This window comes from Tomitella cavernea, assembly GCF_016599145.1.
Classification (GTDB): domain Bacteria; phylum Actinomycetota; class Actinomycetes; order Mycobacteriales; family Mycobacteriaceae; genus Tomitella; species Tomitella cavernae.
In genome coordinates this window covers 1-41,739 of sequence record NZ_JAENKO010000013.1, presented here as the reverse complement: position 1 = coordinate 41,739, position 41,739 = coordinate 1, and the positions used below count along the sequence as shown (strand labels likewise).

Annotated in this window: 37 protein-coding genes and 1 riboswitch; of the genes, 21 read left to right on the top strand and 16 right to left on the bottom strand. The window is 70.9% G+C overall.

Annotated elements, in window-relative coordinates; all coding sequences use genetic code 11:
- Nucleotides 1–176 precede the first annotated feature (176 nt).
- The 5 genes from JJ683_RS07120 to ctaE form a co-directional block, all read right to left on the bottom strand.
- On the bottom strand, nucleotides 177–1,739 hold the full coding sequence (locus JJ683_RS07120) for a 3-hydroxyacyl-CoA dehydrogenase NAD-binding domain-containing protein (RefSeq protein ID WP_200172580.1): 1,563 nt from the start codon (nucleotides 1,737–1,739) through the stop codon (nucleotides 177–179).
- Between the two features lie 304 nt (nucleotides 1,740–2,043).
- On the bottom strand, nucleotides 2,044–3,663 hold the full coding sequence (gene qcrB, locus JJ683_RS07115) for a cytochrome bc1 complex cytochrome b subunit (protein ID WP_200172578.1): 1,620 nt from the start codon (nucleotides 3,661–3,663) through the stop codon (nucleotides 2,044–2,046).
- Complete coding sequence (gene qcrA, locus JJ683_RS07110) at nucleotides 3,660–4,820, bottom strand: cytochrome bc1 complex Rieske iron-sulfur subunit (RefSeq protein WP_200172576.1); 1,161 nt, start codon at nucleotides 4,818–4,820, stop codon at nucleotides 3,660–3,662. Before qcrA ends, qcrB begins: the two co-directional genes overlap by 4 nt.
- Nucleotides 4,817–5,716 carry a cytochrome bc1 complex diheme cytochrome c subunit gene (gene qcrC, locus JJ683_RS07105; RefSeq protein WP_200172574.1) on the bottom strand — a complete coding sequence of 300 codons (900 nt, stop codon included), beginning with the start codon at nucleotides 5,714–5,716 and terminating at the stop codon, nucleotides 4,817–4,819. The genes qcrA and qcrC overlap by 4 nt, the downstream gene beginning before the upstream one ends.
- Before the next feature lie 79 nt (nucleotides 5,717–5,795).
- Nucleotides 5,796–6,407, bottom strand: a complete 612-nt coding sequence (ctaE, locus tag JJ683_RS07100; RefSeq protein ID WP_200172572.1) for an aa3-type cytochrome oxidase subunit III — start codon at nucleotides 6,405–6,407, stop codon at nucleotides 5,796–5,798.
- A gap of 199 nt (nucleotides 6,408–6,606) precedes the next feature.
- Here ctaE and JJ683_RS07095 point away from each other — a divergent pair, with 199 nt between their 5' ends.
- The gene (locus JJ683_RS07095) at nucleotides 6,607–7,059 is read left to right on the top strand and encodes a hypothetical protein (RefSeq protein WP_200172570.1); all 453 of its coding nucleotides are present in this window, start codon (nucleotides 6,607–6,609) and stop codon (nucleotides 7,057–7,059) included.
- A 215-nt stretch (nucleotides 7,060–7,274) separates the two neighbouring features.
- On the top strand, nucleotides 7,275–8,369 hold the full coding sequence (gene trpD / locus JJ683_RS07090; RefSeq protein WP_200172568.1) for an anthranilate phosphoribosyltransferase: 1,095 nt from the start codon (nucleotides 7,275–7,277) through the stop codon (nucleotides 8,367–8,369).
- A 44-nt stretch (nucleotides 8,370–8,413) separates the two neighbouring features.
- On the opposite strand, the gene JJ683_RS07085 is transcribed toward trpD, so the two are convergent.
- Nucleotides 8,414–8,689, bottom strand: a complete 276-nt coding sequence (locus JJ683_RS07085; protein ID WP_200172566.1) for an Lrp/AsnC family transcriptional regulator — start codon at nucleotides 8,687–8,689, stop codon at nucleotides 8,414–8,416.
- 69 nt (nucleotides 8,690–8,758) lie between these two features.
- Entirely contained in the window at nucleotides 8,759–10,531 is a 1,773-nt protein-coding gene (locus tag JJ683_RS07080; RefSeq protein WP_200172564.1) for a DEDD exonuclease domain-containing protein, read from the bottom strand.
- 359 nt (nucleotides 10,532–10,890) lie between these two features.
- A riboswitch (cyclic di-AMP (ydaO/yuaA leader) is annotated at nucleotides 10,891–11,043 on the top strand.
- Between the two features lie 15 nt (nucleotides 11,044–11,058).
- On the opposite strand from JJ683_RS07080, the gene JJ683_RS07075 reads away from it, so the two are divergent.
- The 4 genes from JJ683_RS07075 (at nucleotide 11,059) to JJ683_RS07060 (ending at nucleotide 15,725) form a co-directional block, all read left to right on the top strand.
- Nucleotides 11,059–11,730 carry a C40 family peptidase gene (locus tag JJ683_RS07075; protein WP_200172562.1) on the top strand — a complete coding sequence of 224 codons (672 nt, stop codon included), beginning with the start codon at nucleotides 11,059–11,061 and terminating at the stop codon, nucleotides 11,728–11,730.
- 265 nt (nucleotides 11,731–11,995) lie between these two features.
- Nucleotides 11,996–13,123, top strand: coding sequence for a C40 family peptidase (locus JJ683_RS07070; protein ID WP_200172561.1), 1,128 nt, complete (start codon nucleotides 11,996–11,998; stop codon nucleotides 13,121–13,123).
- A 6-nt stretch (nucleotides 13,124–13,129) separates the two neighbouring features.
- Entirely contained in the window at nucleotides 13,130–14,539 is a 1,410-nt protein-coding gene (locus JJ683_RS07065) for a hypothetical protein (protein WP_200172559.1), read from the top strand.
- Nucleotides 14,540–14,600: 61 nt separating this feature from the next.
- Nucleotides 14,601–15,725 (top strand): glycosyltransferase family 4 protein, encoded by a 1,125-nt coding sequence (locus tag JJ683_RS07060; RefSeq protein ID WP_200172590.1) that lies wholly within the window; start codon nucleotides 14,601–14,603, stop codon nucleotides 15,723–15,725.
- A 70-nt stretch (nucleotides 15,726–15,795) separates the two neighbouring features.
- Here the strand turns inward: JJ683_RS07060 and JJ683_RS07055 are convergent, their stop codons facing one another.
- Nucleotides 15,796–17,610, bottom strand: a complete 1,815-nt coding sequence (locus JJ683_RS07055) for an AMP-dependent synthetase/ligase (protein WP_200172557.1) — start codon at nucleotides 17,608–17,610, stop codon at nucleotides 15,796–15,798.
- Between the two features lie 358 nt (nucleotides 17,611–17,968).
- Here JJ683_RS07055 and JJ683_RS07050 point away from each other — a divergent pair, with 358 nt between their 5' ends.
- From JJ683_RS07050 to JJ683_RS07015, 8 genes are all read left to right on the top strand, one after another.
- Nucleotides 17,969–18,361, top strand: a complete 393-nt coding sequence (locus JJ683_RS07050) for a polyketide cyclase / dehydrase and lipid transport (protein ID WP_200172555.1) — start codon at nucleotides 17,969–17,971, stop codon at nucleotides 18,359–18,361.
- 143 nt (nucleotides 18,362–18,504) lie between these two features.
- Nucleotides 18,505–18,939 (top strand): SRPBCC family protein, encoded by a 435-nt coding sequence (locus tag JJ683_RS07045; protein WP_200172553.1) that lies wholly within the window; start codon nucleotides 18,505–18,507, stop codon nucleotides 18,937–18,939.
- Between the two features lie 35 nt (nucleotides 18,940–18,974).
- Entirely contained in the window at nucleotides 18,975–20,123 is a 1,149-nt protein-coding gene (locus JJ683_RS07040) for an ArsA family ATPase (protein WP_307810743.1), read from the top strand.
- Nucleotides 20,120–20,566 carry a hypothetical protein gene (locus JJ683_RS07035; protein WP_200172549.1) on the top strand — a complete coding sequence of 149 codons (447 nt, stop codon included), beginning with the start codon at nucleotides 20,120–20,122 and terminating at the stop codon, nucleotides 20,564–20,566. The genes JJ683_RS07040 and JJ683_RS07035 overlap by 4 nt, the downstream gene beginning before the upstream one ends.
- On the top strand, nucleotides 20,563–21,576 hold the full coding sequence (locus JJ683_RS07030; RefSeq protein ID WP_200172547.1) for an ROK family protein: 1,014 nt from the start codon (nucleotides 20,563–20,565) through the stop codon (nucleotides 21,574–21,576). The genes JJ683_RS07035 and JJ683_RS07030 overlap by 4 nt, the downstream gene beginning before the upstream one ends.
- A gap of 163 nt (nucleotides 21,577–21,739) precedes the next feature.
- Nucleotides 21,740–22,495, top strand: coding sequence for a lysophospholipid acyltransferase family protein (locus JJ683_RS07025; protein ID WP_200172546.1), 756 nt, complete (start codon nucleotides 21,740–21,742; stop codon nucleotides 22,493–22,495).
- Between the two features lie 42 nt (nucleotides 22,496–22,537).
- A complete protein-coding gene (locus JJ683_RS07020) occupies nucleotides 22,538–23,092 on the top strand; it encodes a polyadenylate-specific 3'-exoribonuclease AS (RefSeq protein WP_200172544.1) in 555 nt (184 codons plus the stop codon).
- A gap of 44 nt (nucleotides 23,093–23,136) precedes the next feature.
- Nucleotides 23,137–24,525, top strand: coding sequence for a class II 3-deoxy-7-phosphoheptulonate synthase (locus JJ683_RS07015; RefSeq protein WP_200172542.1), 1,389 nt, complete (start codon nucleotides 23,137–23,139; stop codon nucleotides 24,523–24,525).
- A 27-nt stretch (nucleotides 24,526–24,552) separates the two neighbouring features.
- Here the strand turns inward: JJ683_RS07015 and JJ683_RS07010 are convergent, their stop codons facing one another.
- Nucleotides 24,553–26,859 (bottom strand): Stk1 family PASTA domain-containing Ser/Thr kinase, encoded by a 2,307-nt coding sequence (locus JJ683_RS07010; protein WP_200172588.1) that lies wholly within the window; start codon nucleotides 26,857–26,859, stop codon nucleotides 24,553–24,555.
- A gap of 244 nt (nucleotides 26,860–27,103) precedes the next feature.
- Between JJ683_RS07010 and JJ683_RS07005 the strand changes: the two genes are divergently transcribed.
- A complete protein-coding gene (locus JJ683_RS07005; RefSeq protein ID WP_200172540.1) occupies nucleotides 27,104–27,481 on the top strand; it encodes an Rv2175c family DNA-binding protein in 378 nt (125 codons plus the stop codon).
- Here JJ683_RS07005 and JJ683_RS07000 read toward each other — a convergent pair.
- Genes JJ683_RS07000 through JJ683_RS06985 form a run of 4 tightly spaced genes read right to left on the bottom strand, consistent with a single transcriptional unit; the run spans nucleotide 27,384 to nucleotide 32,883 of the window.
- Nucleotides 27,384–28,448 carry a squalene/phytoene synthase family protein gene (locus JJ683_RS07000; RefSeq protein ID WP_200172586.1) on the bottom strand — a complete coding sequence of 355 codons (1,065 nt, stop codon included), beginning with the start codon at nucleotides 28,446–28,448 and terminating at the stop codon, nucleotides 27,384–27,386. The genes JJ683_RS07005 and JJ683_RS07000 overlap by 98 nt on opposite strands.
- An 18-nt stretch (nucleotides 28,449–28,466) precedes the next feature.
- The gene (locus JJ683_RS06995; RefSeq protein ID WP_200172538.1) at nucleotides 28,467–30,101 is read right to left on the bottom strand and encodes an alpha-(1->6)-mannopyranosyltransferase A; all 1,635 of its coding nucleotides are present in this window, start codon (nucleotides 30,099–30,101) and stop codon (nucleotides 28,467–28,469) included.
- A complete protein-coding gene (gene crtI, locus JJ683_RS06990) occupies nucleotides 30,101–31,825 on the bottom strand; it encodes a phytoene desaturase family protein (RefSeq protein ID WP_200172535.1) in 1,725 nt (574 codons plus the stop codon). Before crtI ends, JJ683_RS06995 begins: the two co-directional genes overlap by 1 nt.
- Entirely contained in the window at nucleotides 31,825–32,883 is a 1,059-nt protein-coding gene (locus tag JJ683_RS06985; RefSeq protein ID WP_307810740.1) for a polyprenyl synthetase family protein, read from the bottom strand. The genes crtI and JJ683_RS06985 overlap by 1 nt, the downstream gene beginning before the upstream one ends.
- A 327-nt stretch (nucleotides 32,884–33,210) precedes the next feature.
- Between JJ683_RS06985 and metF the strand changes: the two genes are divergently transcribed.
- Entirely contained in the window at nucleotides 33,211–34,143 is a 933-nt protein-coding gene (metF, locus tag JJ683_RS06980) for a methylenetetrahydrofolate reductase [NAD(P)H] (protein ID WP_307810739.1), read from the top strand.
- 19 nt (nucleotides 34,144–34,162) lie between these two features.
- On the opposite strand, the gene JJ683_RS06975 is transcribed toward metF, so the two are convergent.
- The 3 genes from JJ683_RS06975 to JJ683_RS06965 form a co-directional block, all read right to left on the bottom strand.
- Entirely contained in the window at nucleotides 34,163–34,921 is a 759-nt protein-coding gene (locus tag JJ683_RS06975; RefSeq protein ID WP_307810737.1) for an LppM family (lipo)protein, read from the bottom strand.
- A gap of 156 nt (nucleotides 34,922–35,077) precedes the next feature.
- A complete protein-coding gene (locus JJ683_RS06970; protein WP_200172531.1) occupies nucleotides 35,078–36,742 on the bottom strand; it encodes a phytoene desaturase family protein in 1,665 nt (554 codons plus the stop codon).
- Nucleotides 36,743–36,764: 22 nt separating this feature from the next.
- Nucleotides 36,765–37,418, bottom strand: a complete 654-nt coding sequence (locus JJ683_RS06965) for a GNAT family N-acetyltransferase (RefSeq protein ID WP_200172529.1) — start codon at nucleotides 37,416–37,418, stop codon at nucleotides 36,765–36,767.
- A gap of 258 nt (nucleotides 37,419–37,676) precedes the next feature.
- Here JJ683_RS06965 and JJ683_RS06960 point away from each other — a divergent pair, with 258 nt between their 5' ends.
- The 5 genes from JJ683_RS06960 to ftsL all read left to right on the top strand — a co-directional run.
- Nucleotides 37,677–38,231, top strand: coding sequence for an SAV_6107 family HEPN domain-containing protein (locus tag JJ683_RS06960; RefSeq protein ID WP_200172527.1), 555 nt, complete (start codon nucleotides 37,677–37,679; stop codon nucleotides 38,229–38,231).
- A gap of 186 nt (nucleotides 38,232–38,417) precedes the next feature.
- Nucleotides 38,418–38,867 (top strand): SCO2097 family morphological protein, encoded by a 450-nt coding sequence (locus JJ683_RS06955; protein WP_200172525.1) that lies wholly within the window; start codon nucleotides 38,418–38,420, stop codon nucleotides 38,865–38,867.
- A 526-nt stretch (nucleotides 38,868–39,393) separates the two neighbouring features.
- The gene (mraZ, locus tag JJ683_RS06950) at nucleotides 39,394–39,825 is read left to right on the top strand and encodes a division/cell wall cluster transcriptional repressor MraZ (RefSeq protein WP_200172522.1); all 432 of its coding nucleotides are present in this window, start codon (nucleotides 39,394–39,396) and stop codon (nucleotides 39,823–39,825) included.
- 190 nt (nucleotides 39,826–40,015) lie between these two features.
- The gene (rsmH, locus tag JJ683_RS06945) at nucleotides 40,016–41,014 is read left to right on the top strand and encodes a 16S rRNA (cytosine(1402)-N(4))-methyltransferase RsmH (RefSeq protein ID WP_200172520.1); all 999 of its coding nucleotides are present in this window, start codon (nucleotides 40,016–40,018) and stop codon (nucleotides 41,012–41,014) included.
- 163 nt (nucleotides 41,015–41,177) lie between these two features.
- Nucleotides 41,178–41,739: cell division protein FtsL (gene ftsL, locus JJ683_RS06940; RefSeq protein ID WP_504739230.1), on the top strand; the 562-nt coding region annotated here is incomplete at its 3' end.

Below are 41,739 nucleotides of genomic sequence, written 5' to 3'. Positions count from 1 at the left end.
GGCGTGGGTTTATGGGTGGCGTGTCTCCGGAGGTGTCTTCGGTGGATGTCATCCCTTCCGACGGCATCGGATGCCCGCGCCATGCGCGCCATCGACGCGTCGTGCATGGCCGGTGCCGCCCCGGGGCGGCGCGATGCGTGCACGGGGAACCGACGGCCGTCGGGCCGGAAGCCGGTTCAGCCGAGCAGGTCGTGCGGACGTGCCGCCGGGTCCAGCAACGACAGCCTCAGGTCGGCGCGGGCGCGCAGCCATCCGGACGCACGGTAGCGGGGGTCTCCGGTGTAATCGAGAAGCCCGTCGAGGATCGCCAGGATGCGTTGCGGGCCGATGCTGTCACCCATGGCCAGCGGGCCAAGCGGGTAGCCCAGTCCCAGGCGTGCGCCCCGGTCGATGTCATCCGGATTGGCCAGCCCCTTCTCCGCCGCCATCGACGCGACGTTGACCATCGACGCCGCGATCCGCTGGGCCACCGGGGCGGGCCCGTCCGCCGTCACGGTGATCGCGCAGCCGAGCGACGCGAGGGCGCGCACCGCCCGGCGCCCGGCATCACGGTCGACGGTGAACGGGGCGATCACTGCGAGTCGCGCCCGGTGCCCTTCCCCCTCGCCGCCGTCGACTCTGTACCCCGCAGTGAGCAGCGGGACGCCGAGCGGATCGACGCCAATGGTGCGGCGTGGGTCCAGGCCGTGCTCGATCGCGGCGAGGTAGGCGGGACGGCCCAACGGCTGGACGACGGACACCGCGGAATCTGAGGGGCCGTCGGAGACGGTGACGCCCCGCGCGCGCAGCAGATCGGCCAGCGGGCCCCCGCCTACGATGTGCAACGGGACGGCGGTCGGGTCGGGCGCGGCGGCGTGTTCGGCCGGCACCTGCGGTACCCCGTCGGCGTAGCGGTAGAACCCCTCGCCGCTCTTCCGGCCGAGCAGGCCGGCGGAAACGCGCACCTGGGTGCTCCCGGCCGGGCGGAGCCGCTCGTCGCCGTAGAAGCCCTTCCAGATGCTCTCCAGCACGGGGTGGGACACGTCGAGCCCGGAGAGGTCCATCAACTCGAACGGGCCCATCTTCAGGTACAACATGTCGCGGACGATGCGGTCGATATCAGCCGCATCGGCGACGTCCTCGTCGAGAACTGCGAGAGCCTCCGTCGGCAGACCGCGCCCGAGAAGGTTGACGAGAAAGCCGGGGCTGTCCTTGGCCTGCACAGGCGTGTGGCCGGTGTGCTCGACGAAAGCGCGCGCGGCGGCGAGCACGTCGGGGGAGGTGCGTGTGCCCGGAACCACCTCGACGATCTTCATCAGTGGCACCGGGTTGAAGAAGTGGAGGCCGATCACGCGCGACGGGTCGGCGACGACGGACGCGATCGCGGTGATGGACAACGACGACGTGTTGGAGGCGAGGACCGCCCGGGGCAGGGCACCGGACAACGTGGCGAACAGACGCTGTTTGACGTCGAGACGCTCGACCACGGCCTCCACGACCAGGTCGATGTCGTCGGAGGGGGCGGTGGGGTCCGTCCCTGTCCGGATCCGGCCGATGGCCGCTTCGGCCTCGGCCGCGGTGGTCAGCCCCTTCGCGGCGGCGCGGTGCAGCATGCGGGACACGAAGGCCGCGCCGTCGTCGACTGCGGTGGCGGACACGTCGGTGAGCTCCACACTGCACCCGGCACCGGCGGCGAGCTGCGTGATTCCGCGGCCCATGGTGCCGGCACCGACTACTCGGATACGGGGGAACGGGGGCATCCGCACGCTTCCTCTCATCGCGGTGGTAGCGACGACCGTGGCCGCCTGTGGACAGAATATCGGCACGGGGGTGCCCAGCGGTGCGGGGACACCGGGCCGTGCGGGTATGCGTGCCGCGTTCGGCATGTCGGTGACCGCGCGGGCCCGTCCGGCGGCCGTTCGGCACGGCGATGGGGGAGGGGAGGGGTGCAATCGGCGGGGACGGTCTCGCTCGGCCCCGCCGCACCTACGACACGCGAAACGGGGCGGGCCCCGGACCGCTGTGCGATCCGGGGCCCGCCCCGTCGGTCATGGCCGCAGGGGGTCAGCCGCGGTGGCCGATTCCCTTGTCCTGTTCCTGGCGTTCGCGGAGCATGTCGAGCTGACTCTCCTCGCCTTCGTGCTCGGCGTCGTCCAGGGCCCGGGCTTCGTCCTCCGGGTCGGCGGTGAGCCAGCCGCCGCGTGCCGGGCGGCCCGCCGCACCGAGCTTGTTGAGCTTCTTCGGCAACTGGGACCCCTGGTATTCGAGCGGGATCGGGTGGCCGTGCTCGTCGACCGGTCCGAGCGGCTGGTGCACCTCGATGTACTCGCCGTGCGGCAGCCGCTTGATGTGGCCGGTCTCGATGCCATGGTCGAGCACATCCCGATCGCTGCGCTGCAGTGCCAGGCAGAACCGGTAGGTCACGAAGTACACGATCGGGGGCAGTGCCACCGCACCGATACGGCCGATCCACGTCGTCGCGTTGAGCGAGATGTCGAAGTTCAGCGCGATCACGTCGTTCATGCCCGAGAACATCAGCACCAGGTAGAACGCGAGGGACATGGTGCCGAGCGACGTGCGGACCGGGGCGTCGCGCGGACGCTGCAGCAGGTTGTGGTGCTGCGTATCCTTGGTGAGTTTCGCTTCGATCCACGGGTAGGTGAACAGCAGCGCGAACACCACGCCGAGGACCACCGCGACCCAGACCACCGCCGGCACCGTGTACGGCCCGAGGTAGAGCTCCCAGTCCGGGAAGATGCGGGCCAGACCCTCGGTGAACAGCATGTACATGTCCGGTTGCGAACCTGCCGAGATGTGCGACGGGTTGTAGGGGCCCAGGTTCCAGATGGCGTTGATCTGGAAGACGCCGCCCATGATGGCGAGGATGCCGAAAGTGACGGCGAAGAAGCCGCCCGATTTCAGGGCGAACACGGGCAGGATGCGGACGCCGACGACGTTGTTCTCCGTGCGACCGGCGCCGGGCCACTGGGTGTGCTTCTGGTACCACACGAGCGCCAGGTGCGCACCGATGAGCGCGAGCAGGATGCCCGGGATCAGCAGGATGTGCAGCACGTACATGCGCGGCACGATGATGGTGCCGGGCCAGTCGCCGCCGAACACCGCCCAGTGCAGCCAGGTGCCGATGACCGGCAGGCCCAGGATGATGCCGGAGGTGATGCGCAGGCCGGTGCCGGAGAGCAGGTCGTCCGGCAGGCCGTAGCCGAAGAAACCCTCGGCGATCGACAGCAGCAGCATGACGCAGCCGATGACCCAGTTGGCCTCGCGCGGCTTGCGGAATGCGCCGGTGAAGAAGATGCGGCACAGGTGCACGATGATCGACGCGACGAACATCAGCGCGGCCCAGTGGTGGATCTGGCGGGCGAACAGGCCGCCGCGCACCTCGAACGAGATGTTCAGGGCCGACTCGTACGCCTTGGACATCTCGATGCCGCGCAGCGGCTGGTAGACGCCGTTGTAGGTGGTCTCCGCCATCGACGGGTCGAAGAACAGAGAAAGATAGATGCCCGAGATCAGCAGGACGATGAAGCTGTAGAGGGCGATCTCACCGAGAAGGAACGACCAGTGGGTGGGGAAGACCTTGTTGATCTGTCGGCGCATGCCGGCCGATAGCCGGTAGCGCTCGTCCATGTTGTTCGCCGCCTTGGCGAGGTGTGCGTTGCTCATGACCTACGCTCCCAGAATGCCGGGCCCAGGGGCTCGATGAAGTCACCGTTGGCGACGAGGTAGCCGTCCTCGTCGATGGTGATGGGCAGCTGCGGCAGCGCGCGCGCCGCCGGCCCGAAGATCGGCTTGCACCACTGCAGAGCGTCGAACTGCGACTGGTGGCAGGGGCAGAGGATCCGGTTGGTCTGCTGCTCGTAGAGGGAGGTCGGGCAGCCCAGGTGGGTGCAGATCTTCGAGTAGGCGAAGTAGTCGCCGTAATTGAAGTTCACCTGGCCCTTGCGCTTGATCACCTTGGTGGTGTCCTCGGTGCGAAGGCGAATGAGCATCACGGGGTTGCGGCTGCCGCGCATCGCATTGAGCAGCTTCTCCTCGGACGGATGCCCGGGCGAGTCGACCAGATCCGATTCGCGGAACGGGAACACCGTCTCCATGCCGCCGGCCTCGAGGTCGGCGAGGCGGATCTTCTCGACCACGTGCGGGTCGCCGACGTCGCGGCGCAGGAAGATCTTCTCGCCCTCGAAGTGGGGGGTCCAACCGCTGGTGTGCAGCGTCCCGTCACCGAGGTTGGTCATCGGGTGCTTCTTCCACGGGTTCTTGATGAGCCCGCCGAGCGGAAGGATGGCCATAATGCCCACCGCCACGGCGCCGAAGCCGAGCGTGCCCTTGAGCATCTTGCGTCGGGCCAGACCGGTGGCCCCGTAGGAGTCTTGCAGCTGCGCAGACATCGTCTGACGGTCGACCTCGGGGGAGGGGCCGTCGTGGCGCTGCTGGATCGAGACCTCTTCGGGGATGAGCTTCTTGGTGAAGTGCACCGCGCCGATCCCGACGGCGAGGATGGCGATGCCCATCGTGCCGCCGATGAGGGGCGTGTACAGGCTGTACATGAACTCGCCCTCGTCGCCGACGCCCTTGTACTGCCACGGCCACCAGATGTAGATGCCGAAGAACGCCGCTGCGGCGAGTCCGGCGATGATGAACCAGATGGCCACGGTGCGCTCGGCGCGCTTCTCGGCCTTTGTGCCGGGGATCGGGAAGCGCTTGCGATGATATGCGACGTCGACGCCGTCGAGGTTGGTGCCGAGCTTGACCAGCTCGTCCTGGCTCATCTGCGCCAGTTCCTCGTCCGTGTAGTCGCGGTTGGTGTCGTCGTTGCTCATGAGCGGGCTCCGATCCACAGCGCGGCGCCGACGGCGGCGACGATGCCGACCGCCCAGATCACGCCCGCCTCGGCCGCGGGGCCGAATCCGCCGAGCGCGAGGCCGCCGGGCTCGTGCGCTTCGGTGGCGCCCTTGACGTAGGCGATGATGTCCTTCTTCTCGTCCGGCGTGAGCTGCCGGTCGGAGAACTTGGGCATGTTCTCCGGGCCGGTCAGCATGGCCGTGTAGATCTGCGCTTCCGGCACATTATTGAGGTCCGGCGCGTGCTTGCCGGACGAGAGCGTGCCGCCCTGACCGGTGAAGTTGTGGCAGGACGCGCAGTTCTGCCGGAACAGGTCGCCGCCGACGGCGGCATCCGACGCGCGAAGCATGTCCTCACCGCGGCCGGAGCCGCGCAGCGAGTCGCTGGCGATCTCACCGTCGGCGTTCCGCGGAACGGTCGGTCCGCCGCCGTGGGCCTGCACGAATGCACCGAGGGCGTCGATCTGCTGCTCGGAGTATTCGACCTTCTTGCGCGGCATCTGCGCGCCCAACTGCGAAGCCGGCATGCGGCCGCTGGCGACCTGGAAGTACACGGAGGCCTCGCCCACGCCGACGAGGCTGGGGCCGCGGCCGTCGACACCCTGCAGGTTGGCGCCGTGGCACGTGATGCAGGACTGGTCATAGAGCTGCTCGCCCTCGCGTACCAGCGCCGTCTGCTCCTCGTTCGCGGTCGCCACCTGCGGGGTGGGGGTCAGCGCTGCGGCGAGAAGCCCGGCGCCGGACAGTCCGCCGAGCAGCAAGGCGCCGCCCGCCGCACGGCGGCGGATCTTGCGGCTGCGCTTGGCGCGGGCCGGGTCCGGTGCCTGGGTGTCATCACCGGGCTCACCGGCGACAGGTGGGGGAGATGATTTCATCGGTATCCCTTTTGTGTATCGCGGGACGGACTGAACACAGCCTCGCGGTGTTCGTTCCCGACCGGTTGCGGGTCAAGCGCTATCGGATGATGTAGATCGTGAGGAACAGTCCGATCCAGACGATGTCGACGAAGTGCCAGTAGTACGAGACGACGATCGAAGCGGTGGCCTGAGCCGGCGTGAACTTGCTCATCTTTGTGCGGACGATGAGGAAGAGGAATGCGATCAGACCGCCGATGACGTGCAGGCCGTGGAAGCCGGTGGTGATGTAGAAGACCGAGCCGTAGGAGCTGCTGGCGAGCGTGGTTCCGTGCGCGACCATCTCCCGGAACTCGTTCGCCTGGCCGATGACGAAGATCAGGCCCATGATGAACGAGATGAAGTACCAGCGTCGCAGGCCGAACACGTCGCCCCGCTCGGCGGCGAAGACGCCCATCTGGCAGGTGAACGACGACGCCACGAGGATGATGGTGAAGACCAGGGCATACGGCAGGTTCAGCTCCGTGGGCTCCGGCGGCCACCCGCCCGTCGCCTGGGCACGCGCGACGAAGTACATCGCGAACAGGCCGGCGAAGAACATGAGCTCGCTCGAGAGCCAGACGACTGTTCCCACGCTGACCATGTTCGGTCGGTTCAGCGAGTGCACCCGTTGGCTGATGACGGATCCTGATGTCCCTACTGCGCTCGTCACAGATGGAAGTATGACCCCTCGTAGTAACTTCTGCCCAATCGGGTCCGAAATTGCCTGTCGGCAATAATTCCCAAGCATGGTGACCTGCAGTTTCGGTACCCTGGCGCGCGCAGGACGGTGTGTCTCGCCGTGTCAAGCGGGGCGGTCCGGGGCGTGACGGTGCCGGCGGGCGGTCGGCGACGACGAAGGAGGATGACAGGTGGCGGATCGCAGCGGCGTGCGCGCCTGGTGGCGCAGACGGTTCGGCGGCGCCCGCGGGGCGCCCGCGCCGGATCCGGCCGACCCGGGACTGGCGGTGGTGGCCTCGTCGGGGGACGAGGCGGAATCGTGCAGCGCCATCCTCGAGCGTGCCGCATCGACGGCGCCGGTCTGGGACAGCGTTGCGCCTGCGGTGTCCCGTCACCTCCTGCTGGTCCCCGAGGATACTGCCGAGCGGATCGTGGCCATCGGTGCGCAGACCGGTTATCAGGAGTACCCGGGTGACGTCCCGGCCTGTGCGGGTCCGCCCGGCTGGGGCGACGACCGCAAACCTGTGCAGCTGGTGCGGGTCGAACGGCTCGACTCTCTGCACCTGGCGCAGGAGCGTGCACGGATGGCAGGGCTGGCACAGCGGTTCGGTGGCACTGTTCTGGGATGGGACGCGCTGCAGTAGCCGGGCCCACCGCCGGACCGGCCGCGTACCGCGTGCCGATAGGCTTGCCTTCGCGGGAGTGCGCAGGATGCCGCCCGCGTCGTCGGTGGATATGCGGAGCCCGGGGCGTCCGTTCGGTCCTGGAGTGCCGGGCCCGGCCGGTGCACCGGGGTGGAACCCCGCCGAACGCGCAGCGGTTGCAGGCGAACGTGGGAACTCGGATGAGGCGGGTGGAGATGGATCGGGACGCACAGGTGGCCGCAAGGGCTCCGGAGCAGCGCTCGTGGCCCGGCATCCTTGGTCGAGTGGTGGACGGCGCGGAGCTCGACGCCGGCGACACCCGGTGGGCCATCGACGAGATCTTCGGCGACAATGCGACGCCCGCGCAGATCGCCGCCTTCGGCGTGGCTTTGAAGATGAAGGTGCCCACGCCCGGTGAGCTCCGGGGGCTGGCCGACGGCATGCTCGCGCATGCGCGGCTCGTCGACGGTGCGCGTGACGGCATCGACATCGTCGGCACGGGCGGCGACCGCGCGAACACGGTGAACATCTCCACGATGGCGTCGATCGTCGTTGCGGCGGCCGGCGCTCCGGTGGTCAAGCACGGCAACCGCGCGGCGTCCTCCAAGTCGGGCGGCGCGGACGTGCTCGAGGCGCTGGGCGTGACCATCGCCCTGGGTCCGGAGGGGGTCGCGCGGTGCATCCGCGAGGCGGGCATCGGCTTCTGCTTCGCGTCCCTGTACCACCCCGCGCTGCGCTTTGCGGGCCTGCCGCGCCGGCAGATCGGGATTCCGACGGTATTCAACGTCCTCGGCCCGCTCACGAACCCGGGTCGCCCACGCTCCGGTCTCATCGGCTGCGCGTTCCCGGATCTCATCGAGACGGTGGCCGGGGTGTTCGCCGAGCGCGGCCAGTCCGCACTGGTGGTGCGCGGCGACGACGGGCTCGACGAGCTCACCACCTCGACCACCTCCACCGTCTATCTGGTCGAGGACGGAATGGTGTCCAAGCAGACGCTGGACCCGCGAGCACTCGGTGTGGAGAAGGTGTCGCTGGATCTGCTCCGCGGTGGCGACGCCGAGGAGAATGCGGACGTGGCGCGCGCGGTGCTCGCCGGCGAGCCGGGGCCGGTGCGGGACGCGGTACTGCTCAACTCGGCCGCCGCGCTGGCCGCGTTCCACGGCGGCCCGGGGACGGTCACCGAGCGGATCGCGGCGCACTACGCTGCGGCCGCGCAGACCGTCGATTCCGGGGCCGCGGCGGCGCTGCTGGCGCGGTGGGTCGACGTCAGCGGGCGCGCGGCGGCCGATGAGGCCTCGTCCTCGTCCTAGCCGGGGCCGGCCGGGGCCTCGTGTCCGTGTTCACGCCACGGCCTTCACTCGCCTATCGAGAACGCCTCTTCGACGTCGGCGCTCGAGTATGAGCGGAACGCGATGTGCGTGGTGGTGCGGACGATGCCGGCGATCTTGTTGATCCGACCGGTCACCACGTCCGCGACGGCCTCGTGGTCGCGCACCTGGACCACGGCGACGATGTCGACGTCGCCCGCGCACGAGTAGACGGACTCGACGCCGGGGATGTCCGCAATGGCCTGTGCGGCCTCGGGGATCGTGGCGGGTTCCACGGCGGCCAGGACGATTGCGGTGATCATCGTTGCTCGACTCCTCTTGGTCTGTGCGGCTCGACGCCATTGTCCCCTGTGCGTCCCCGGCGACGGGGGTCACCCCGCGTAGTTCGCCGTGGCGCGGCCTTCGCGGGCCAGATGCGCCCAGTCGGCCCACCGCGCTGCACCGCGAATCGGCGTGACGAGCCCGCTGCTGGAGCGGACGATGCGCGAGCCGGGGCGGTCAATCCAGCGGGCCACGATCGACACTTCACCGCCGGTGGCGCCGCGCAGCGGGCCAGGCCCGGGCAGGACGGTCTCGGCCGCGGCGGTCACGGCGTCGACCACGGGCATGGGGGCGGCTCCCCGCGGTGCGCACCCGGCCGCGGCCAGGCGGCCCGACCGTACGACGGCGAACTGCCAGCCTGCGGAGCCGTCCGGCCTGGCGATGACCAGCTCGTCGAGCGCGGCCAGTGCACGGAGGCGCTGGCTGCGCGCGAGCGCGGATACCAGGGCATGCAGTCCGTCACGTCTGCGCGCGGCGGACTCGAACAGGCGCGAAGCCGACAGCTCGGCGATGCGTAGCCGGGCGGATTCCAGTGGCGCGTCGTCGAGGCCGCGGATGAGGGCGCGCACCGGCTCGAGGCGCGCGGCGTACTCCTCGCGTGTCTCCCCTGGGTGGCCCGCCGCGTCGCCGCCCGGGCCGCCGGGGCGCAGGGGGACCGCCGGGCATCCGCCGACCGCGCCGAGCGTGCTGCAGTCGGCCCCGTGCACCCCCGCCGCTGGGATGCGGTGAGTGCAAGTGCGGATGCCGCAGGCTTCCGCGAGCGCCTCGGCGGCCTCCGCGGCGGCGCCCCGGCTGCGGAACGGGCCGAGCGAATCCGGCCCGCAGCGCCGGCGCACGACCGCGCGCGGGAACGGCTCGTCGGAGAGGTCCACCCACCAGCTGCGCGAGGGCTGTTTGGACGCGCGGTTGTAGGGCGGCTCGTGGGCGGCGATCAGGCGCAGCTCGCGGACCTCCGCCTCGAGCCCGTGCGCGCAGGCCACATGGTCGATGCGGACGGCAAGTGCCACCATCTCCTTCATGCGGGCGCGCTTTTCCGATCCGGTGAAGTAGGTCCGCACGCGACGGTGCAGATCCACCGCGGTGCCGACGTAGAGCACCTCGTCGGACGGGCCGCGGAACAGGTAGACGCCCGGCGAGTGCGGGAGCGGGTCGGCCAGGTGGCGTTTGGTCTTCTGGGCTCTGCTCACCGGCGACATGTGCGCGAGCAGATCCGGGAAGGTGTGCACCCCCTCGCTGCCGGCGCGACCGAGCAGTCCGTGCAGGACGTCGACCGTGGCGCGGGCGTCGTCGAGGGCCCGGTGGGTGGGCTGGGTGCTGACGTCGAAGAATCGCGCGAGTGCGGAAAGCTTGGCGGACGGCGCTTCGTCACGGCCGAGTACCCGTCGCGCCAGGCGCACCGTGCACAGCACCGGGAACTGCGGCCATGCCGTCTCGGTAGCCGTCGCGGCCGCTTTGAGGAATCCGACGTCGAACTGCGCGTTGTGCGCCACGAGGACGGCGCCGCGCGCGAATTCCAGGAACGCGGGAAGCACCGCGGAGATCGCCGGTGCGCCGGTGACCATGGCATCGGAGATGCCGGTGAGCCGTGTGATGAAAGGCGGGATGGGGCGGCCGGGGTCGACTAGCGTCCCGAACTCGCCCAGCAGCTCGCCGCCGCGTACCTTCACCGCGCCGATCTCCGTCACCGCGTCCGTGCCGGCGCGCCCTCCCGTGGTTTCCAGATCGACGACGACGAACGTGGTGGCGCTGAGCGGGGCGTCCAAACGGTCCAGCCGCAGCTGTTCACCCGCCGCACCGCGGGGGGTCGTCGCTGGGTCCGTCACGGCGAACAGAGTAGGCGCGGCCTCCGACAGACCGCCGTTCCCGGTGCGTGGGACGGAATGCGACCAGCGTCACACCGGGGCATACCGGCGGCCGCATCGTCGCACCGGCGGCGCTTCGCCGATGTCGCCGATTCACTGCGGGGTGGACGCTGAGCAGGGGGTCCGCATCGAAATGCCGGGCGTCGACGGTTGCCGGGTGCCGTCGGTGCGGCCGCCGCCCGGGCCGTAGATCGCGCCGCCCGGGCGGTCCCGCGAGCCCCGATCGGAGAATCGCCGCCGCGGCGGCTGGACACAAAAGGTATCCGTTTCGTAATCTTTCCGAGACCTTGCGATGCAACGCCGTGCCGCCCGGCGCGGGGCGCAGGTCACCGCCTAGTCGATGCGGGGCATCGAATCGGGGACCCACTCGAGTTCTGGGGTGAATCCGCCGCGTGCGCAAGCACGTTCGCGGTAGGGCAGTCTTCCTAGCCCGAACCCGTCAGCTAACCCGGTCGGCGGTAAGAGGAAGAAACGGAGACACCTGGGCTGTGGCCAAACACAGGTTGAAGAAGCAGAGCGCGCTGGGCACCACCACGCGCAGTGCACTCGCCATCGGTGCCGTCTCGGCCGGCACGATCGGACTCGTTGCAGCGCCGGCCGCCGCGGACACGGTCACCGTGCAGGGCATCGGGACGTTCGACGTTCCGGAAGGCGTCACCCTGCCCGAGATCCCGACGACCGATGCGATGCTGTCGCAGGCGCCGGCCGGGTTCACGCTTCCGGAGGGCATCGACCTGCCGGAGATCCTCGTCGACCGCGGCGCCGGCGATTCGCTCGGCGACTCCTCCACGGGCGACTCCCTCGGCTCGCTGCAGGACAGTGTCGGCTCGCGCGCGCTCGCCGCCGCGGAGAGCAAGGTCGGATCGCCCTACGTCTGGGGTGCCAACGGGCCCAACGCGTTCGACTGCTCCGGTCTGATCCAGTGGTCTTATGCGCAGGCCGGCGTGCAGCTACCGCGCACCAGCTATGACCAGGCGGCCGCAGGGCACGCCGTGTCGCTCAGCGACCTGCAGCCCGGCGACATCGTCATCTACGCCGGCGGCGGCCACGCGGCCCTGTACGTGGGGGGCGGTCAGATCGTGCACGCGACCACATCGGGCGTCCCCGTGAAGTACGCAGATCTCAACGTCATGAACGCCGTGGGTGCGCGTCGCATCTGATGTCGGCTTCCCCCGGGGAGTTGGACAGTCGTCGGCGAATTTCGTAGCCTGTTCGCGACCTTGCCGTTCGGCGTTCCGGTCACGACATGCAGTCGTATCCGTCTGACCCTTGCGGCTCCGCCGCCCGGCGCGGAACAACGAGCATTCCTCGTGCTTCCGCGCCGGGCGGCCGGGGGTCGCACCTGATGACCGGCCGTGTTGTACGGCCGTGTGAACCGGACGGGGGGTAACGCGCGCGGTGGTCTCTGAACACAGCCTGCCCACGTTGCGTGGATCGGTTACTGCGCTTGCCGTGGCGGTGGTCTGCGGTTGCATCGTCGGCCAGGCCGGTGCCGATCCGCAGCCGGACCCGGCAGTCCCGGTCGTCGACGCACAGCCTGCGCCGGCCGCCCCCGCGGCGGACCGCGCGCGGAGCGCGGTGCCCGACCCCGCGGCGGCGTTCACGGTGCCGCCCGCCCCCATGGACCCTGCGGCGGCCGTCGATCAGATCATCACGCTGTCCCACGAGGCCGAGCGCGCCAACCAGGCGGTGCTGGCGCAGCAGCAGAAGGTCGACGCGGCGGAGGCCGACCAGCGTGCGGCCGAGGCGCGCAGGGACGCTGCGCAGGCCGCGGTCGATGCCGCGCAGGCGGCGGTGGACAGGTACCGCGACACCGCGGACCGAGTCGCCGCCGCCAACTACCAAGGTGTGCAGGTCAACAAGCTGTACGCGCTGATGCTGAGCAAGTCGCCGCAGCAACTGCTGGATCAGATGTCGGTGCTCGACCAGATCACCTTCGAGACCGAAAAGCGGTTGGCCGCATACAAGTCGGCCGAAGCCGAAGCGCGCGCGGCCCGTGCGGAGTCGGCGAAGGCGGCCGACGAGGCCGCGCAGGCCACGACGGCCGCCCAGGATGCACAGGCCAGACTGCGCGACAAGCAGGACTCGCTCCAGGGGCGAATCAACGAAGTGCGCGAACTGTACGGGCAGATGACGGGCGCCGCGCGCGCACAGCTCGCCGGGGCGCTCATTCCGGCCGGATTCGACATTGCCGGGATAGTCGGCGCAGGGCCGGAGTTCGCGGCACTGCAGGTGGCGCTGACCCGCATCGGCGACCCCTACGTCTGGGGCGCCACCGGCCCGCACCAGTTCGACTGCTCCGGCCTGGTCCAATGGGCCTACGCCCAGGTGGGCATCGACGTCCCGCGCACCAGCCAGCAGCAGGCGCAGGGCGGCACCCCCGTGAATCCTGCCGACATGCAGCCGGGGGACGTGGTCACCTTCTACGACGACGTCTCGCACGTGGGCATCTACGCGGGAAACGGGATGATGGTGCACGCCTCCACCTTCGGTGTGCCCGTCAAAGTCCAGACCGTCGACTCGTTCCCGATCCACAATGTCCGGCGCTACTAGAACGCTATGTCCAGCACCACCAGGGCGGAAGAGTCCAGCACCACCAGGGCGGAAGAGTCCAGCACCACCAGGGCGGAAGAGTCCAGCACCACCAGGGCGTGGGGCGCCCGCCTCGCGAAGGCCGCGGTAGCGCTGTCCGCTGCGGCGGTCGTGCTCCTCGGCGGCTGTGCCTCCGGCGACGGGCAGGAACCGCCAGGCGACGCCGCTGCGACCTCGGAGCAGCTCTCGCCCTTTCAGCGGGAGCGGCACGACAGCGTCGACGCGCTCCTCGCCTCGTGGGCGACCGCGCTGCAGGACGACGACGAGGACGCGCTCCGCGGCCTGATCGACGCGCATGCCGCGCCGGGATTCCTCGAGTCGCAGCTGGAACTTGCGCGCAATCTGGCGACTGTCGACTTCGCGGACTTCGGATTCCACATCGGCGACGACCCCGAAGTGTTCGTCCCCGCGCCGATAGCAAAGCGGCTCGGCGCGATCGATTCGTGGGGGCCGCCGGTATACCTGGACTTCCGGATCGAGGGCGTCGACGAGGCGATGATCCACACTCCCGTCGGCCTGATCACGGCGCGCCACGGAGATCACTGGACGCTCGTGAGCACGCGGGAACTCCAGGACGGGACCCACGCCACCCTGCCTGCCGGCCCGTGGGGGTACGGGCCTGTCACACAGACCCCGGTCCACATCGACGGCGCGGGCGGTTCGCTGGTCCTGAGCCACCCCGCGGACGGCGCGGAAGCGGACCGGGTGCGGGAGATGCTGCCGGGCGCCGTCGCCGCGGTATCCGACTTCTGGGGCACGCAATGGGACCGCACCATGGTCGTGGAGATCGCTGACAGCGCCGATGAGTTCTCCGGCCTCACGGGCAACCCGGCGGGCAGGACCGACGTCGCGGCGGCGACCATCTCGCTCGACTCCGACACGCCGGGGCACGGCCAGCGCATCGTCTTCGCGCCCGGTGCCCTCAGCCGGATGCCCGCCGATGACGCGCACATGGTGTTGCAGCACGAGCTCGCGCACGCCGCGGTCCGCACGCACGTGGGCCGCGGCGCACCCACATGGCTGCTCGAGGGGACCGCCGACTACGTCGCGCAGCGGCCGGTCGGCGGTGCGCCGCCGCCCGCCCCGGTGCCGCTCGTCGCCGCGATGGTCTCCGCGCACGGGGCGCCCGACGAGTTGCCGCAGAACAAGGACTTCACCGGGGCGAACGCCGCGCTCGCCTATGAGCTCGCGCGCTCGGCGGCGGACTACATCGTCGCCACCTACGGAGAGGACGGCCTGCGTGCGGTGCACAAGGCGCTCGGGGCGGGCGGACTCGACCCCGCCGCGCAGGACGAGGCGCTGAACAAGGCGATCGGCGTCACCATGAACGAGTTCGCCGGCGGCTGGTCCCAATGGCTGGGTGGGCGGTTCGGCTGACCCGCGGGGAGCGGCGCGGGGCGAATCGGCCGGATCGGCCGGTACCGCATACGGTGTGACCATGCATAGGACGTTGCTGGTGACCAACGATTTTCCGCCCCGTGCGGGCGGCATCCAGTCCTATCTGCACACGTTCGCCTCCCAACTCCCGCCCGAGTCGCTCGTAGTGTATGCGCCGCGATGGCGGGGCGATTCGCACGTGCGCTTCGATGCAGAACAGCCGTTCGAGGTGGTGCGGCACCCCACCACGTTGATGCTGCCCACGCCGTTCGTCGCCCGGCGCGCCCGGCAGCTGATCCGGTCGCACGACTGCCGGACAGTGTGGTTCGGCGCGGCCGCCCCGCTTGCGCTGCTGGGGCCCGCAATGCGGCGGGCGGGCGCCGAACGGATCGTCGCCAGTACACACGGCCACGAGGTGGGCTGGTCGATGCTGCCCGGCGCACGGCAGTCGCTGCGCCGGATCGGTGACGGCGCCGACGTCATCACCTACGTGAGCCGCTACACTCGCGGCCGGTTCGCCGCGGCCTTCGGTCCGAATGCCGCGCTGGAGCACCTGCCGCCCGGCGTGGACAGCGACGAGTTCCGCCCCGACCCGGCCGCGCGCACCGCGCTGCGACGGCGTTACCGGTTGGGCGAGCGGCCCGTCATCGTGTGCCTGTCCAGGCTGGTGCCGCGCAAGGGGCAGGACATGCTCATCCGCGCGTTGCCCCGCATCCGGGCGCGCGTGAGCGGCGCGACACTCCTCATCGTCGGCGGCGGACCGTACGCGGACACGCTGCACGCGTTGGCGCGGCGGATGGACGTCGAGGACCACGTGGTGTTCACCGGATCGGTGCCGGGCGGTGAGCTGGTGGCGCACCACAACGTGGGGGACGTCTTCGCGATGCCGTGCCGCACGCGCGGCGCGGGGCTCGACGTGGAGGGCCTGGGCATCGTCTTCCTGGAGGCGTCCGCGTGCGGTGTGCCGGTCGTGGCCGGCGACTCGGGCGGAGCTCCGGAGACCGTGCTCGACGGCGAGACCGGGCGGGTGGTCGACGGGCGCGACGTGGAGGAGATCGCCGGCGCGGTCGCGTGGGTGCTCGAAGATCCGGACCGGGCCGGTCGGATGGGGGCCGCCGGGCGTGAATGGGTGCGCGAAAACTGGCGCTGGGACGTGCTCGCGGGACGACTGCGCGCAATGCTGTGAACGGCCCGCGCGGCCCCGGCCGGATCAGGCCGGCCGCCCACGGTGCACGCGGGGACGGCCGGCCTGGACGTCACTTCGCGTAGATCGCCTCGATCTCCCCGGCGTACGACGCCGCGACCACGTTGCGCTTGAGCTTCATCGTGGGGGTGATTTCGCCGGTTTCCTCCGAGAAGTCCTTCGGCAGGATCCGGAACTTCTTGATCGACTCGGCGTGTGAGACGGTGCGGTTGGCGGCCTTGACCGCCGCGTCGATCTCCGCCACCAGGTCGGGGTCGGCCGTCAGGTCGGCCACCGTGGCGTCGCCTGGCTTGCCGTTGCGTTCCTTCCAGGCGGGCCACGCATCCTCGTCGACAGTGACGAGCACCGCGATGAACGGCTTCTGGTCGCCCACCACCATGGCCTGGCTGATCAGCGGGTGGCTGCGCAGGCTGTCCTCGAGCCCGGCGGGGGCGACGTTCTTGCCGCCGGCGGTGACGATGATCTCCTTCTTGCGGCCCGTGATGGACAGGTAACCGTCGGCGTCGAGCGAGCCCAGGTCGCCGGTGTGGAACCAGCCGTCCTCGAGCGACTCGGCGGTGGCGGTCTCGTTGCGCCAGTAGCCGTCGAACACCACGGGGCCGCTCACCAGGATCTCCCCGTCCTCGGCGATGCGCGCCGAGTTGCCGGGCAGCGGGCGTCCGACGGTGCCCACCTTGATGTGGTCGACGGTGTTCACTGCGACGGCGGCCGTGGTTTCGGTGAGCCCGTAGCCCTCGTAGATGGTCACGCCGATGCCGCGGAAGAAGTGGCCCAGCCGGGCGCCCAGCGGGGCACCGCCAGAGATCGCGATCTCGCACTCGCCGCCGAGCGCCGCGCGCAGTTTGGAGTACACGAGCTTGTCGAACAGCGCGTGCTGCGCCTGCAGGAGCAGCCCCGCGCCGCCGTCGGCCTGTGCCCGGCTCCAGGCCACCGCCACCTCGTCGGCCCGGTCGAAGATTCGGCCCTTGAGCGGGCTGTCGTCGTGCGCGCTCTGCCGGGCGGTGTTGTAGACCTTCTCGAACACGCGCGGCACCGAGAGGATGAAATTGGGCTTGAACTCCCCGAACGTGGGCACCAGCGTGGGGATGTCGGAGAAGTGGCCCAGCGTGACCTTGCTCTGGAACGCGGCGATGCTGATCGCATGCGCGAGGACGTGCGCCATCGGCAGGAACATCAGCGAGCGGCGTCCCCGGCGCAGCTCTGTGTGGAACGCGGCGATGGCGCCGTGCGACTCGGCCAGGAGGTTGCGGTGCGTCAACCGGCAGCCCTTGGGGCGGCCGGTGGTGCCGGAGGTGTAGATGAGCACGGCGGAGCTGTCCGCGGTGAGCCCGCGGACGCGGTCGTCGATGACGGAATCCGCCACGCCCGAGCCGCGTTCGGCCAGATCCGCGATGGCGCCGTCCGGGGTGTCGCCGCCGGGATCGATCTGGAACACCGAGCTCAGCGCCGGCGCCGCGTCACGGATCGGCGCGACGGTGGCGGTGTGCTCGTGGTGTTCGACGATGAGGACCTTGGCCTGCGAGTCTTCGAGGATCCACTCCACCTGCCCGGTGGACGAGGTCTCGTACACGGGGACCGTCGTGGCACCGGCGGCCCAGATCGCGTAATCGAGCAGAGACCATTCATAGCGTGTGGCCGACATGAGGGCCACGCGGTCGCCCGGTTCCACGCCGGAGGCGACGAGCCCCTTGGCGGCTCCGCGCACCTGTTCCGCGAAATCGTCGGCGCGCACCGGGGTCCACCTGCCGTCGACGAGCCGGTCGAACACCGCCAGCGCGGGGTCGCTGGCGGCGAAGTCGAAGACCGCGTCGACGGCCGAGGCGTCATCGGCGACGGTGAACGTCGCCGGAGTCGTGAATTCTTGCACCTGAGGTCCTCCCGAGCGCTGGAGAGCGCCGCGCGTGACGGGTTCGCAGTGCCGCCTCCGCAATGCCGAAGGCCGATCCGTGCGCGCCGCACTCCTTGCCGAACAATCTGGGTCGAGCTGTGTGGGGCCGTTGATCCCGCGTGGCCGGCCGGGCCGGAGCCGGCCACGGACGGACCGGACTCCTGACCCGACGGTCACCTTTCTTTCAGGCAGCTTAACCCGTGGGTCACTCGGGCCGTGCGGTGTCCACTGGCCGCGGGCGCGGACTCGCGGCCGCACGCGGGCGTCGGCCGGACGATGCGGTCCTGTGCGCGGGGGCGATGTGTGCCCGTTCACCGTGCTATGTGATGCTCGTTCCGTGACAGGAATCCAGGTCGCGGATCAGGGCTTCATCGCCGCCCCGGCGCACGACGTGGCCGCCTCGGTGCGCAATGCGCGCAGCTGGCGGCGCTGGTGGCCGGATCTGCGGCTGCGGGTCAGGGAGGACCGTGGCGACAAGGGCGTCCGCTGGGCGGTGACCGGGCCGCTCGAGGGCACGATGGAGGTGTGGCTCGAGCCGGTCCTCGACGGCGTGGTGATCCACTACTTCCTGCACGCGGAGCCGGTGGATCCGTCCGCTTCCGCGGGCGGACAGGCGGCGGAGAATCGACGGCGCAGGGTGGACGGCAAGGCGATGGTGTTCGAGGTCAAGTCGGTCCTGGAGGCCGGAAGGGCCGCGGGAGAGCCGCCGCGGAATCGTGCGGCAGGGTAGATTCCAGCCGGATCGGCCGCACCCGGGACCGCGGTTCGGGGCGGCAGGCGGGGTTTCCGGGCCGCCCGCGGGGCCGGGCCGGTGCGGCCTGCGGCGGCCGGGGTCGCGGCAGCGGCGCCGATGGAGAGGAAGCAAATCTGACGATGGCAGACAGTACGAGCGGTGCGATCACCGTGGCGGAGTCGCCGGACGTGGTGATGGCGACCATCGCCGACCTCGCGGCCTATCCTGAGTGGGTATCGGCGGTCACCTCCGTCGAAGTCCTGGACACGGGGGCGGACGGGCGCATCCGGACGGCCAGATTCGTCATGGACGCGGGAATGGTGAAGGACACCTACGTGCTGGCCTATGACTGGGCCGCCGACGGGATGTCGGTGAGCTGGGACCTCGTCGAGGGGCAACTGCAGAAGTCGCAGCACGGCTCCTACTCTCTGGCCCGGCGCGACGGCGGAACCGAAGTGGTCTACCAGTTGGCCGTCGACCTGCACATCCCGATGATCGGCCTTCTCAAGCGCAAAGCGGAGAAGGTCATCATCAACACGGCGCTGGGCGAGCTGAAGAAGCGGGTGGAGGCCTGAGCGAGCAGGATGTCGCGGGGACCCGGCTGCGCTTCGTGGTCGGGAAAGGCGGCGTGGGCAAGTCGACGATCGCCTCCGCGTCGGCGGTGGCGGCTGCGCGCGCGGGTGAGCGCGTTCTCCTCGTCTCGTTGGACGAGGCCCATTCTCTGCGGGACGTGTTCGGCGCCGACATTGCCGACATCGCCGACAGCGCCGACAGCGCCGACATCGCCGTGACCGGGGCGGTGGGACGCGGCTCGCTCGAGCTCCGCGAGGTGGACACCCTGGCGCTCGCGGCCCGCAGGTGGGGCGCGCTGACCGGATCGGCACTGGGCCCCCGGATCGCGGAGACGGCGGGGGAGCTGCTGCCGGAGGAGCTCACCGCTGCCCCCGGCGTGCAGGAGTTCCTGGGCATGGCCGAGGTGGCGGACCTGGCCGCCTGCGGCCGCTGGGATCGTGTGGTGGTCGACTGCCCGCCCACGGGGGCGGCGCTGCGCATGCTGGAGATTCCGTCGGCCCTGTCGGCGTACCTGGAGAGGCTGTGGCCGCGGCACCGTCGTCTGGGGCGCATCCCCTCGTCCGCCCGCATGCTCGCGGCGGTGGGGGCCGCCGAGCAGCTCGAGTCGTCGGCCTCGCGCATCGGGACGCTCGTGGGCGACGGCGCGCACAGCGCGGTGACGGTGGTCACCGCGCCCGGTGGCGTCGCGGCCGCGGAGACCCGCCGCGTGCTCACGGCGCTGGGGCTCGCGGGTCCGCCGGTGCATTCCGTGGTGGTCAACCGTTCCCGCGGTGCGGACGGGGCGGAGGCCTACGACGGCCTTCGCGTGGTGCGGGTGCCGGAGGCGGAGGACGAGCCGGTCGGTGTGGCGGCGCTCGCCCGGCTCTCCGAGGCACTCGATCGTGCAGCGGATTCCGCCGGCCCGGCGACGGCGACGTCCGCGAGAGGTTCCGCGTCGGCGACGACCGTGCACCTCGAGTCGGGAACCGGCCTCGATTCGGTGTACACGTTGTCGGTGCGGATGCCGTTCGCGGACGAGGTGAAGGCGGGGAGGGCCGGCGACGACCTGGTCCTCACAGCGGGAGGAGTGCGCCGCCGCGTGCCGTTGGCGCCGGTGTTGCGCCGGTGCACCGTGCAGGACGCGACCCTGGGCAAGGGGGTCCTGCGCATCCGTTTCCGGCCGGACCCGGAGGTGTGGCCGCTGTGAACGAGTCCGGCAACGGCCCGCACGACCACGGGGACCAGGGCGGCGCCGCACAGATCAGTGACGAGGTGCGCGAGGCGCTCGCCGGGTTCCTCGCGGCGGTCACGCCGTTGGTCGCGCAGATCTCCCCGGGGCCCGCGGCGCCGGAGTCGTCGTGCACCTGGTGCCCGCTCTGCGCGCTCGTCGCCCTGTCGAAGGGGCAACAGCATCCGCTGTTGACGGTTCTCGGCACGCAGGGGGTGGCCATGCTCACCGCGCTGCGCGACCTGCTCGTCGACTCGGTCCGCGACCACGACGGCGCCGCCGCGCATGCAGGCGGCGGGCCCGCGCAGGACGACCGGTCCACCGATCCGGGAGGCCGGGCAGAGCCTTCGGCGTCCAGCGCGCCGCGGTTCGAACCGATCACGGTCGCGGTGGACCGTCCCGGCGACGGGGATGCGCCATGACGGAGCCGGGCCGCGGCGCGGGCACCGGTGTCGGCCCGGCCATAGGTATCGACGTCGGCGGGACCAATCTGCGCGCGGCGGTGGTCGACGCGGCCGGGGCCACGGTCGAGGTGGTCTCGGCGGTCACGCCCTCGGAGCCCGACGCGCTCGATGCGGCACTCGTCGACGTGATCGGGGATCTGGCCGGCCGGCACGCGGTGTCCGCGGTGGGGCTCGCTGTGGCGGGTTTCGTCTCCCGCGACCGGCAGGTGGTCCGGTTCGCGCCGCACCTGCCTTGGCGGGACGCCGCCGTGCCGGCGCGGATCGCGGCCCGCGTGGGGCTGCCGGTGGTACTGGAGCACGACGCGAACTCGGCCGCCTGGGGCGAGGCGTGCTTCGGGCCCGCGGGGGCGGGGGAGAACGTCGCCGTCGTGGCGATCGGTACGGGTATCGGCGCCGCGCTGCTCGTCGACGGGGCGCTGTACCGGGGTTCCAACGGTGTCGCCCCCGAACTCGGCCATCTGCCGGTGGTCCCTGGCGGCCGTCCGTGCGCGTGCGGCAAGTCGGGGTGCTTCGAGCGGTACTGCAGCGGGACGGCGCTCGCGGCGACGGCGGCGGAATTGCTCGCGGCGCACCAGGACCGCCCATCGGTGCTCGCGCGTGCCGGCAGCGGCGTGACGGGCGCGGCGGTGGCCGATGCCGCGGCGTCCGGCGACGCGGTGGCCCTCGAGGCGATGGCGGACTTCGCGCACTGGCTCGGCGTGGGACTGTCCATCGTGGCGGACGTGTTCGACCCGGACCTGATCGTCGTCGCGGGCGGCGTCGCCTCGTCGGCGCCGCTTTTCCTCGACGACGCGCGCCGCGTGTATGCAGGGCTCGTCACCGGCGCGGGGCACAGGCGGCTGGCCCGGATCCGGCGCAGTGAACTCGGCGTCGCAGCGGCGATGATCGGTGCCGCGGAGCTGGCGCGCCGGGGAGCGGCCGCGGCGGAGGCGGGCCGGATCGCCGGCGGCCGGGCCGAAGATCCGTGATGTGGCGCACAATGGGAGCGTCGGCGGGCGTGGTCGGCCGCATGTCAGCGGGCCCTGGGGTGTGAGGAGTGCGGCGGTGCCTCTGTGGTGACGTGCACCGCAGCTCGGTAGAGTACCCGGGGGCCATCGAGGTCGGGCGATCGGGCAAACGGAGGAGTGGGGTATGTGGTATTGGCTGTTCAAGCAGATCTTGATCGGTCCACTGCTGCGCGTCCTCGGACGCCCCCGCATCGAGGGCCTGGAGAACATCCCCGTGGACGGCCCCGCGATCCTGGCGAGCAACCACCTGGCGGTGGTGGACTCGCTGTATCTGCCGCTGATGGTGCCTCGCAGGATCACCTTCCTCGCCAAGAGCGAGTACTTCACCACCCCCGGGCTCAAGGGGCGCCTCAACAGGTTCTTCTATTCGGCGTCCGGCCAGGTGCCCGTCGATCGCCGGGGCGGTGAGGCCGCGCAGGCCGCGCTGCGCACCGCCAGCCGCGTGCTGGAGGAGGGCAACCTCCTGGGGCTGTACCCGGAGGGCACGCGGTCCCCGGACGGGCGATTGTACAAAGGCAAAACGGGGATCGCGCGCATGGCGCTCGAGTGCGGGGTGCCGGTGATCCCGGTGGCCATGATGGGTACCAACGTCATGAACCCCATCGGCTCGAAGAGCTACCGCCCCACCAAGATCACGGTCCGGGTGGGGGAGCCGCTGGACTTCAGCCGCTACGAGGGGCTGGAGGGCAGCAGGTTCATCGAGCGCGCTGTGACCGACGAGATCATGTATGCGCTGATGAACCTCTCCGACCAGGAATACGTCGACATCTATGCCGCCAGTCTCAAGGACGGCGGCCCGGCCAAGGTCGGCGCCGCCGCGGCGCGTGACGCGCGTGAGGCCGCCCTGCGGCCCCGCATCCCCGACACCGAAGCGAGCTGACCGGAATCCCGGGGCGGCGCGGCCCGCCACTATTGTGGGCGGGTGCGCTACTTCTACGACTGCGAGTTCATTGAGGACGGCACCACCATCGACCTGGTGTCGATCGGGGTCGTCGCGGAGGACGGGCGTGAGTTCTACGCGGTGTCCACGGAGTTCGACCCGTCGCGCGCCGGCCGGTGGGTGCGGGCCAACGTCCTGGACAAACTCCCGTCACCGTCGTCGCAGGCGTACCGCTCGCGCAGCCGCATCCGGGAGGACCTCGCCGGGTACCTGCTGCAGGGGCGCGATCCGCGGCGCGTCCGTCCCGGGGAGATCGAGCTCTGGGCGTGGGTGGGGGCGTACGACCACGTGGTGCTGTGCCAGCTGTGGGGCGACATGACCGCCCTGCCCCGGTACATGCCGCGCTTCACCCGCGAGCTGAAACAGCGCTGGCAGGAGTGCGGGAGCCCGGCGTTGCCGCCCGCGCCCGGCGACGCCCACGACGCGCTGGCCGACGCCAGGCACAACCTGGCCAAGTTCCGCGCCATCGACGCGGCCCTGGCCGGCGGGCACCCGGACGGCCCGTCGCCGATGGGACGGTCTGCGGGAGGATCTTAGGACCTCGCATGCGCCCGGGTCCCGCGGCCGCTTAGGCTGGGGGGGTGAACTGGACTGTCGACGTGCCCATCGACCTGTTGCCCGATCTCCCCCCGCTGCCGCAGAGCATGCGGGAGCAGCTGGACGCGGCGCTGGCCAGGCCGGCCGCGCAGCAGCCCGGGTGGGACCCGGACCACGCGCGGGCCATGCGCACCGTGCTGGAGTCGGTGCCGCCGATCACGGTTCCCGCCGAGGTGCAATCGTTGCAGGACAAGCTCGCGGAGGTCGCCCGCGGCGAGGCGTTCCTGCTGCAGGGCGGCGACTGCGCGGAGACCTTCGCGGACAACACGGAGCCGCACATCAGGGGCAACATCCGCACGCTGCTGCAGATGGCCGTCGTGCTCACTTACGGCGCGAGCATGCCGGTGGTGAAGATCGCGCGGGTGGCCGGCCAGTACGCCAAACCCCGGTCGGCCAATACGGACGCACTGGGCCTGCTGTCCTACCGTGGCGACATGGTCAACGGATTCGCTCCGGACGCCGCGGCGCGTGTGCACGATCCGTCCCGTCTGGTGCGGGCCTACGCCAACGCGGCGGCCGCGATGAACCTGGTGCGTTCGGTGACCAGCTCGGGGATGGCGGACCTGCGCAAGGTGCACGACTGGAACCAGGAATTCGTCCGGACCTCGCCGGCGGGTGCCCGCTACGAGGCTCTGGCCGGGGAGATCGACCGCGGTCTGCGTTTCATGGACGCCTGCCGCGTCACCGATCCGGCGCTGTACAGCTCGGACATCTACGCCAGCCACGAGGCGCTCGTCCTCGACTATGAACGCGCGATGCTGAGACTGGACACGGAAACCTCCGACCAGCCCCGGCTTTACGACCTGTCCGCGCACTTCCTGTGGATCGGCGAGCGCACGCGCGGCCTCGACGACGCGCACATCGCCTTCGCGGAGCTGCTGTCGAACCCCATCGGAGTGAAGATCGGACCCGGCACCACCCCGGAGATGGCGGCCGAGTACGTCAAACGGCTGGACCCGGACAACATGCCCGGTCGTCTCACGCTCGTCTCGCGCATGAGCAACGCCAAGGTGCGCGATTTCCTTCCGGCGATCGTCGAGAAGGTCGAATCCACCGGCCACCAGGTGATCTGGCAGTGCGACCCGATGCACGGGAACACCCACGAGTCCTCCACCGGATACAAGACCCGCGATTTCGATCGGATCGTGGACGAGGTGCAGGGCTTCTTCGAGGTGCACAACCGCCTGGGGACGCACCCGGGCGGCATCCACATCGAATTGACCGGCGAGGACGTCACCGAGTGCCTGGGCGGCGCGCAGGCGATCTCCGACATGGACTTGGGCGGCCGCTACGAGACGGCATGCGATCCGCGGCTGAACACCCAGCAATCGCTGGAGCTCGCTTTCCTGGTGGCGGAGATGCTGCGCGGCTGACGGTTCGGGCCGAAGCGGGGATAACGATCAGGGCACGGCGGTGATGGTGACCGTTGCACCCGGCCTGATGTGCGTGCCGGACGACGGAGACTGGGCGATGACCAGCGAGTTGTCGGAGTCGAGGAGCTGGCGTACGCGGGCGTCGACGCCGAGGCCTGCGAGCGTCGACCGGGCGGACCCCACAGTGCCCCCGACGAGGTTCGGTACCACGGTCGTGTCGGAGACGTAGACCGTGACCCGCGCGTGCGCGGGATCCACCCGCTCGCCGGCGGCGGGGGAGGTCCTCCCGACGGTTCCCGCGCGCGCGTCCGTACCCGAGGTGGTGCCGCCGTCGACCATTTCTATACCCGCATCCGCAAGCGCCGACCGGGCTGCTGACGGCGACTTGCCGGACACGTCGGGGACGATGATGGCGTTCGAGACGACGAGCGTGACGCGGCTGTCGGCGTCGACCACCTCGCCGCGGGCGGGGTCGGTGGCGGAGACGCGCCCCCCGTCGACGTCCGGGTCGAAGGCGGTCCGCTGCCCGCCGACACGCAGATGTGCGTCGGCGAGAATCTTCGTCGCCTCCTCCGGTGTCTTTCCGGCGACGTCGGGGATGTGGACCGGCGGCGGCCCCTTGCTCGCCGTGACGGTAACGGCGGAGCCGACGGGAACCACCGTGCCGGACGCGGGATCGATCCGGATCACGTGATCGGCGGGAATGGTGACGCTGTACTCGTCGGACCCCATGGTGGGCTTGAGGGAACGCTCCTTCAGCTGCGCCAGGACGGCGCCGACGGTGGTGTCGCCGCTGAGCTGCGGGATAGAAGGGCGGCCGAGCGAGACGCTGACGGTGACCGTGGACCCGCGGGACACGCGGGTGCCGCCGGAAGGGTTGATGCCCATAACCTGGTCGACGGGCGCGGAATCGGAGTACACACCGCGCACCTCGGGGTCGAGGTCAGCGTCCCGCACCGCGGCGAGCACCGCGGCCTTGTCCATGCCGGTGGTGGTGGGCACGGTGGTGAGTCTGCCGGACCCGAACCACCAGCCGGCCACCCCCAGCAGTATCGCGAGTACCGCGATCATCGCCGCCCAGGCCGTCGCCGACCGCCGCGAGCGGCGCCGCTGGCGGGTGGCGGCGTCACCGTAGGGTCCGTCGGCCGCCGCCGGGGGCCCGTCGTCGGGACAGTGGTCCGGCGGCCGACCGTATCCGCCGTCGGCGGGGGGATCCTGGCGCGGGTGCATCGCAGTGTATTGGCGGGTCGCGGACGGTCCGGCGTCGTCCGGCGTCAAGGACTCCGGCCCCGGTGCGTCGTCGTCGCCGGAGGCGGTTGCGGTACCGGCTGCAGCAGCACCGACGGCCCCGGCCGCGACCCCGGCCGGCAGGACGGTTGTCGAGTCGGTGGACCCGTCCGCGCCGTCGGCCGTGCGCCCCGTTCCCAACGCCGTCGTCGCATCGTCCTGCCGCGGCGGCGGCACCACCATCGAGCGGTGCTGTGCGGAGTTGCGCGGCGCGGGCACTCGGAAACGCGGCAGGCGGAGCCGGCCGGCGACGGACTCGAGCGCCGCCCCCATCTGCCCCGCATCCTGGAACCTGGCGGCGGGATCGCGTTCGGTGGCGCGGCGCACCAGCTGATCGAACTCGCGCGGAACCCCCTCGATGACGTTCCCCGGGGCGGGCACGTCCTCCTCGATGCGCCGGTAGGCGACGGCCAGGTTGGTGTCGCCGGTGAACGGCGTGCGGCCCGTGAGCATCTCGAACAGGAGCACGCCCATCGCGTAGACGTCGCTGGCCGGTCCTGCGTGCCCCGTGCTGACCTGCTCCGGAGCAAGGTATGCCGCCGTGCCGAGCATGACGCTGCTGGACGTCGCATGGGTGCCGGCGACGGCCCGTACCAGGCCGAAATCGGCCAGCTTGACGTCGCCGTCGTCGGAGATCAGCACGTTCTCGGGTTTGACGTCCCGATGCACCAGTCCTGCGCGGTGGGCTGCGGCGAGCGCCGCGAGAGCCGGCCGGGAGACCGCGGTGGCCGCATGCGGTGGCATGGGGCCCCGCTCGCGCAGGAGCTCCCGCAGGGTGCCCCCTCTCACTAATTCCATGACAAGGAAAGCGTGCTCCCCGTCGATTCCCTGGTCGTACACCGACACCAGGCCGGGGTCCTTGAGACCGGCCACCGACCGGGCCTCGAACTCGAAACGGGACACGAACGCCGGATCCGCGGCGAATTCCGCGTGCATTACCTTCACGGCCACCTGCCGGCCCAGGCGCTGGTCGGTCCCGCGGAAGACGGTGGACATCCCGCCGCGGGCGATGGGCGCCTCGATGAGGTAGCGGTTGTCGAGCACCATGCCGACGAGTCGGCTGACTGTAGGGCTCAAGTAGTGCACCTCCTGGTTCCGGACCGGCCAACCATATTATCGGTTCTGCGGCGGCGATGGTTATCGCCTCTGCGGCGGGGACGGCTATCGGCTCCACGGCAGGGAAGGTTGTCGGCTTTACTGCCGGGAGGGTTGTCGGCCCCGCGACTGAATAGAAGGTCGGCTCCGGGGGAGGGTGCAACTGGTGCTCGGACGGTGCCGCTACCGTGGTGGTGTGAGCACCTTCCCCGTCTGCGAAGACATACTGGACGAGTCCGTGGAGCTGCTGCAGCTGCCGGATGTGGCCAAACTGCTGTCGGTTCCCGTGACGCACACCCACGAGCTGCTGCGTCGGCACGAGTTCATCGCGATCCGCCGTGAAGGGGTCGTCGGCGTGCCCGCTCAGTTCCTGACGGTCGACGGGCAGGATGGAAAGGTCGTCCGGTCGTTGCCGGGGACGATTGCCCTGCTCCGCGACGGCGGTTACTCGGAAGGCGAGATCCTGCGCTGGTTGTTCACTGACGACCCGTCGTTGCCCGGCCGTCCCGCCGACGTGCTGCGGGGAGATCACGCGCGTGAGGTGGTGCGGCGGGCGCAGGCGATGGCGTTCTGACCGGGGAGCCGATACCGCCTGGCCCACGGTACGGCCGGCAGGCCTCGCGCACCGCCAGCAGGCACCGGCGCGCAGGGGGCACGACGGTCCGCCTGTCGAACACCCGGAAGCCGCTGCGTTCGACGGCGGTGAGGATCTCCGCGTACACCGCGGTGGCGGCGCGGACGCACATCCGTTGGCGGGGCGCCAGCATCGCCGCGCCCGGCTCCGCCCTCCGATAGTGCTCGCGGGCGCGCCCGGCGAAGTGGGCCAGCGCGGCGCGCACCGCGGCGTCGGGGCGGCCCGACCGCCGCGCATCGAGGAGGCGTTCCGCGTCCACCCCGAATTCCGCCAGCTCATCGAGCGGCAGATAGATCCTGCCCCGGTCGAGGTCCTCGCCGACGTCGCGCAGGAAGTTCGTCATCTGGAATGCGACGCCGAGCGCGGCCGCGGGCTCGGCGGCCGCCTGCCCGGCGCCGAGCACCGGAAGCATCTGCAGTCCGATCACCGCTGCGGACCCGTGCATGTACTTTTCCAGCATCGCCATCGTGGGGTAGTGGGCGACGTGCTCCGCGGTGCCGGGGATGTCCATCCGCATCGAGTCGAGGAACGCGGAGAACAAGGCCGGGTCCAGCCGGTATGCGCGGGCGGTATCGAGGAAGGCCGATGAGACGCGGCCGTCCATGTGCGGTATCCGGCCGTCCTCGTCGTGGGCGAGAGCGTCGGCGACGGCCGCGTCGATGTCCTGGAGCCGGCGGGACAGCTCCCCGGGCGAGACGCCGGTAGGCGGCAGATCCACCAGGTCGTCGACGCTGCGGGCGAAAGCGTATAGCGCGCTCACGGCGGGCCTCCGCCGCCGGGGGAGTATGTGCGCGGCCAGGTGGTAGCTCTTGCCGTGTGCGGCCGCGATCCGTCGGCAGTGGGCGTAGGAGTCATGGAGCGTGGGCGCTTCGGTGGCGGGTGCCGGACCCCGCCGGGGGTGGTGCATCGGTTCGTGGAGCACGGCTCAACAGTCCCCGTCGCCGACGGCGCGCGGCGCGGCGGCTGCGCGCGGACGGGCCTGTCCGCCGTCGCCTCGCAGGAGCCTGCGCAGCCTGAGAGGGTCCTCGCGGTGCAGTGCGATCGCCGCGACAGCGGCGCAGCCGGCGGCGAGGAGCACGTGATACCACTGGTACATCCCGATGGAGCCGTCGGGCCGGAAGATGAGCATCGTGAACACGCTGAACGCGGCTACGGCCGACATCGCGCGGCCGGAGACCACCAGTCCGGATGCCACCGCGAGCGGCCAGGTGTAGTACCACGGCAGGGTGGCGGGGGAGAGTACGACGACGGCGATCATGGAATACAGGACGCCGTGCATGGCCTCGTGGACGGAGTGGCGGAAACGCGCGACGATCAGCACGACGATCACCACCAGTGCGGCCTCGCCGATGAGTCGTGCGATCTCCAGCGCCGGGGCGAGCCCGATCCCCGTGAACCAGGATGTGGCGACGGTGTAGAGCTGTGCGGTCGCGGTGGGCAGGGAAAGCCAGTTGATGATCTTGTTGGCGCCGGACAGCGCCGTCATCCAGCCGACGCCGATGCCCGCGGCGACCGTGGCCGTCGCGAAGACGGCCGTGAAGACCAGCACCGACGGCACGGCCGTGCGCACGAACTCGCGGAACCAGTGTGGCGGCACGGTGCCGTGTGTGCGGTCGTCGTCGCGCCGGTGGCGTATCCAGATCCACACCATGAACGGCAGCGCGGCGCCGGCCGTGGCCTTCACCGTGACGGCCAGCGAGATCACTGCGATTCCCAGTAGATGTTTGCGCTCGAGTACCGCGACGATGCCGGCGGTGAGCAGGGCGACCATGAGCAGTTCGTTGTGCACGCCGCCGATGAGGTGCACGAGCACCAGCGGGTTGAGGACCGCCACCCACATGGCGATGGCGGGAGACCCGCCCAGGTTGCGCGCCATCCGGGGTATCGCCCACAACAGCAGCGCGAGTCCGGGCAGCATCACCAGTCGCAGCGCCATGGTGCCGGTGACCACGTTGTCGCCGGTGACCATGGTGACCCCGCGGGCGATGAGGATGAACGCGGGGCCGTACGGCGCGGTGGTCGTCGTCCACACCGTGCTGACGTTGTCCAGCAGCGGCCCCGGATTGACGGCGGGGCCCACGGCGTACGGGTCGAAGCCGTCGCGGAGCAGAGCCCCCTGCGCGAGGTAGGAATACGCGTCGCGGCTGAACAGGGGCACGGAGAACAGCATCGGCACCGCCCACGCCACCGCGAGGCCGCCGAGCTGAGAGGGGGTGAACCCGCCGGCGCGTACCGCACGGCCGATGCGCACCCAGGAGTAGAACATGAGCACGAGGCCGACGTAGACGAGCGTGCCGGAGAGGATCTTCCCGTGCCCGTAGCGCAGCCAGGACAGGAAGACCGTATCGAGCAGCGGGTCCTGCCGGCGCAGCGCGCCCGAGCCGAAACCGCCGAACACCATCAGCACTACGCCGAAGAAGCCCGGCCAGGCCATGCGGCCGGGGCCGTGGAGGACGAAGGTCGCCGCCTGCCGCACGCGGCCGGCGGGGGTGGGCGCGGCACCGTGTTCCGCGTCCGCGGCGGGGCCGGATGCCGGCGATGCCAGGGGGCGCAGGTTCATCAGCGCTGATCAGCCCCCTGTGTGCCCCCCGGGGCGGTGGCCGGGGCGGATGGACGTGAACGGCTCACACTACCGGAGCGGCCTTCGGCTCCCCCCCTCGGGCGCCCCCGGTGACGTGCCCGTCCGCCGGTGATCCGCTCGGCGGCCAGACGGCCGGAGATGAGCGCCGTGGGCACGCCCACGCCGGGGTTGGTCCCGCACCCGGCGAGTACCGTGTTGTCGAGCCCGCGCACCAGGTTGGGGCGTCGGAACGGCCCGGTCTGCCGGAACGTGTGCGCGGCGGAGAACGGACTGCCCGCGCCCATTCCCTGCGCGGCCCAGGTGGCGGGGGTGAGCACGCGGTCCACGCGCAGACCGTGGTCCGGATCGGAGATGCCGGTGTATCCGCGCCGCTCGAGGACGGACAGGATGTCGTCGGAATAGGACGCGCCCAGCTCGTCCCACGGCAGCGGGGCGCTGTGCAGATTGGGGCACGGCGCCAGGATCGACAGCAACTCCCGCGGGCCCGTGGCGTACTGCGGGTCGAGCCCCGGGTCGGTCAGCCCCGGCCTGGTGAGCAGCAGCGAGGGGTCGGTCATCAACGAGCCGCGGCCGGGACGCGCGCAGATCTGCGCGAAGGTCTCGTCCCATGCGTCGCCGAAGTCGATCGTGTGGTGGTGCGGGCGGTCCCAGGAGCTTCCCGCCGCGCCGGCGGGCACGGCCCCCCGCGCTCGTGCGGTGTCAAGCGGGATCGTTCCGTGCAGCACCACCGCGGACGGCGACCACTGCGTGCGGCGGAACCGTCCTCCGGCGAGCGTGTGATGCCGCGGTGCTCCCGCGGAGGCCAGAAGCGCGTCGACCACCGGAAGATCGGGGGTGAGCACCAGCGCGTCGCAGTTGTGGATGCGGCCGTCGGAGGTGAGCACTGCGTGGGCGCGGCCGTCGGCGACGTCCACCGAACGTGCCTGTGCGCAGTACTCGATGACCCCGCCGGCGCGGACCACGGCGTCGGCGAGAGCCCTGGTCACCGCGCGCATCCCGCCGGCGGGGAAGTACACGCCCAGCGAGGTGTCCATGTGCGGGATCGCGCCGTAGACGGCCAGTGCCTTGCGGGGTGCGAGGCCCGCGTACAGCGCCTGGAAGGTGAAGACCCGCCGCAGGCGGGGGTCGCGGATGAAGCGGGCCACGCGTGGGCCCAGCCGGCCGAAGCCGCCGAGCGCCGTCACCCTGGCCAGGTCGGCGAGCGCCCCCGGCGAACCGACGAGGTCGAGAGGGGAGTCGAACGAGGCGTCGAGGAAGCGGTCGAACTCCGCGGTGAACATGCGCTCGAGCCACGTGCGCAGCTGCAGGTAGCCCTCGACGGCGGCGTCGCCGAAGACGCGTGCGATCTCCGCGGCCATCTCGTCGGGGTCGCTGTGCACGTCGAAGACCGTGCCGTCGGCGAACCGGGTCCGGTAAGCGGGGGTCAAGCGTGTCAGGCGCAGCGCCGGCGAGGTGTCGGCACGCGTCATCCCGACGGCCGCCAGGGCGTCGTCGATCAGCTCGGGCATCGTGAGGACGGTGGCTCCGGAGTCGGCACGGTAGCCGGGTCCGTCGAGGACGCCCATCCGGCCGCCGGGCTCGGCGTCGCGTTCGAGGACGGTGACCTGCCGTCCCGCGCCGAGTAGATGCAGGGCCGAGCACAGACCGGACAATCCGGCGCCGACGACCACGACCCGGGAGGACGGGCCGGTGACGGTGCGCATCACAGGCGCCGGTGCGCGGCCGCCGTTATCATCGACCGCAGCAGAAGCGCACCCTCGCCGGTGGCGCTGCCGGCGTCCAGCGCGGTGTGCGCGCGGTCGGTGAGCTCGGCGATCATGCGCTCCACCTCGTCCACGGCCCCGAGGCCCGAAATGATCTCACGCAGGCCCGCGACCTGTGCATGGGTGAGGTCGGTGCCGATGCTGCTGCGCAGCAGGGCGGCGGAGTCGGGGTCGGCCGAGTCCGCCTCGGCTAGCGCGAGTGCGAGCAGCACCGTGCGTTTGCCCTCGCACAGATCGTCGCCGGACGGCTTTCCGGTGACGGCGGGGTCACCGAAGACGCCGAGCAGGTCGTCGCGCAATTGGAAGGCGATGCCGAGATCGATGCCGAGCCCGCCGAAGACGCGGAGCATCGCCGGATCGGCGTCGGCCGCGCTCGCGCCCAGCTGCAGAGGACGTTCCACCGTGTATGCGGCTGTCTTGAACCGGTTGACGCGCATCGCCGCGTCGAAGGATTCGTCGCCGCACGACTCGGTGACGACATCGAGGAGCTGACCGCCCAGGACCTCGGTGCGCATCGCGGACCACATCGGCGAAATCCGTTCTTGTGCGTCGGCCGGCAGGCCGCACTCGCGCAGCATGTCGTCGGCCCACGCCAGTGCGAGGTCGCCGAGCAGTACCGCGACGCCCGCGCCGAAATGCGCGGAATCGCCCGACCAGCCGACCTCCCGATGCCGGCGGGCGACGTCGACGTGCACGGTGGGGTGGCCCCTGCGGGTATCGGACGAGTCGATGAAATCGTCGTGGATCAACGCGCACGCCTGCACCAGCTCGAGCGCGGAGCATGCCCGGATCATCGCGTCGGCGGAATCGCCGGTGGCGGCCCCGCCCGCGCAGAGCCAGCCGGTCCACGCGAATAGGGGGCGCATGCGCTTGCCGCCGCGCAGGACGAACTCCTCGAGCAGGTCCGCGGCCTCGGCGAACTCGGCGCCGACGCCCGCGACGACGGGCCGACGCGAGGCGAAGAAGTCCCGGAGCGCGGCGTCGACGGCATCGCGCACCGCCGCGCGGGCGTCCGCCTGCCCTGCGGAGGCGTCCGCCTTCGCAGAGGGTCCGAGCGAGTCTTCTCCGGTTGTCAGGGCAGCCTCCTAGGTGTGCAGCGTCGGATTGTGCGCTGCGGCGACCAGGCGTTCGCGGGGCGCTGCGGCCGGCGCGGCTCCGCGCATACGCGCTACGCGGAAAACTCTACGTCGCGGCCCGATGTGGGGCGCGCCACGGATGCGTGTCGCACGTCACTGCCGGGCGCGGGCGTGGCCGCTTCTGCGGCGCTGACCTTATGATCGTGCAATGGGAATCGGTGCGATCGGGGGAATCTTATGGCTTTGCAGGTGACGGGTACGCCTTCCGTCGTCGAGAGCCTCGCTGCGCACGACTCCGGCAAGACTCCCTTCTCCGTCGAGTTCTTCCCGCCGCGCGATGAGGCCGCCGAGGCGCGGCTCTGGCGGACGGTGCGCGACTTCGAGCAGCTCCGGCCCGCGTTCGTCTCTATCACCTACGGCGCCGGTGGTAGCACCAGGGACCGCACGGTGCGCATCACCGGCCAGATCGCGGAGCACACGACCCTCACGCCGGTGGCCCATCTGACCGCCGTGGACCACAGCATCGACGAGCTGCGCGCGATGGTCGGCTCATACGCGGACAAGGGGATCCGCAACATCCTCGCGCTGCGCGGCGACCCGCCGGGCAACCCGTTGGGGGAGTGGTCCGCACATCCGGACGGGGTGCACTACGCGGAGGAACTGGTGCACCTGGTGCGCGGCCTGGGGGAGTTCCACCTCGGCGTCGCATCGTTCCCGGAGGGGCACCACCGGTCGCCGGACCTCGACCACGACACCCGCTATCTGGTGCGCAAGCTGCGTTCGGGGGCGGAGTATTCGATCACCCAGGTGTTTTTCGACGTGGACGACTACCTGCGTCTGCGCGATCGTGTCGCGGCAGCCGACCCGGCCCAGGGCGCCAAGCCGATCATCCCGGAGATATTGCCGATCACATCGCTGCGCTCCGTGCGGCGGATGGTGGAGCTGTCCGGGTCCGCGCTTCCGCCCGCGCTGGAGGCGAACCTGTCCGCGGCCGCGGGGACGGGACCGCAGGAGGACCGTGCCGCCGTGCGTGAGGTCGGCATCGAGTTCGCGACCGGGATGGCCGAGCGGCTGATCGCGGAGGGTGTCCCCGCGCTGCACTTCATCACGCTCAACTTCTCGCGCGCCACGCGCGAGGTGCTGCAGAATCTAGGGCTGGTCGCGGCACCTGCGGCGAGCTGACCGCGCGCCGCAGGGCGGGTCACTGCCGGGGCTTGGGCGAGGTGTCCCGGCTGCGCCACGCGACGTATCCGGCAAGGGCGGCGGCGGACAGCGCGACGACCGAGACGATGGCGACCCAGAACGTCAGCCCCTTCGACGCCGGATCCTCATAGTTGACGACGGCGTGCATGCTGGTCTGCTCGCCGGTGGGCAGCTTCCAGGTGACGCCGGTGTCGGAGTCACGGGTGCCGTCGGTCGTGGCCGGGCGGGTCGGGAAGTTGATGCTGATCTCCACGTCGGCGCCCTCGGGCACGTTGGACAGGTCGGCGCGGCCGTCGAAGGTCACCGTGTCGCCCGTCCGAGTGAATGTCAGACCGAAGTCCCTGCTGTGGTCGGGCATCATGCGGCCGAGATCGCGCGCTTCGCTGAAGGTGAGGTCGCGGAAGTAGGCCTCGGTGCCCACGTATCCGTCCTGCCGGTAGTCCTGCACGCGGATCTTGTCCTCGAGCCCCTTCGGCACCGTCAACTGTGGGCCACGGTCGTCGCCGGACTTCGGAATGGTCGCCGCGACGATGTGACCCGTCACCCTGTCGTTCTTCGACACGCCCATTGTCACCTGGACGCGCAGGCAGCCGCTGAGCAGCGGCAGCAGCACCGCGAGCAGCAGCACGCCGGCCAAGGCACGCCGCGAACGGCGCGGCAGCCGCAGACGCGGGCCGCGGGGCGGGGCGGGGGAGTCCGCACCGGTGTGCGATGCGATGCGGATGCGCGACGGGACTGGCCGGATTGTGATGGGCACGGCAGTCATCGTGCCAGGTCCGTCCCGACGAACGTGGGAGTGGCACGCCCCGCGTCGTCCCGAGGCGGCCGCACGTCGTCGCGGAGGCGGCCCGCGCGGGCCGCCGGGGGCCCGGAATCAAGCACGTTGTGGTGGCCCGGCCATCGGCCACTCGGACTAACAGCGGCGCGCTCGGCCCCGTGCGGTCGGCAGCAGGCGGCGCAGCGCCCCCGCGCGGGCGTCCCGGAGGACGAGCCGGGCGGCGGAGCGGCCGCTATAGCCGCTGACGCCGCCGCCAGGGTGTGTCGACGCGCCGGTCAGATACAGCCCGGCGAGCGGTTCTCCGCGGCCCGCGCCGGCACCGAGGCCGCTCATCCGCTGACCGGCGAGCTCCGCAGTGGGACGAAAGGCCAGCATCTGATCGAGTGACATCTCGATGTGCATGATGTTGCCGCCGATCAGGCCCAGCTCGCTTTCGAGCTCGGCCGGCGATTGGACGTGGCGGGCCGTCACCGCCGCGCGGGTCCCGGGGGCGAACCGTTCGATCTCGTCCACCACCCTGTCCGCCTCTGCCTCGGCCACGTCCGCCCAGCGGGTGCCGTCGGCGATCCGGTACGGATGCCACTGTGACCACAGCGTCATCTGGTGTTCACCGTCCGGGCACAGCGACCGGTCCAGCGCACTGAACGTCATCGACAGCGCGGCGGGACGTGGAGGGAGCCGGCCCGCAAGCGCGGCGGCATGCCCGGTGCGCAGGTGGGCCCTGTCGGTGACGAGCAGTTGCAGGCCCGCATGGATGCCGGGGCCGGGCCCGCAGTCCGGCGCCGACGGGTACGCGGGCAACGCGTCCGTGGCCAGTCGGACGGCCATGCCGATGCCCGGGCCGACGCGGATGCCGCGGCGCAAATCCGTCGCGGCGGAGGCGGGGACGGCGCCGCCGTTTTCGAGCAGACCGATGGTAGTGAGGATGTGGCATCCGGCCACCACCGTCCGGGCGCGCACCGTCCGACCGTGCGCGGTCATGGCCGACCACCCGCCGTCGGTGCGGCGCAGCGCGGTCACGGCGTCGCCCGTCGTCAAGTTTCCTCCGTCGGCCCGCAGGCGCGACACGAGAGCCGTGGCCAGTGCGCCGCTGCCGCCGACTGCGCGCCCTGGCGGCGCCTGGTGCATCAGGGCGGCGAACCCGACCATCGGCGCGGTGCCGGGCTCGGACATCGGCGGCCCCGACTGCGCCCCGAACCACGCGAGCGCGGCCTTGAGCGGCTCGTCGTCGAAGTAGTAGTCGAGCAGCGCATCGCCTGTGGCCAGGAGCCTGCGCGCCAGGGTGGCGGGCGGATCCCCGCCGCCGAGGAAGGCGGGCATGCCCAGCGGCCCGAACGCGCGGGACAGTCCGGCGGCGCCGGGCGGACGGGAGAAGGCGCGCATCACGCTGCGGGCGAGCGGGGTCCACTCGGTGACGAACCGCCGGTAGGCGTCCGCGTCGCGTGTGCCGCACGCAGCCGCGATGGACGCACAGGTGGCGGACAGGTCGGTCCGGAACACGATGCCCGGGCGGTCTGGCGACTCCGGGGGCGCCGGGGCGAACGCCCACGGGTCGCAGTCGATGTAGTCCAGTCCGTGGTCGGCGAGGCCGAGCTCCTCGATGATCCCGCTCTGCCGGATCATCAGGTGCGCAGACGACCCGCGGTCCACCCGGTGACCGGGGAAGCGTTCGACGGTCGACACCGCGCCACCGGCGACCGTGTCCCGCTCGAGCACCTCGACGGACCAGCCCTCCCGGGCGAGGTAGCAGGCGGCGACCAGGGCGTTGTGGCCGCTGCCGACGACGATCGCATCCAACACCCGGATAGGATATCCGGCGGGATCAGGGCAGCGGCAGCGTGCGGCCGAGTACGGCGAAATCGCGCCGGTCGCCGACGAACCGGAAGTGGCGCAAGACGTCCTCGAATCCCATCCTCCGGTACAGCTGCCACGCGCGGTTCTGCTCCTCGGGGACTTCGGGGGTCGAGAGCAGCACGCGCGATTCGGCGAGGCCGGACAGCAGCCGCGTCAGCAGCGCGGCACCGATCCCTTTGCCCTGGGCGGACGGTGCGACGTGGATCTCGGTGAGCTCGAAGTAATCGGACATCAGTCGGGTGCCCTCCGGCCCGGCGGTGTCGCGCACCGCGGAACGCACCTGCCGGTCCCACCAGTACGCGGGAGCACCGTGGTACCCGTAGGCGATGCCCACCAGCCTGGCCGCCTCAGGGATCGCGGTCGCATCGTCCATCGCCGCGGTCGCATCGTCCATCGCCGTGGCTGCATCGTCCGTCGCCACGGCGGCTCCGGGCCCGGTGTCCGGAATCTGGAAGGCCGCGACCGCCCGCCAGCCGTCCCGGAGCATGTGCTCGGCCCACATGGGTGCGCGGCTGTGTTCGACTCCGCGCGGATAGTGCATCGCAGACACGTAGACCTCGAGGGCCTCGTAGAGGCGTGTGCGCAGGATCGGAGCCGGGATCTCGGAGACGAGCAGGCTCATGAGCAGCGAGCTTTCTGTGTGGTGACAAAGTTGTCGGACGGTCTGTTTAGCATTGCCATCATCGAACCGTTGTTCGATGCCGGATCGTCCGGTGCGGCCCGAGGGAAGCGGGTCGTACCGGGCATCGGGTCCGCCGGGGCCGGCGGGCCGGGCTGCTGCAGTCCGGGGGCGGCCCGACGGAGGCACGGTACCGCAGGGGCGGGGCCCGCACGGCGGAGTCGGGAGGTGTGCGGGTGCGAGCGGGAAAGAGGAGAGGCGATGAGCACGATGAGCACGATGATGAGGTCGGGCGCGGTCGGCGCGGCAGCAGGAATCGACGGCCATGTGCCGTGCGCGGCGCCACCGCGGGGGATCGGAGGGCCAATGGCGTCGCGTCTGCGGTCGCCACGTGCGGCCGCACTGCTCGGCCGCGCCGATGTGCTCCTGTCGGAGGCGTTGTGCGGTGCAGCGGACCGGCCGGCGGAGCGGTTCGCCACCGCCTACGTCGCGGCGGTGCGCGGGGCCGCCGCGGTGTTGGCCGTTTCGCCGCCGCCGCGGGCCCGCAAGGGGGCGTCGCGCAGTGCGTGGGCGAGGCTGGCGTCGGTAGGCCCCGGCTGGAAGGCGTGGGCGGACCACTTCGCGCAGTTCTCGTCCACGCGCGAGGCCGTCGAGGCCGGGGTCACGAGCAGGGTCGACGGCCCGGCGGCGGATGTGCTGGCGGGTGCTGTCAGGGACTTCCTCGACGTGGTCGAGTCGCATCTGGGCGGCGCGGCGGAGCCTGGTTCCGGTCATGGGGATCACCTGGCCGGCCACCCGCTTTCGCGGGCGGGCTGATCCCGCGGGGGTAGGTGGTGCAGGCACTGCGCGACGCTGACGGTTTATCAGATCCGGGGAGTGGGGTATTCGGTGGTACGGTCCGATGCCGAACAGTATTATCGGTGTTAGGCGCCCGTAGTGGACGGGGGCTGGCGCGTTCGGTTCGGCAGCTGAACGCCATGACGAGAAGCCGGGGGAGGTGCCGTGCCACTCTCCGAGCACGAGCAGCGGATGCTCGACGAGATCGAGAATGCTCTGTATGAGGAAGACCCGAAGTTCGCTTCGCAGGTCCGGGGCCGCCGGTTCGGCACCCCCAACGCCAAGCGGCGTGTCCAGGCGTTGTTCATCGCCCTGGTCGGGCTTGCGCTCCTGATAGTGGGGGTCGCCACCAGCGCACTGCACATCGGCGGCTTCCCTGTTCTCGCTGTCATCGGGTTCGTCGTGATGTTCCTGGGCGCGGTGATGCTCATGCTCGGCACGCCGTGGGGGCGCGATAAGGTTCCGGCTTCGCCGTCGGCGCCCGGCCGTGCGGGCTCGGGCCCCGGAAAGGGCGGGGGCGCCAAGGGGCTCAAGGGCCGCTTCAGCAAGCCCAAGTCCGCGGGCAGCTTCACCGAGCGTATGGAGGAGCGTTTCCGACGGCGTTTCGAAGGCTGATCTGCCGAACAGCACACTTCAATACCGACCGCCCGGGTGCGGGCCGCGATGACGGCCCCGCACCCGGGCGGTCTTTCGTAGGCCTGCACGCGGGAAGGCCGGAAGGCCGGAAGGCCGCGTCGCCGCACGCCGGCGCCGTTCCCCACTTCGCCCCACCCCCGCCCCCCACTTTCCGCCACCACGGTCGTGCCGGAGCCGCGCGGGGCGCCCCTTTCGCGTGACTCGGTCGGTGGATTTGGCCCCGTCATCGCGTTGAGCTGCGGGTATGTGTTCCGTGCGGCTCATCGATCCACCAGCGGAGAGGGCGTGTCCAGGGCTTGTGCTCCACCGTTTGCGGCGTCGCTACCAGCGGATTTGATGCGACCCCGCGATGTAGGACGGTGATCGGGGTTGAAAGTGGGGGGAAGTGGGGTACTGTGGTGTCAACGGGTCGTCATCGAGGCGTCCGCCAACGGTCTCCACGCACAGAGGGCCCGGTGCAATCCGGGTCGGACGTGGGAGGAGGCGGTCGAGTCGGAGGTGTCGGATGTTCTTCGGAACTTTCACACCCAAGCTCGATGAGAAGGGTCGGCTGACGCTGCCGGCGAAGTTCCGCGACGCACTGGCGGGAGGTCTCATGGTCACGAAGGGCCAGGATCACAGCCTTGCGGTGTACCCGCGGGATGAGTTCCTCGAGTTGGCCACCCGGGCGGCTTCCGCATCCCGGACCAACCCGGAGGCGAGGGCGTTCGTGCGTGCGCTTGCTGCCGGAACAGACGAGCAGCGTCCGGACGGCCAAGGGCGGATCACGCTTTCGGCGGATCACCGCCGGTACGCGAACCTTTCGCGTGAGTGTGTGGTCATCGGCTCGGTGACGTTCCTGGAGATCTGGGACGCCGAGGCATGGCAGAACTACTTGGAGGCCAACGAAGAGAGCTACTCGCAGGCGCGCGATGAATCGCTCGGCAGCATTTTCTGAGCGCGGCCTTATCGCACGACGCGGTCTCGGCGAATGTCACGAGGCCTCCGCCCGAACGGTCCTGACGTACTTCCCCAACGCCAGGCACGGTCGGCCGGAGACCTCAGGACATTCGCCGCTCCGTTTTCCGAGCCTTACCAGGGCAGATTGACCGGCAGCAGATCGACGTGACCGACCACTGGAGCAGACGATGACCGACGGGGCAGGCAGCGTGCGGCGGCGGTCGGGCGAATTCGGGCATGTCCCCGTGCTGCTCCATCGCGCGGCCGACCTGCTTGGGCCGGCGATCGAGGCGGCGGGCGAGCGGGCCGTCTTCGTCGACTGCACGCTGGGAATGGGCGGCCACAGCGAGTACTTCCTCAAGCATTTCCCCGGGCTGCGGGTGATCGGTCTGGACCGCGACACGCAGGCGATCGACACGGCCTCGCGGCGCCTCGCTGACTTCGCCGGACGCTTCACCGCCGTGCACACCCGCTACGACGGCATCGCGGAGGCACTCGGCGCCGCCGGTATCGCAGAGCAGCGCAGGGTCGACGCCATCCTGTTCGACCTGGGCGTGTCGTCTCTGCAACTCGACGAATCCGAGCGGGGGTTCGCCTACTCGGTGGACGCGCCGCTGGACATGCGCATGGATCCCTCATCGGAGCTCACGGCCGCCACCGTCGTCAACACCTATGCGGTCGCGGACCTCCGCCGCATCCTCAGCACGTACGGCGAGGAGCGTTTCGCGGCCAAGATCGCGGCGGCGATCGTGCGGCGGCGTGCGGACGCGTCGCTCCGGACCACCGGGCAGCTCGTAGAGCTTCTCTACGACGTGATCCCGGCGGGCGCGCGGCGAACCGGCGGCCATCCGGCGAAACGGACGTTCCAGGCGCTGCGGATCGAGGTCAACGGCGAGCTGGATTCTTTGCGGGCCGCGGTACCGGCGGCGCTGGACGCGTTGACGGTTGGTGGCCGCGTCGCGTTCATGTCCTACCAGTCGCTGGAGGACCGCATCGTCAAGCGTGCGTTGGCAGAACGTTCGCGTTCGCGCAGTCCTCAGGATCTTCCGGTGGAACTGCCGGGCACCGGTCCGGAGTTCCAGCTGGTCACCAGGGGTGCCGAGCGTGCCACTGAGGAAGAGATCGCCGAGAATCCGCGGTCGGCGCCTGTCCGGTTGCGGTGTGCCCGACGGATTGCTGGGAGCTGAGATGACGAGCACGATCACCACGCGTGTGAAGACCCGTTCGGAGCCGTCCCGACGCGCGCACTCGCCGCGTCCCGGCGCCGGACGGCGATCCGGGCACCGGGGCAACGGGACCTCCGCAGCGTCACGTAAGGCGTACGACCGGCGCAAGCGTCGCGGATCAGGTATGGGCGCCGGCGCCGCGACCGAGACGGCACTGCGGTTCGCCGGCCCACGGGAACTCGCCCGGCGGATCCCGTTCGTCGTCTTCGTCATGCTGTTGTTCCTCGCCGGCATCGGCATCACGCTTTGGCTGACAACCAACGCCACGGCGCGCTCTTACCAGATCGCCGACGCTCACCAGCAGAACACGCGGCTCGAGGACACGAAGGAGTCGCTGATGAAGATTGTGCAGGCCGGCAACTCCGCACCGGAACTCGCGCGCAAGGCCGCCGAGCTGGGGATGGTGCAGTCCGAGGATGTCGCGCGTCTGGTGGTGGCGCCGGACGGCTCCGTGACCGTCCACGGCGAGCCCAAGCCCGCAGAAGGGCCCAAGCCCGGCGATCTTGCCCGTGTACCCGCGGTTCCGGACACGGTGGCGCCGAGCGCTGGCGCCCCGTCGGCCCAGGGTGTGCTGCCGCCCGCCGACGCCGCGCCGATTCCGCCGGCGGACGCGACGGTCATGGCCGTACCCGCCCCGCCCGGGGAACGCGCCGCGGACACCACGCCGCCGGCCACCCCGGCCGAGG

Excerpts from the sequence above, each read along its gene's own strand:
- JJ683_RS06995 (WP_200172538.1), bottom strand. The coding sequence starts at position 30,101 with ATGAACCTGCGCCCCCTGGCATCGCCGGCATCCGGCCCCGCCGCGGAC.
- JJ683_RS06960 (WP_200172527.1), top strand. The coding sequence starts at position 37,677 with ATGAGCACGATGAGCACGATGATGAGGTCGGGCGCGGTCGGCGCGGCA.
- rsmH (WP_200172520.1), top strand. The coding sequence starts at position 40,016 with ATGACCGACGGGGCAGGCAGCGTGCGGCGGCGGTCGGGCGAATTCGGG.
- JJ683_RS06965 (WP_200172529.1), bottom strand. The coding sequence starts at position 37,418 with ATGAGCCTGCTCGTCTCCGAGATCCCGGCTCCGATCCTGCGCACACGC.
- JJ683_RS07030 (WP_200172547.1), top strand. The coding sequence starts at position 20,563 with ATGACGGAGCCGGGCCGCGGCGCGGGCACCGGTGTCGGCCCGGCCATA.
- crtI (WP_200172535.1), bottom strand. The coding sequence starts at position 31,825 with ATGCGCACCGTCACCGGCCCGTCCTCCCGGGTCGTGGTCGTCGGCGCC.
- JJ683_RS07045 (WP_200172553.1), top strand. The coding sequence starts at position 18,505 with ATGGCAGACAGTACGAGCGGTGCGATCACCGTGGCGGAGTCGCCGGAC.
- mraZ (WP_200172522.1), top strand. The coding sequence starts at position 39,394 with ATGTTCTTCGGAACTTTCACACCCAAGCTCGATGAGAAGGGTCGGCTG.
- JJ683_RS07000 (WP_200172586.1), bottom strand. The coding sequence starts at position 28,448 with ATGCACCACCCCCGGCGGGGTCCGGCACCCGCCACCGAAGCGCCCACG.
- JJ683_RS07025 (WP_200172546.1), top strand. The coding sequence starts at position 21,740 with ATGTGGTATTGGCTGTTCAAGCAGATCTTGATCGGTCCACTGCTGCGC.
- JJ683_RS07060 (WP_200172590.1), top strand. The coding sequence starts at position 14,601 with ATGCATAGGACGTTGCTGGTGACCAACGATTTTCCGCCCCGTGCGGGC.
- JJ683_RS07085 (WP_200172566.1), bottom strand. The coding sequence starts at position 8,689 with ATGATCACCGCAATCGTCCTGGCCGCCGTGGAACCCGCCACGATCCCC.
- JJ683_RS07120 (WP_200172580.1), bottom strand. The coding sequence starts at position 1,739 with ATGCCCCCGTTCCCCCGTATCCGAGTAGTCGGTGCCGGCACCATGGGC.
- qcrC (WP_200172574.1), bottom strand. The coding sequence starts at position 5,716 with ATGAAATCATCTCCCCCACCTGTCGCCGGTGAGCCCGGTGATGACACC.
- qcrB (WP_200172578.1), bottom strand. The coding sequence starts at position 3,663 with ATGAGCAACGCACACCTCGCCAAGGCGGCGAACAACATGGACGAGCGC.
- JJ683_RS07065 (WP_200172559.1), top strand. The coding sequence starts at position 13,130 with ATGTCCAGCACCACCAGGGCGGAAGAGTCCAGCACCACCAGGGCGGAA.
- JJ683_RS07010 (WP_200172588.1), bottom strand. The coding sequence starts at position 26,859 with ATGGTGCTCGACAACCGCTACCTCATCGAGGCGCCCATCGCCCGCGGC.
- qcrA (WP_200172576.1), bottom strand. The coding sequence starts at position 4,820 with ATGAGCAACGACGACACCAACCGCGACTACACGGACGAGGAACTGGCG.
- trpD (WP_200172568.1), top strand. The coding sequence starts at position 7,275 with ATGGATCGGGACGCACAGGTGGCCGCAAGGGCTCCGGAGCAGCGCTCG.